This window comes from Streptomyces niveiscabiei (assembly GCF_033794345.1).
Taxonomy (GTDB): Bacteria; Actinomycetota; Actinomycetes; order Streptomycetales; family Streptomycetaceae; genus Streptomyces; species Streptomyces niveiscabiei.
Genome location: NZ_JARAYJ010000007.1, coordinates 111,573 through 169,243, shown reverse-complemented (window position 1 = coordinate 169,243; position 57,671 = coordinate 111,573). Strand labels below are relative to the sequence as shown.

35 protein-coding genes and 1 tRNA gene (2 of these 36 cut by a window edge) are annotated in these 57,671 nt (G+C 74.7%); 21 read left to right on the top strand and 15 right to left on the bottom strand.

Features of this window, described 5'->3' with window-relative positions; genetic code table 11:
* The 5 genes from PV682_RS12290 to PV682_RS12270 all read left to right on the top strand — a co-directional run.
* Nucleotides 1-1,292: the 3' portion of a GMC family oxidoreductase gene (locus tag PV682_RS12290; RefSeq protein WP_319728025.1), read on the top strand. The gene continues 271 nt to the left of window position 1, outside the view; only the last 1,292 of its 1,563 coding nucleotides appear in the window; its start codon lies off the left edge, out of view; the stop codon is at nucleotides 1,290-1,292.
* 81 nt (nucleotides 1,293-1,373) lie between these two features.
* Complete coding sequence (locus PV682_RS12285) at nucleotides 1,374-2,495, top strand: NAD(P)-dependent alcohol dehydrogenase (protein WP_319728023.1); 1,122 nt, start codon at nucleotides 1,374-1,376, stop codon at nucleotides 2,493-2,495.
* A 72-nt stretch (nucleotides 2,496-2,567) separates the two neighbouring features.
* The gene (locus PV682_RS12280) at nucleotides 2,568-3,251 is read left to right on the top strand and encodes a response regulator transcription factor (protein WP_319728019.1); all 684 of its coding nucleotides are present in this window, start codon (nucleotides 2,568-2,570) and stop codon (nucleotides 3,249-3,251) included.
* An 84-nt stretch (nucleotides 3,252-3,335) separates the two neighbouring features.
* Nucleotides 3,336-5,435: a GAF domain-containing sensor histidine kinase gene (locus tag PV682_RS12275; protein ID WP_319728011.1), complete on the top strand. Its 2,100-nt coding sequence runs from the start codon at nucleotides 3,336-3,338 to the stop codon at nucleotides 5,433-5,435.
* A gap of 41 nt (nucleotides 5,436-5,476) precedes the next feature.
* Nucleotides 5,477-5,635 carry a hypothetical protein gene (locus tag PV682_RS12270; RefSeq protein ID WP_319728002.1) on the top strand — a complete coding sequence of 53 codons (159 nt, stop codon included), beginning with the start codon at nucleotides 5,477-5,479 and terminating at the stop codon, nucleotides 5,633-5,635.
* Nucleotides 5,636-5,719: 84 nt separating this feature from the next.
* Here the strand turns inward: PV682_RS12270 and PV682_RS12265 are convergent, their stop codons facing one another.
* Both PV682_RS12265 and PV682_RS12260 read right to left on the bottom strand, forming a co-directional pair.
* Nucleotides 5,720-6,826 carry an NAD(P)/FAD-dependent oxidoreductase gene (locus PV682_RS12265; RefSeq protein ID WP_319727989.1) on the bottom strand — a complete coding sequence of 369 codons (1,107 nt, stop codon included), beginning with the start codon at nucleotides 6,824-6,826 and terminating at the stop codon, nucleotides 5,720-5,722.
* A 195-nt stretch (nucleotides 6,827-7,021) separates the two neighbouring features.
* The gene (locus tag PV682_RS12260; RefSeq protein ID WP_319727977.1) at nucleotides 7,022-7,606 is read right to left on the bottom strand and encodes a MarR family winged helix-turn-helix transcriptional regulator; all 585 of its coding nucleotides are present in this window, start codon (nucleotides 7,604-7,606) and stop codon (nucleotides 7,022-7,024) included.
* A 31-nt stretch (nucleotides 7,607-7,637) separates the two neighbouring features.
* On the opposite strand from PV682_RS12260, the gene PV682_RS12255 reads away from it, so the two are divergent.
* On the top strand, nucleotides 7,638-8,672 hold the full coding sequence (locus PV682_RS12255) for an EamA family transporter (RefSeq protein WP_319727966.1): 1,035 nt from the start codon (nucleotides 7,638-7,640) through the stop codon (nucleotides 8,670-8,672).
* A gap of 23 nt (nucleotides 8,673-8,695) precedes the next feature.
* Here PV682_RS12255 and PV682_RS12250 read toward each other — a convergent pair whose 3' ends face one another.
* The 6 genes from PV682_RS12250 to PV682_RS12225 form a co-directional block, all read right to left on the bottom strand.
* Entirely contained in the window at nucleotides 8,696-9,958 is a 1,263-nt protein-coding gene (locus tag PV682_RS12250; RefSeq protein ID WP_319727960.1) for a cytochrome P450, read from the bottom strand.
* Nucleotides 9,959-10,111: 153 nt separating this feature from the next.
* Complete coding sequence (locus tag PV682_RS12245) at nucleotides 10,112-11,326, bottom strand: DUF418 domain-containing protein (protein ID WP_319727949.1); 1,215 nt, start codon at nucleotides 11,324-11,326, stop codon at nucleotides 10,112-10,114.
* A 126-nt stretch (nucleotides 11,327-11,452) separates the two neighbouring features.
* Nucleotides 11,453-12,571 (bottom strand): sensor histidine kinase, encoded by a 1,119-nt coding sequence (locus PV682_RS12240; protein WP_319727947.1) that lies wholly within the window; start codon nucleotides 12,569-12,571, stop codon nucleotides 11,453-11,455.
* Nucleotides 12,572-12,797: 226 nt separating this feature from the next.
* Nucleotides 12,798-13,847, bottom strand: a complete 1,050-nt coding sequence (locus PV682_RS12235; RefSeq protein ID WP_319727937.1) for an iron-siderophore ABC transporter substrate-binding protein — start codon at nucleotides 13,845-13,847, stop codon at nucleotides 12,798-12,800.
* A gap of 107 nt (nucleotides 13,848-13,954) precedes the next feature.
* Nucleotides 13,955-15,001: a FecCD family ABC transporter permease gene (locus PV682_RS12230; protein WP_319727927.1), complete on the bottom strand. Its 1,047-nt coding sequence runs from the start codon at nucleotides 14,999-15,001 to the stop codon at nucleotides 13,955-13,957.
* Nucleotides 14,998-16,089: an iron chelate uptake ABC transporter family permease subunit gene (locus PV682_RS12225; protein WP_319727918.1), complete on the bottom strand. Its 1,092-nt coding sequence runs from the start codon at nucleotides 16,087-16,089 to the stop codon at nucleotides 14,998-15,000. Before PV682_RS12225 ends, PV682_RS12230 begins: the two co-directional genes overlap by 4 nt.
* 116 nt (nucleotides 16,090-16,205) lie before the next feature.
* On the opposite strand from PV682_RS12225, the gene PV682_RS12220 reads away from it, so the two are divergent.
* Complete coding sequence (locus PV682_RS12220; RefSeq protein ID WP_319727907.1) at nucleotides 16,206-16,895, top strand: hypothetical protein; 690 nt, start codon at nucleotides 16,206-16,208, stop codon at nucleotides 16,893-16,895.
* A gap of 482 nt (nucleotides 16,896-17,377) precedes the next feature.
* On the opposite strand, the gene PV682_RS12215 is transcribed toward PV682_RS12220, so the two are convergent.
* Nucleotides 17,378-18,847, bottom strand: coding sequence for an MFS transporter (locus PV682_RS12215; protein ID WP_319727899.1), 1,470 nt, complete (start codon nucleotides 18,845-18,847; stop codon nucleotides 17,378-17,380).
* A gap of 239 nt (nucleotides 18,848-19,086) precedes the next feature.
* On the opposite strand from PV682_RS12215, the gene PV682_RS12210 reads away from it, so the two are divergent.
* Nucleotides 19,087-20,181: a cobalamin-independent methionine synthase II family protein gene (locus tag PV682_RS12210; protein ID WP_319727889.1), complete on the top strand. Its 1,095-nt coding sequence runs from the start codon at nucleotides 19,087-19,089 to the stop codon at nucleotides 20,179-20,181.
* Between the two features lie 123 nt (nucleotides 20,182-20,304).
* Here PV682_RS12210 and PV682_RS12205 read toward each other — a convergent pair whose 3' ends face one another.
* A complete protein-coding gene (locus tag PV682_RS12205) occupies nucleotides 20,305-21,120 on the bottom strand; it encodes a thioesterase II family protein (protein ID WP_319727881.1) in 816 nt (271 codons plus the stop codon).
* 406 nt (nucleotides 21,121-21,526) lie between these two features.
* Here PV682_RS12205 and PV682_RS12200 point away from each other — a divergent pair, with 406 nt between their 5' ends.
* The 9 genes from PV682_RS12200 to PV682_RS12160 all read left to right on the top strand — a co-directional run bounded on the left by PV682_RS12200 (nucleotide 21,527) and on the right by PV682_RS12160 (nucleotide 39,243).
* On the top strand, nucleotides 21,527-22,252 hold the full coding sequence (locus PV682_RS12200) for a TetR/AcrR family transcriptional regulator (protein ID WP_319727879.1): 726 nt from the start codon (nucleotides 21,527-21,529) through the stop codon (nucleotides 22,250-22,252).
* Nucleotides 22,253-22,662: 410 nt separating this feature from the next.
* Nucleotides 22,663-24,102, top strand: coding sequence for a cupin domain-containing protein (locus PV682_RS12195; RefSeq protein WP_319727877.1), 1,440 nt, complete (start codon nucleotides 22,663-22,665; stop codon nucleotides 24,100-24,102).
* Between the two features lie 64 nt (nucleotides 24,103-24,166).
* Complete coding sequence (locus tag PV682_RS12190; protein WP_319727876.1) at nucleotides 24,167-25,114, top strand: YqcI/YcgG family protein; 948 nt, start codon at nucleotides 24,167-24,169, stop codon at nucleotides 25,112-25,114.
* Nucleotides 25,111-28,398, top strand: coding sequence for a non-ribosomal peptide synthetase (locus PV682_RS12185; protein WP_319727874.1), 3,288 nt, complete (start codon nucleotides 25,111-25,113; stop codon nucleotides 28,396-28,398). Before PV682_RS12190 ends, PV682_RS12185 begins: the two co-directional genes overlap by 4 nt.
* Nucleotides 28,395-31,841, top strand: coding sequence for a non-ribosomal peptide synthetase (locus tag PV682_RS12180; RefSeq protein WP_319727872.1), 3,447 nt, complete (start codon nucleotides 28,395-28,397; stop codon nucleotides 31,839-31,841). The genes PV682_RS12185 and PV682_RS12180 overlap by 4 nt, the downstream gene beginning before the upstream one ends.
* Nucleotides 31,838-34,867 (top strand): type I polyketide synthase, encoded by a 3,030-nt coding sequence (locus PV682_RS12175; RefSeq protein WP_319727869.1) that lies wholly within the window; start codon nucleotides 31,838-31,840, stop codon nucleotides 34,865-34,867. Before PV682_RS12180 ends, PV682_RS12175 begins: the two co-directional genes overlap by 4 nt.
* 38 nt (nucleotides 34,868-34,905) lie before the next feature.
* On the top strand, nucleotides 34,906-35,925 hold the full coding sequence (locus PV682_RS12170) for a methyltransferase (protein ID WP_319727866.1): 1,020 nt from the start codon (nucleotides 34,906-34,908) through the stop codon (nucleotides 35,923-35,925).
* Between the two features lie 53 nt (nucleotides 35,926-35,978).
* The gene (locus tag PV682_RS12165; RefSeq protein WP_319727863.1) at nucleotides 35,979-37,595 is read left to right on the top strand and encodes a (2,3-dihydroxybenzoyl)adenylate synthase; all 1,617 of its coding nucleotides are present in this window, start codon (nucleotides 35,979-35,981) and stop codon (nucleotides 37,593-37,595) included.
* A gap of 37 nt (nucleotides 37,596-37,632) precedes the next feature.
* Nucleotides 37,633-39,243 carry a salicylate synthase gene (locus PV682_RS12160; RefSeq protein WP_319727861.1) on the top strand — a complete coding sequence of 537 codons (1,611 nt, stop codon included), beginning with the start codon at nucleotides 37,633-37,635 and terminating at the stop codon, nucleotides 39,241-39,243.
* A gap of 122 nt (nucleotides 39,244-39,365) precedes the next feature.
* Here PV682_RS12160 and PV682_RS12155 read toward each other — a convergent pair whose 3' ends face one another.
* From PV682_RS12155 to PV682_RS12145, 3 genes are read right to left on the bottom strand one after another with little or no spacing between them, the layout of a single operon-like run.
* A complete protein-coding gene (locus PV682_RS12155) occupies nucleotides 39,366-40,064 on the bottom strand; it encodes a TetR/AcrR family transcriptional regulator (RefSeq protein ID WP_319727854.1) in 699 nt (232 codons plus the stop codon).
* A complete protein-coding gene (locus tag PV682_RS12150) occupies nucleotides 40,061-41,821 on the bottom strand; it encodes an ABC transporter ATP-binding protein (RefSeq protein ID WP_319727844.1) in 1,761 nt (586 codons plus the stop codon). The genes PV682_RS12155 and PV682_RS12150 overlap by 4 nt, the downstream gene beginning before the upstream one ends.
* Complete coding sequence (locus tag PV682_RS12145; protein ID WP_319727835.1) at nucleotides 41,818-43,647, bottom strand: ABC transporter ATP-binding protein; 1,830 nt, start codon at nucleotides 43,645-43,647, stop codon at nucleotides 41,818-41,820. Before PV682_RS12145 ends, PV682_RS12150 begins: the two co-directional genes overlap by 4 nt.
* A gap of 137 nt (nucleotides 43,648-43,784) precedes the next feature.
* On the opposite strand from PV682_RS12145, the gene PV682_RS12140 reads away from it, so the two are divergent.
* Nucleotides 43,785-44,627 carry a siderophore-interacting protein gene (locus PV682_RS12140; RefSeq protein WP_319727821.1) on the top strand — a complete coding sequence of 281 codons (843 nt, stop codon included), beginning with the start codon at nucleotides 43,785-43,787 and terminating at the stop codon, nucleotides 44,625-44,627.
* Nucleotides 44,628-44,717: 90 nt separating this feature from the next.
* Here PV682_RS12140 and PV682_RS12135 read toward each other — a convergent pair.
* Together PV682_RS12135 and PV682_RS12130 are read right to left on the bottom strand one after the other, a co-directional pair.
* A tRNA-Pro gene (locus tag PV682_RS12135) sits at nucleotides 44,718-44,791 on the bottom strand.
* Nucleotides 44,792-44,836: 45 nt separating this feature from the next.
* The gene (locus PV682_RS12130; RefSeq protein WP_319727814.1) at nucleotides 44,837-46,258 is read right to left on the bottom strand and encodes an MFS transporter; all 1,422 of its coding nucleotides are present in this window, start codon (nucleotides 46,256-46,258) and stop codon (nucleotides 44,837-44,839) included.
* Nucleotides 46,259-46,388: 130 nt separating this feature from the next.
* Between PV682_RS12130 and PV682_RS12125 the strand changes: the two genes are divergently transcribed.
* The 3 genes from PV682_RS12125 to PV682_RS12115 all read left to right on the top strand — a co-directional run.
* Complete coding sequence (locus PV682_RS12125) at nucleotides 46,389-46,967, top strand: TetR/AcrR family transcriptional regulator (protein WP_055720004.1); 579 nt, start codon at nucleotides 46,389-46,391, stop codon at nucleotides 46,965-46,967.
* Nucleotides 46,968-47,417: 450 nt separating this feature from the next.
* The gene (locus PV682_RS12120) at nucleotides 47,418-54,017 is read left to right on the top strand and encodes an SDR family oxidoreductase (protein ID WP_319727794.1); all 6,600 of its coding nucleotides are present in this window, start codon (nucleotides 47,418-47,420) and stop codon (nucleotides 54,015-54,017) included.
* Nucleotides 54,018-54,021: 4 nt separating this feature from the next.
* A protein-coding gene (locus tag PV682_RS12115) for a polyketide synthase (RefSeq protein WP_319727787.1) crosses the window boundary here: on the top strand, nucleotides 54,022-57,671 show its 5' portion. It continues 1,081 nt past the right edge of the window; 3,650 of the gene's 4,731 nt are visible here — the first part of the coding sequence; the start codon lies at nucleotides 54,022-54,024; its stop codon lies beyond the right edge, outside the window.

Genomic DNA, 57,671 nt, shown 5'->3' with positions numbered 1-57,671 from the left:
GCGGCTTCTACGGCGTCGGCGGCACCACGAAGGTGTACGGCGCCGCCCTCCCCCGGCTGCGCGCGAGCGACTTCCGGGCGGTCGAGCACCTCCAGGGGACCTCGCCCGCCTGGCCGTTCGCGTACGGCGACCTGGAGCCGTACTACGCGGAGGCCGAGCGCCTCTACCGGGTGCACGGCGCCGACGGCACCGACCCGAGCGGCCCGCCGCGCAGCACCCCCTACCCGTGGCCGCCGGTGCCGCACGAGCCGGTCATCGCCGAACTCGCCGGCCGGCTCGCGGCGCAGGGCCTGCACCCCTACCCCGTCGAACTCGGCGTCGACCTGGCGCCGGGCGGGGCGTGCGAGCGGTGCGCCACCTGCGACGCGTTCCCGTGCCGGGTCGGCGCGAAGAGCGACGCGGAGACCCGCGCGCTGCGCCCCGCGCTGCGCACGCCGACGGTGAGGCTCCTCACCCGTACGCGCGTGGTGCGGCTGCGGACGGGCCCCGGCGGGAAGCGGGTGTCGTCCGTGGACGCGGTCCGCGACGGGCGTACGGTCCAGCTGCGCGCCGGGACCGTGGTGGTGGCGTGCGGCGCCGTCAACTCGGCGGTCCTGCTGCTGCGTTCGGGCGGCGCCGGGCATCCGGACGGGCTCGGGAACGGCAGCGGGCTGGTCGGCCGCAACCTCATGCTGCACAACAACTCCGTGCTGATGGCGGTCGATCCGCGCCGCCGCAACCCGGTGACGTTCCAGAAGACCCTGGCCGTCAACGACTTCTACCTCCCGGACGGCCCGCGTGGCCAGTACCCGCTGGGGAACCTCCAGTTGATGGGCAAGGTGTACGAGGCGACACTCGCCGCCACCCGTCCCCGGCTCCCCCGGCGGCTGCTGTCGGCCCTGGCCGCGCGGAGCGTCGACTGGTGGGTGATGTCGGAGGACCTCCCCGACCCGGACAACCGGGTCCTGCCGGGGCCCGGCGCCGACGGCGTGACCGTGCGCTGGCACCCCACCAACACCCGCACCCACCGCAGGCTGGTCCGCGCCGCCGCCGCGATGATGCGCCGGGCCGGGTATCCCCTGGTGTTCTCCCGGCAGTTGGGCGTGGAGGCGACGGGCCACCAGTGCGGGACGACCGTCGCCGGGACCGATCCCGCGCGGTCGGTCCTCGACCCGTACTGCCGCAGCCACGAGGTGGCGAACCTCTTCGTCGTCGACGGCGGCTTCTTCCCGTCGTCGGCGGCGGTCAATCCGACGCTGACGATCGCCGCGCAGGCGCTGCGGGTGGTGCGTGAGGGCGGGGTGCTGCCGTGAGGAGGGTGCGTGATCCCGCACTTCTCCACCACCTCCCGCCGAAACATGTCATCTTGTGCAGCACCCTCATCGGAGCCCCCCATGCACACCGCCACCGCAGCCGTGGTCCGCGCCCACGGCGCCCCGTTCGCCCTGGAAGAGATCCGTGTCGACGATCCTCGCCCGGACGAGGTCCTCGTCCGGGTCCAGGCCGCCGGCATCTGTCACACCGACCTCAGTGTCCGCGCTGGTCACACCCCGTTTCCCGTCCCGGCGGTGCTGGGTCACGAGGGGATGGGGACCGTGGAGGCGGTCGGTGCCGGGGTCACCTCGGTGGTGCCCGGCGACAGCGTCGTCCTGAGCTTCGCGTCCTGCGGGCGCTGCGCCGCGTGCCTGACCGGCCGCCCGGTGCGGTGCGCGCACTGGCCCGCGCTGAACCTGTTCGGCGGGAGCAGGCTGGACGGCAGCGCGACGGTGTGGGGGGCGGGCCGGCGGGCGAAGGAGCCGTTGCACGGGCACTTCTTCGGGCAGTCCTCGTTCTCGACGCTCGCGCTGACCGGTGAGCGCAACGTCGTCCCCGTGCCCGCCGGGCTGCCGCCCGAGGTGCTGGCGCCGCTGGGGTGCGGGGTGCAGACGGGCGCCGGGTCGGTGCTGAACGTGCTGCGGCCCGAGGCGGGGCACACGCTCGTCGTGTACGGGGCCGGCTCGGTGGGGCTCGCGGCGGTGATGGCGGCGCGGCTGACGGCGGCGACGCGGGTGATCGCCGTCGACCCGGACCCGCGCCGGCTGGCGCTCGCGCGGCGGCTGGGGGCGACCCACGCGGTGAACCCGTGCGAGGACGACGCGCTGTGCGCCGTACTGGACCTGACGTGCGGGCGGGGTGCCGAGCGGGCGCTGGAGACCAGCGGGGTGCCGAAGGTGCTGCGGCAGGCCGTGGACGGGCTCGCGGTGAGCGGGGTGTGCGGGGTGGTGGGGGCGCCGCCGGCCGGGACGGAGGCGGCGTTCGACGTGCCGGGGATGCTGGACCGGGGGCCCCGGGTGGTGGGGGTCAATCAGGGGGAGGCGGTGCCCCGGGTGTTCGTGCCGGCGCTGGTGGAGCTGTATCTGGCGGGGCGGTTGCCGGTGGACGCGATCGTGTCGGTGTTCCCGTTCGAGGCGGTCGAGGAGGCGGGGGCGGCGGCGGTGCGGGGGGAGGCGGTGAAGCCGGTGCTGCTGATGCCGTGAAGTGCCCGATCCAGAAAACACGTACCGGAATAAAATATGACGAACTAGACCCAAAGGGATTACCTTTCGAGAGTGAACGAGGATCCCCCGTCGCCCGCGGACCGGTCCGTGCTGCGGGCGCTGGTCGTCGAGGACCACCCGCTCTTCCGCAGCGGTCTGAAGTCGGCGCTGGAGAGCCTCGGCGAGGTGGTCGTCGTGGCGGAGGCGGAGACGATCGCCGAGATCCCGGCCGCCGTGTCCGCGAGCGGCCCCGACGTGATCATCATGGACCTCGGCCTGCCCGACGGCTCCGGCATCTCCGCGATCCGCGCCCTCGCCGAGGACCACCCCGGACTACCCGTCCTCACCCTCACCATGTCCGACGACGAGGGCGACCTCCTCGCCGCCCTCCAGGCCGGCGCGCGCGGCTACATCGTCAAGGGCGCCGCCGCCGAGGAGGTCCTGCACGCCGTACGGACCGTCGCGGCGGGCGGCGCGGTCTTCGGGGCCGGGGTGGCGGCGCGGCTCAGCACGCTCGTCGCCGGGTCGCGGCGCCGGGACGCCGAGCAGCTCTTCCCGGCGCTCACCGCGCGCGAGTGCGAGGTCCTCGCGCTCATCGCGCGCGGGCTCGACAACCGCCGTATCGCCCGCGAACTCGTCCTCTCCGAGAAGACCGTCCGCAACCACGTCACCCACATCTTCGAGAAGCTCCACGTCGCCACCCGCGCGGAAGCCGTCGCCCGCGCGCGGGACGCCGGGCTCGGCGAGGAGCCGTAGCGGTTCGGGACCGGTGCCTCATGCGTCCGGGACAGCGGGCGGATGAGGCTGGAGGGATCGAGTCGGCGACGGCGAGGAGTGGACATGGGCGCGGAGGTGAACGGCACGAAGGTCCCGGGGACGGGGCGCGAGCTGCTGCCGGCGTATCTGGTGTGCGCGTGCGTGGCGCTCGCGGGGGTCGTGTGGGGGGTGCTGGCGCTCACCCATCTCGACGCCGCCACCCGGTACCAGGAGTTCGACTACGCGGCCCAGTACATGATGCTGGGCCTCGGCTTCGCCCTGTCCGGGATGGTGTTCGTCGCGCGCGGCTCGGGGACCGTGTTCGGCTGGTTCCTGCTGGCCGCGGGCGCGACGGCGGTGCTGTGCTTCACCCTCCAGCTGACGATCTGGCTGGGGCTGATGCCCCGGGCGCTCGCCGGGCTCGCGTTCTTCAGCGGGATGGTCTTCTTCACGCTGTTCCTGACCCTGCTCTACACCCAGCCGCTGTGGCTGCCCGACGGCCGGCTCGGGGGCCGCTGGGCGCGCTGGTACACGGGGGTCATGCTGGCCCTGGCCGTCGTGCAGCAGGCGTACCGCTGGAGCACCGGCGTCACCGTGCGGATGGACATCACCAACCCGATGTCACAGGGCGCCTGGGCCGACTTCTGGGCGTGGACCTCGCCGGTGATGGGCCCCTTCAACGACGACGGCGGCGAGGCGCTGGTGGGCCTCGCGGTGCTGCTGACGGTCGTCCGCGTGCTCAGCTCCTCGGAGTACCGGCGGCTGACGTACTGGGTGAACCTGCCCTACCTGGCCTGGTGCGCGCAGCTCCTGCTGGTCGAGCGCGGTCTCATCTCGGACGGGGTACGGACGCCGCTGGCGTACGCGGCGGCGGCGTCCTGGCCGGTCGCGCTGGCGTTCGTGCACGTGCGGGCGCGCACCTGGGCGCTGGACCGGGGGGCCCGGCGGGTGCTGACGGTCCTGCTGCTGACGCTGCTGATGATGGTGGTGTGCACGGCGGCGGTGGCGCTCGTGCTGAGCTTCGCCCCGCACCACACCAACGCCGCCAAGCTGCTGCCCGCCCTCGCGCTGGGGCTGGTCGTGGGGCTGCTGCTGCGGCCCGTCTCGCGCGGGGCCTCGTATCTGGTGGACCGCTGGTTCTACGGGTCGCGCGCTCAGCCGTACCAGGTGGTGCGCGACCTGTCGAAGGCGCTCAGTCAGGCGGTGGAGCCCGGGGACACCCCGCAGCTGCTGGCCGGGACGGTCGTGCACACGCTGGGGCTGCCGGCCGCTTCGGTCACCGTGGACGGGCAGCACGGGCCGCACGAGCTGGTGCGCGTGGGCGACCCGGGGCCCCGGGCGGAACGCTTCCCGATCCGCTACCGGGGGCAGGAGACGGGCCGGCTGGACGTCGCGCCGAGACCGGGCGAGCTGACGCTCGACCCGCAGGACCGGGAAGCGGTGCAGGTGCTGGCGCAGCAGGCGGGCCCCGCGCTGGCCTCGCTGCGGCTGTACCGGGATCTGCGCAGCAGCCGCGAGCAGATCGTCCACACCCGCGAGGAGGAGCGGCGGCGGCTGCGGCACGAGCTGCACGACGGCCTGGGACCGGCCCTGTCGGGGCTGCGGCTCCAGGTGGACGCCGTCCGGCGGGGCGCCGGACCGCACGTCGCCGAACCGCTGTGCGGGGTGTCGGAGGGGATCGGGTACGCGATCAAGGAGCTGCGGCACATCACCGACGGGCTGGCGCCGGCCGCGCTGGACGGGGCGGATCTGGCGCGGGCGCTGCGCCGGCTCTCCGATCAGCTCAGCAGCCGGAGCCTGCGGATCTCCGTGGCGGTGGAGCCGGACCCGCTGCCGCCGCTGCCCGCGGCGCTCCAGGTGGCGGTGTACCGGATCACGGCGGAGGCGCTCAACAACGTGGTGCGGCATTCGCACGCGGACCGGGCGCGGGCCCTGGTCACGGTGGCGGACGGGAGGGTCGGGCTGCGGATCACGGACAACGGGGACGGTTTCCCCGCCCACGAGCACTGCGCGGGGGTGGGGCTGCGGTCGATGGCCGAGCGCTCGGAGGAGCTGGGCGGCGCGTTCTCGCTGACCAGCGACGGGGCCGGGACGGTCGTGGAGGCCGCGTTCCCGGCGGAGCCCGGGACCACGTCGGGACAGCCGTCCCATGCGGCCGGGACAGCGGGCGGCGAAGACTCGTGAGCGATCACAGGCCGCGGCAGCGGCGCCGAAGGGAGCAACACATGAACAAGAACCCGACCGTTCCCCGGGCCGGTGGTGAGGGCGGAGGCCCGCCCGGTCCGGTGCACGTCTCCTTCCTGCTGCGCATCGCCGCCACCCTCCGGTTCCCGGGGGCGAGGGCCCGGCTGGCCCGCAAGTGCCCGCCTCCCGGCTGCGTGTAGCGGCGATCCCGGTGTCCCGATGCTGACACCGGGCCGTTCCCAGGGCCGTCCCGTGACCTCACGGGGCGGCCCTTCCGCGTGCGCTCAGGCCGCCGTATACCCCAACTGCCGCCGCATGTACGGCGTCATCAGCGTCTTCGCCTTGGCGAGCGTCGACGTCCGGCTCCCGAGCACCGCGCTCTCGCCGCCCGGGACGGGTACGAGGGTGAGACCGTCGGCGCCGCCGAAGGGGACGATGAGGGGGCTGCGGTGGGGAGTTCGGTAGAGACGGGGTTCCTTGCGGTGGCGGCCCTGCGTGGTGAGGTGGACGCGGATGTTGTGGGCGGCGAGGTCGGCCTGGGTGATCGCGGCCAGGGTGATCTTCTGCTCGGCCGCGTCGTTGACGTCGCCGACGGCGAAGACGTCGCGCAGGCCCGCCACGCGCAGGGCCCGGTCGACCTTGACGTGGCCCGCCGGGTTCAGCCAGTCGCCGTGGCCCGCGAGGCGCAGCCACAGCGTGTTGGGGGTGATGCCGGTGGCCCAGAAGGAGACGTCCGCCTCCACCGTGCCGCCCTGCGCGTCCTTGTAGACGCCGAACTCGGTGCCGGGGGCCATGAAGGAGCCGAGGCGGACCTCCACGTCGTGCGCCTCCAGCCAGCCCAGCGCCTTGCGGCCCGCCCAGGCGCTGCCGGTCGAGTCGAGGAGGGCCCCGCCCGCGTGGGCGAGCGTCACGCGCGCGTCCGGGCGCGCCAGGCGGACCTCCGCGGCGAGTTCCACGCCGGAGGGGCCGCCGCCGACGATCAGGACGTGCCCCGCCCCGGCGATCTTCTGCTGGTGCGCCACGAACGCCTTCGACGCCTCCTCGACCGTCGTCCCCGTGAACCTCGCCGGCTCCGGGTAGTCGGCGCCCGTCGCCACGACCAGGACGTCGTAGGGGATCCTCTCGCCCGTCGCCAGGACGACGCTGCGCGCGTCCGTGTCGACGCGCAGTGCCTTGCCGACGACGATCCTTCCGTGGGTCAGCAGCCGGTCGTAGGGGATGAACGGCGTCGACGTCCACTGGGGATCCACACCCGCGCGCAGCGACGCGATCCGGTGGAAGAAGACTTCCTTGCGGTCCACCAGAGTCACCCGCGCGCTCGCGTCCAGCCTCTTGGCCAGCCGGACTCCGGCGTATCCTCCGCCGATCACCACTACGTCGCCGTCGCGCACGGCCTGTCTCCTGTACCTGTGGGGGTGCAACACGCGAGCGCCGCGGCGTGGGGGCCGTTTTCGGCCGCTCGGCTTGACCGTGAGCGTAGCTTTTGAAATCTAAAGAAACGGTGAGGGCGAGTGGGCATCCCGTGAAAGCACGGGGCGGGCGCGGGAGTTGCCGGTCCCGGCGGTGGCCGCTCGCCCGCTGTCCGGTCAGGAGCCGGCCGGCGTACGGCCTCCGTCCAGTCGCGCGAGCCAGGTTCCGAGGAGTTGTTCGAGGATCGCCGCTTCCGCCGGGGTCATCACGTCCAGGAGTCTGCGTTCGTTGCGCATGTGGTCGGTGAAGGCCCGGTCGATCAGGTCCCGGCCGGGTGCGGTGAGGGCGACGATCCGGCCGCGCTGGTCGTCGCTCGCGCGCCGCCGGGTGACGAGGCCGGCGCGTTCCAGGCGGTCGATGCGTTTCGTCATCGCGCCGGTGGTGACCATGGTGTGCGCGGCGAGCTCCCCGGGGGCTCGTTCGTACGGCGCTCCCGCGCGGCGCAGTGCGCACAGGACGTCGAACTCGCCCTCCCCGAGGCCGTACCGCCCGTAGACCAGGCACAGTTCGTCGGTCAGGCGGCCCGCGAGGGAGTGCAGCCGGCCGATCACGCCCTGCGGTGAGACGTCGAGGTCGGGGCGCTCGCGGCGCCAGTCGGCCTGGATGCGGGCGACGCGGTCCTCCGCCGCCCCGCGCTCCCCGGTTCCCAAAACCTCGGTCCGCCACTCTTCCGAGCGAATGTTCTCGTTCACGCCTTCCACAATACCTTCCCGGGAAGCTACCTTTCCTTCCATGGAAGCGAATGTGCGGTGGACCCTCCTCACGGCGCTCGCGCCGGTGGCGTGGGGCGCGAACTACTTCGTGACGCACGAGTACTTGCCGCCCGACAGCCCGCTGTACGGCGCGGCCCTGCGCGCACTGCCCGCGGGGCTGGCGCTGCTCGTCGTGCGCCGGCGGCTGCCGCGCGGGGTGTGGTGGGGGCGTTCCGCCGTGCTGGGGCTGCTGAACGCGAGCGTGTTCTTCGTCCTCGTGTACGTCGCCTCCCAGCTGCTCCCGACGAGCGTCGCGTCGACGGTGATGGCGGTGTCCCCGCTGACGATGATGCTGATCGCGTGGGGCATGGTCGCCGAGCGCCCCCGGGCCGCGCACCTCGCGGGCGCCGCCGTCGGCCTGGCCGGCGTGTGCCTGATGCTGTTCACCGGCGCGGGCGGCACGAGCCTCGCGGGCGTCCTCGCCTCGGCCGCGGCGATGCTGGTCTCCTCGTTCGGACACGTCCTCACGAAGCACTGGGGCTCCGGGGCCGACGTCCTCGCGGCGACGGCGTGGCAGCTCACCGCGGGCGGCCTGTTCCTGCTCCCGGTCGCCGCCGTGGTGGAGGGCGCCCCGCCCGCGCTGTCCGGTCCGGCACTCCTCGCGGCCGGCTACACCTCCCTGATAGCCACGGCCCTGGCGTTCGGCCTGTGGTTCGCGGGGCTGCGACATCTCCCGGCGGGGACGGTGGGGCTGATCGGGCTCCTGAACCCGGCGACGGGCGTCCTGCTCGGTACGGCGGTCGCGGGCGACAGCCTGAGCGGACGCCAACTGGGCGGGCTGGTGCTGGTGTTGGCGGGGGTGGTGCTGGGGAGGCCGGGGCGAGGCGGAAGCGGCGCGAACCGGGCGCCGAGCACGACGGGGACGGCACCGGGCCGGGAAGCGCCGGCCGGGGAGGAGCCGGCACCGGCCGGTCACTCGCACCCCGCGCCGCACGCGGAACGAACCGCCCATCCCGCGCCGTACGCGCGACGAGCCGCACACCCCGCGCCCCGTGGGAAGGAGCCGCCCCCGTGACTCCCTCTCCGCGTCCGCCCGCCTCAGCCCCGCGCGCCCCGCGCCCGCACTGTCGCGGTCATCGGCCCGTCCGGCCGGATCGTGACGTCGAACGCGGGCTCCGGCCGCTCCCCCACGACCGTGTACTCGAAAGCCGGCAACAGAGCCTCCGCGAGCAACGTCATCTCCTGAACCGTGAACTGCGCCCCCAGGCAGGTACGCGGCCCGAGCCCGAGCGGGTAGTAGGTGCCGAGGACCGGCCGGGGAGCCGCCTCCTGGAACCGCTGGGGCAGGAACCGCTCGGGCTCGGGCCAGAGTCCGGGATCGCGGTGCGTGAGGTACGCGCAGAGCGCGAGCGTCGCGTCCGCCTCGATCCGGCATCCGGCGAGGACGTCGTCCTCGGTGGCGTTGCGGAACAACAGCAGTGCGGCCGGATAGAGGCGGAGCGTCTCGCTGATCAACGCCCGGATCGCGGCCGTACGCGCGGGCGACCCGGCGGGCCCCTGGGCGAGCGCCCACTCCCGGTGCTCGGGGTGGTCGTGCAGGAGCAGCAGGAGCCAGCTGAGCGTGGCGGCGGTGGTCTCGTACCCGGCGACGAGGAAGGTGACGAAGTTGTCGCGCACCAACCGCCCGTCGGGGTCGGGGAGTTCGACGGCGTCGAGCAGCGCGTCGAGGATGCCGGGGTCCCCGTTGGCACGTGCGGCGGCGACAGCGCGCCCGGCCGCCGCGTCGACCTCCGCGAGGTCGCTCTCCAGCCGCGTGGTGTCGGCCGCCCCGAGCGCGGAGATCGCGGCGACGATGCGCGCGGCGGCGAGGAGCTGGCGATGGGTGGTGTCGTCGAGGGGCAGCCCGGTGGTGGCCCGCCAGATCACGTCGATGGTGAACCGCCGCATGTCGGCGACGAGATCCCGGGGCCGTCCGCTCCGGGCGGACTCCCCCCACGACCGGGTGACGTCCTCGACGGCGTCCCGCATGGCCCGCTCGTAGCGCCGCACCCCCTGCACCGTGAACGTGGGCTGGAACAGCCGCCGTTGCCCCCGCCACGCCGCCCCGTCCACGGTGAGCACCCCGTCCCCGAGCAGGTGCCGCAGCCGATGCGACCGCTTCACGTACCGCCCCGGATGCCGGGCGAGCACATGCCGCACCTCCTCCGCCCCGGTCACCAGCACGACGGGCCGCTCCCCCAGCCGGATCCCGCTGACCGGCCCCAGCCGCTGGGCCCGCCCCAGCAGCTCCACGACCGATGCGCCCGCATCCCGCCAGGCCACCACCTCGGCCTCGGACAACTCCGGCACTGCACCGGTCAACTCGACCTCCCGCTGGGCGTGTTGCGGACGGCCCACATGATAGCGGCGGGTGACCGGACCGACACGGCAGGAGACCACCCCCGGTCGGGAGGGCGCCTCGGGTACAGCCGCGGCGGCGTTCCCGGGGACGCTCGGGAACGCCGCCGCGGGGTCTCACCGGACGTACTTCGCCGGTTTGGTCGCGATGTTGAGCAGGTACTCCAGGGGGCCGCGCCGGACGAAGCGGGACCACACGCCCGCGAACACGATCGCTGCGAGGACGTACAGGAGCAGCGGTGTCCAGGACTGCTGGGTGGCGTCCCCGCCGGACATGGACAGCGCGGACTGCGCGATGAAGTGGCCGACGTAGGCCGTGAGGGACATGGTGCCCACGGCGATCACCGGCCGGAGCAGGCGGCCCAGTTTCGGGAGGTGTTCGATCAGCGCGGTCGCGCCCACGATCACGAGGATCGCGACGCCCACGCTGCCGACGATGTCGAACGTGGTGCCGCTGTGCGGCCCGGCCGTCAGGAGCGACGAGGCCGACAGCGCCCCGCCGTCCGGGGGCATCGTCCCGGAGCCGCCGGACGACGGGCCGTCCTCGGCCATGCTCCGCAGCGCACCGCTGCCCGCGAGCAGCAGGGACAGGCCGTACGCGACCGCGATCAGGGCGGCGCCGAGCGCGGCCAGGCGCCGCCGGACCGCGGACGCGGACAGGTCGAGGCGGGCCAGCGCCATGCCGGCGACCACGAACGACATCCAGGTGATCGTCGGGTAGAAGCCGGTGAACAGCAGGTCGAGCACGCCGACGCCGCTGAGCCGGTGCAGCGGGTCGTAGGCGTTGACGCTCTGCTGGACCGACTCCGTCAGCACGCCGTTCAGGGCGAACGCCAGCTGCGGGGTGACGACGGCGAGGGTCGCCGCGATGATCGCGAGCGTCCTGGCGCCGAGCCGCACCAAGGGGAGGGCCAGCAGGAAGTAGACGCCGTAGAAGGCGAGGATGATCACTCCGCCGTACTCGATCGCCAGCACGGTGCCGAGGGCGATCAGGACCACGGCGCGGATCGCGATACGGGCCTTGGCCTGCCGGCCCGCGAGCCCGGTCCTGGGCTCCCGGCGGCCGGCGAGCAGCATCAGGGAGAACCCGGCGAGGGTGGCGAACAGGACCGACGAGTGGCCGTCCGCCAGGTAGCGGATCCAGCTCGCCACGCCGTGCGTCGCGGACAGCGGGGGTCCGATGTGCACGATGTACATGCCGAACACGGCCAGCGCGCGGGCCAGATCCACGCCGACGAGACGTGTCGTGGAGGGGCCGGGCGCGCCGGGGGCGGCCGGGGGCGAGTTCTCCTGCGGAGCGGACGGCTTCAGCAGAGGCTGCGAAGAGGACATGGGGAGAATCTCGCGTGGCCGGCCGGGTGCGGACCATCCGACAGTCGTCGGTACCACCCCCGCCGGTCGGCGGGTACCCACCTGCCCACCGACGGGCCGGAGCCCGGCCGCGCGAGGGGGCCCCGGTCAGTCGCCGTCCAGGGGGATGCGCAGGCTCACCCGGTAGCCGCCCTGCGCGGTCGGGCCCGCTTCCAGCGTGCCGTGCAGGATCTCGGCCCGTTCGCGGAGGCCGACCAGGCCCTGGTGGGAGCCGGGCAGGGCCAGGGAGGGGCGTGTGGGCGCGGTGTTGGTGACGGTCACACCGATGTCGTCGCCGTCCTGCCACAGCTCCACGCGGGCCGTCGCACCGGGGGCGTGCTTGCGGACGTTGGTCAGTGCCTCCTGGACCGTGCGGTAGACCGCGCGCTGGGCCGGGCTGCCGACGGCGGGCGGCAGTTCGCCGGTCAGCTGTACGTGGGTGCCGCTCGATTTCACGAGGGTGCGCAGGTCGGCCAGGGTGGGCTGGGGAGTCAGCTCGGTGGTGTGGCCGCCGGAGGCGCGCAGCAGGGTGACCATGGTGCGCAGTTCGTCGAGCGTCGTGACGCTCAGCGAACGGATGGTGCGGGCGGCCTCCTTCGCGTCCGCGTCCTTGCTCGCGACCTGGAGCGCGCCGGCCTGTACGGCGATGAGGCTGACCTGGTGCGAGACCACGTCGTGCATCTCCCGTGCCAGTTGGGCGCGTTCACGGGCGAGGACGGCCTGCGCGTGCAGGGCCCGCTCGTGCTCCCTGGCCTCCTCGATCTCGACCAGCCTGCGCGCCAGGTCCCGGCGAGCCTGGAGGAGCTGGGCGATGAGGACGGGGGCGGCGGCGATCGCCAGGCCGTACACGAAGGTCACCAGCGTCATGGTCCGGCCGACGTCGGTGACGGCCTCCAGGGGCCACGGGGTGCTGTTCGCGACGGCGGTCAGGGCGACGCACACCGCGAGGAGGCGGCGGTTGCGGGACCGCCCGGCCAGCGTGAACAGGGCCACGACCGGGGCGACGGCGACGGGCTGCGTCAACGCGCTGGGCAGGGTGAGCAGGAACACGCCGAGCGGGAACCGGCGCCGGAAGGCCAGCGCGACGCAGCCGAGCGAGGCCAGCCCGATGCCGAGGCGCGTGTCGTCCCACAGGTTCAGCCGCAGGTCCACGGCCGCCGCGGCCACCAGCAGAAGGTCGACGACCGGCGCGGGGACACGCTCCCACAGCGCGCGGGCCCGATTCACCGCGACACCTCCGGCCACGGAGACCCGGCACCGACCCGCCCGCCACCGCCGTACTCCCCGGCGCCGAGCACCACCACCGCCCGCGTCACGCCCGCCCCGCCTCCACCCTGCTCGTCCGGCCCCTGTCGGACCGACCCTAGAGCCCCCGAAACCCCCGGCGACCCGACGCGCGCAAGCTCCCGCCACACGGCGGGGTGGCACCCGCCGGTCGGCGGGCCCCTGCCTGTTACCTGACGGCCTTGAACGACGGCGTCAGTTCCTCCAGCAGCCACGGGATGCCCAGGATCGAGGGGTTGCGCAGTTCGGTGATCGTGGCGGTGTCGACCGGGGTGTAGACGCCGGTCGACTTGACCTTCGTGTACGCCGGGTTCTTCTCGACGGAGCTCCTCACCTGCGGCGAGGTGAAGCCGATCACCGTGAAGTCGGAGGCCAGGCGGCCCGCCTGTTCGGGGCTGAGCAGGCCGGGCTGGGTCTTGGTGGCGGTCCCCTCGGTCCCCTTGAGGGCCGGGGTGACCTGGAGGCCGAGGGATTCGAGGAACTTGACGGCGAAGTCGTCCGGGGAGGCGATCGTGGCGATCTGGGTCGCCGAGTAGGCGAAGGACGCCGAGAACGTCTTGCCCTTGAGCGCGGGATACGTGTCCGCGGTCTTGCGGATCAGCGCCTCGGTGTCGGTGACCGCCTTCGTGGCCGCCGCCTCCTTGCCGAGGGCCTTGCCGATCTGCGTCTGACGGCTCTGCCAGGAGTCGTCGGCGGCCGAGCTGGCCGGGCCGAGGGTGGGCGCTATCTGGTTCAGCCGGGCGTAGTTCTTGCTGATGCCATAGTCGCCGGTGGCGAGGATCAGATCGGGTTTGAGTGCCGCGATCTGCTCGAAGGACACGTCGGGCGACGTGTTGACGAGGGTGGTGTCCGCGCCGAGTTTCCCGGTGAGCCAGGGGCTGATCCCCTTCTCTCCGAAGGGGTCCTTGGCCGCCCCGACCGGGGTGACGCCGACCGCGAGCGCCGCGTCGAGGTCCATCGCGCTGAGGGCGACGACTCTGGTGGGGGCCGCCTTCAGCGACAGGCTGCCCTCGGAGTGCTTGACCTGCACCGGGAACGCCCCGCCGGCCTGGGTGCTCGGGGTGCTCCGGTCACCGTCGCCGTCGCCGTCGTCGGACGAGCCGCAGGCGGCGAGGGTCACGGACAGCGCGGCGACGGCGAGCAGGGCACCGCCCCGGTGCCGTACCGAGCCGGTGCGGGCCGCGCCGGATGCCGGGCGTGTCGTGCGGGCTGTCCCCATGGTTGTTTCCCTCTCCCTGTCCGGTCGTCCGGACGCCGACGCGCGGCTGCCTGTCCCGGACGCGCACCGCACTTTAAGACAGCTCGTCATTAATAGGCAAGGCTTACCTAATATTTCTTCCGCCTCGTCAGCAGCCAGGCCAGGTACGCCCCGCCCGCCAGCCCCGTGGCCAGCCCCGCCGGCACCTCCGCCGACGGCACCGCCCACTGGGCCGCGACGTCCGCGCCCGTCAGCAGCACCGCCCCGGTCAGCGCCGAGGCGCCGAGCCCGGGGCCGGGGGCGCGGGTGAGCAGCCGGGCCACCTGCGGGGCGGCCAGCGCGACGAACGTGATCGGTCCGGCCGCCGCGGTCGCCACACCGATCAGCGCGACGCCGACCACCAGGGCGAGCAGCCGGGTCCGGGCCGGTGAGCCGCCGAGCGCCTGCGCCGTGTCGTCGCCGAGGCCCAGCACCTCCAGCGAGCGGCTCAGGGCCAGCGCGGCGGGCAGCAAGGCCGCGAGGACGGCCGCGACCGGGACGACGTTCTCCCAGCCCCGGCCGTTCAGCGTGCCGGTGAGCCACAGCTGGGCGGTCTCGGCGTCCTGGAGCCTGGCCCGGCTCAGCAGCCAGGCGTTGAAGGAGTACGCCATGGCGGAGACGCCGATGCCGACCACGATCAGGCGGTGTCCGCCGAGGCCGTCGTGCCGGCAGATCAGGTACACGGCGGTCGCGGTGAGCGCGCCGCCCGCGAACGCGGCCAGCGAGGTCTCCAGCGGGCCGCCGCGCCACCACAGCAGGGACAGCAGGGCGCCGGTCGCGGCCCCGTTGCCGAAGCCCACGATGTCGGGGCTGCCGAGCGGATTGCGGGTGACGGTCTGGAAGAGCGCCCCGGAGACCCCGAGGGCGGCGCCGACGAGCAGCCCGGTCACCCCGCGCGGCACCCGCAGTTCGAGGACGATGAAACGGCTGCCGGAGTCACCGCCGCCGGTCAGGACGCGCACCACCTCCGCGAGGGACACCGGATAGTCGCCGGTGGCGCAGCCGGCCGCGAAGGCCAGCGCCGCCAGGAGCAGCAGCCACAGGCACACCGCGAGCCCCCGGGGCCGTACCCGCAGCGAGACCTGTCCGGCGCGCAGGACGCGGACCCCGGGTGCGGACATCCGCGTGCCGCTCATGACCGCCTCCCCCGGCCCCGGCGGGTCAGGGCGACGAGCGCGGGAGCGCCGAGGAACGCGGTGACGATCCCCACCTCCAGTTCGCCGGGGCTCGCGACCACCCGGCCGAGCACGTCCGCCGCGAGCAGGAGCAGCGCGCCGAGCCCGGCGGAGTAGAAGAGGATCCACCGGTGGTCGGGGCCGCTGATCACGCGGGCCAGGTGCGGTACGGCCAGGCCGACGAAGCCGATGGGTCCCACGGCCGCGGTGACCGCGCCGCACAGCAGGGTGACGGCGACGACGCCGAGCGTGCGGGTGAGGCCGACGCGGGCGCCGAGCGCGGTGGCGCCGTCGTCGCCGATGGCCAGAGCGTCCAGGGGCCGGGCCACGGCGGCGGCGATCAGCGCGCCCGCCACGAGGAACGGCGTCACCTGGTACAGGACGGACGCCTCACGGCCGGCGACGGAGCCGATCGTCCAGAACCGGAAGGCGTCGAACACGGCGGGCCTGGCCAGCAGCACCGCGGAGGTCAGCGCGGTGAGCGCGGCGGCGATGGCGGTGCCGGCGAGCACCAGCCGGGTGGGGGTGGCGCCGCCCGGCCCGACGGCGCCGAGCACGTGCACCAGGGCGGCGACCACGGCGGCGCCGGCCAGCGCGAACCACACGTACCCGGTGAAGGTCCGCAGTCCGGCGAAGCCGATGGCCAGCACGACGGCCGCCGAGGCTCCCGCGTTGACGCCGAGGATGCCCGGGTCGGCGAGCGGGTTGCGGGTCAGGGTCTGCATCAGGGCGCCGGCGACGCCCAGGGCGGCTCCAGCGACGAGGCCGAGCCCGGTGCGCGGCAGGCGCAGGGCGCGTACGAGCTGTTCGTCGGTGGTGCCGTGGAAGTCGAAGACCGCGTCGAACACGGTGCCGAGCGGGATCGGCTTGGCGCCGACCGCGACGGATGCCAGCGCCAAAAGCACGATGAGCGCCAGGACGGCCGGTACGCCCAGGACGCGCACCCGGCGGCGGCCTGCCGCCGTGCCGCGCGCGTCCGGTACGGGCGGCGGGGGCGGGTCGTGCGGGTCCGCCGCCCGCTGCCGGGGTCTTGCTCCGACGGTGTCCATACCGCTCCCCTCACCACAGTCCGGCCACCTACTAAGGTATGGCTCACTTGTAAATGACACCATGTCATCAGCCTTGCGGGCCCCGGCGCCGGGGTCCCGGAACGGAGCGCGTCACCGTGTCCCTGCCTCCCCCGTACGACCTGAAGCTCGCCGTCGCGCCCGAGGTCCGTGACGGCCTCGGCCTGCACCACGTACGGGTGTGGAGCGTGCGCTCGGCGAGTCCGCTGCTGGAGCCGGTGCTCGGCGCGGCGCAGGCGGCGGCGCTGCTGGAGAGCCTCCCGCGCGAGGACTCCCTGGCCGGCTACCGGTCGCTGCTCACGGCGCTCGGCCACCCCGGTACGACCCCGGCGGGCGAGCGGCTGCGCGCCTTGGTCGCGGACCGGCCCTGGCAGGGGCACGGCGGTCTCGTCGACGCGGTGACCCTCGCGTCGGTGGCGGCCGGCGGCGGTGTCGGGCTGCACGATCCGGGGGCGCTGCCTGCGGGTTCGGCACTGGTCGTACGGAGGTCACCGGGCGGCGAGCGGATCGTCCCCGCCTTCTCGACACGCTCCCGCCCCGTCCCGGCGGGCGACCTCACCTACGGCGTCGAGGCGAGCGACGGCACGTTCACGCCGATGGCCTGGCTGGGCCGGCGCGACACCGACTCGGCGGCCCACCAGGTCCGCCCCGACAGCCGGGGTGCCCTGGTGGTCGCCCTGGGCCATCCCGGGGACCGGCCAGGGCACACGGAGTCGGTGATCGCCTCGGTGGGACGGGTGCTTGAGGTGCTCGGGCTGCGGGCGGAGATCGGGCCCCTGCCGGGCTGAGCGGGGCACTGGGCGCGTCGCGGGGGTGGGGCGGGCCGAGCGGCGGATTCCGCCCGACGCCGCCCCCGTCACGCAGACCGCGGGGCCCCCGCCCGACGCTCACCGCACCAAAGCGCCCGGGCGCCGACCACTCACCACCGCACGCTCAGCACACCAGGGAGACCGGGCACCGGCCGGCCGCCGCACCGCAAGGACCGCGCCCGGGCCCGCACCCACCCCGCCCTCGCCTCACGCACCGTCCCCGGCCGACCGTCACCGCGCCCCACGCACCATCCCCAGCCAGCCGTCACCGCGCCCCACGCACCATCCCCAGCCAGCCGTCACCGCGCCCCACGCACCATCCCCAGCCAGCCGTCACCGTGCCTCACGGACCGTCCCCGGGCCGGTGCGCGTGTCCGTCGGGGCGGATCCGGACTCGACCGCCGGCGTGCCGGGGATCAGCAGGGCCGCTCACCTCGGCCGGTCCGGGCCCCGCGCCGCGCTCACCCCCTCTCGCGGACAGCCGCCGTGTCGGCGGTCGGGCCGGCTGCCGTGCCGGCCGGGGCGGCGCCGGACACCACTGCCGCCGGGGTCCGGGGGATGAGGAGGGCGGCGCACGCCGTGAGTGCGCCGGCTGTCGCGGAGAGGGCGAAGACCCAGGTGAAGCCGGACTCGGCGGGCAGCCCCGTGGTGCGCCGGGTGGTGGCCACCAGAAGCGCCGCGACCACCGCGCCGGCGGCGGACGCGCCGACGGAGCGTCCGATGGAGTTGATGCTGTTGGCGATGCCGGTCCTGGCCGCCGGCACGGACTGCACGACCAGCGCCGGCATCGCGGCGTAGGCGAGGCTCAGGGAGCCGCCCGCCACCAGCGCGCCGGCGATCACGGCGGCCGTCGAGCCGTGCCACAGCGTGAGCGAGCCGAAGCCGGCGAGTCCCGCGAGGCCCGAGACGGCGAGCACCGCGCGCCCGGAGTACCGCTTGACCAGGATGCCGCCGACGGGAGCCGCGACGAGGCTGACCAGCGCCGCGGGCAGCAGGTACACGGTGGCCGCGGACAGCACGGATGCGGTGAACCCGTACCCCGCCTGGGCGCTGGGCATCTGGACGAAGTCGGAGACGCCGAGGTAGAGGCCGAACATCGCGAAGCCCATGAGGACCGCGGTGACGTTGGTCAGCAGGAAGGTGCGCCGGGTGAGCATCCGGACGTCCACGAGCGGGGCGTCGACCCGGCGCTCCAGCAGGACCCAGCAGGCGAGGGCGACCGGCGCCGCGGCGAAGAGCGTGAGCGTGACCGGGGAGCTCCAGCCCCAGGCCCCGCCCTGGGACAGCGGCAGCAGGACGAGGACGAGGGCGCCGCCGAGCAGCAGCGCGCCGGCCCAGTCGAGGCCGCCGCCGGACCGCCCGGTGTCGGCCGGCACCCAGGCGGCCACGGCGCCGAGCGCGAGGACGCCGACCGCCGAGGCCAGCCAGAACACGTTGCGGTAGTCGGCGCCGTCGGAGGCGAGCAGCCCCGCGGCGACGAGGCCGATGCTGCCGCCTATCGAGAGGGTGGCGCTGATCAGGGCCATCGCCCCGGTGAGCCGCTCCCGGGGCACGGTGTCCCGGGCGACGCTCAGGGCGAGCGGGAAGACGCCGGTGACCGCGCCCTGGAGGACCCGGGCGAGGACGAGCAGCGGCAGGGAGGTCGTGATCGCGGCGAGGACGCTGCCCGCGAGCATCAGCAGCAGGCACAGCAGCATCGCGCCGCGCTTGCCGCGCAGGTCACCGAGGCGGCCGAAGAGCGGGGTGGTCACCGCCGAGGACAGCAGGTTGGCCGTGACGATCCAGCTGAGGGCGCCCGGGCTCGCGCCGGTCTGGTCACCGATGTTCCCGAGGATCGGGACGACGGCGGTCTGCATGGTCGCGGCGAGCATGCCGGCCGCGCACAGCGCGGTCAGCAGCAGGCCGGGGGAACGGGAGGACGTCTCGGGCATGGCAGGCACCTCAAGGCCGTGAACAGGGAAGTGCCGACCCGGATACGGGGGAGGAACCAGGTCGGCACCGCCAGTTTGCAACACCCTGTCATTAATGGGCAAGGGTTACCTTCCCAGCTTTGCCCGATCCTTAATGACAGATTGACACTAATGAGTAAGGTGCGACTTACTTTGACTCGCGCGGCCCCGAGTTCACGCCGCGACGCGTTCGCACCGAGTTCGTTCCAAGGGGGACAGATATGAACGGCACACCCGCAGTCAGAGGCCAGGCGATCGGCTCGCTCCTGCGCCCGGCCTATCTCACCGCCGCCCAGGCCGACTTCCGGGCCGGCCGGTCGACGGCGGCGGACCTCAAGGCCGTCGAGGACCGGGCCGCCCTGGAGGCGCTGCGGCTCCAGGAGGCGGCCGGGCTCGACGTCGTCAACGACGGGGAGATGCGGCGCACCTCGTTCATGGACCACCTGCTGGCCACGGTGCCCGGCGCCCTCGACCACGAGGCCCCGATCGCCGCCGACTCCGAGTCGGGCGGCACCTACGAGGTCGACAACCCGATCGCCGTGGTCGAGCGGATCACCCCGGGACGCAACATCGGGGTCGAGGAGTACGTGTACCTGCGCGGCCGTACCGACCGCCCGGTCAAGATCACCGTACCGAGCCCGCTGATGCTGTACGGCTTCTGGTCGGCCGAGCGCACCGCCGGGGTGTACCCCGACCCGTTCGACCTGTTCGCCGACTGGACCGCGCTGCTGCGCGCCCAGATCGAGGAGCTGGCCGCCCTGGGGTGTACGCGCGTGCAGATCGACGCGCCGGACATGGCGGTCCTCGTGGACGAGGAGCAGCGGCGCGCGCGGGAGGAGCTGGGCATCTCGGTGGAGCGCACGCTGTCGGAAGGGTGCGCGCTGATCGACTCGCTGGCGGCCGTCCCCGGCGTCTCGGTCTCGCTGCACCTGTGCAAGGGCAACTTCCGCGGCATGTGGGCCGCTTCGGGCGGCTACGGGTGGCTCGCCGAGCGGGTCTTCGCCCGGACGCCGCACGTCGACACGTACCTCCTGGAGTACGACGACGAGCGGTCCGGCGACTTCTCGCCGCTGGCCGCGCTCCCCGAGGACAAGCGTGTCGTCCTCGGTCTCGTCTCCACCAAGCGGGACGAGGTGGAGCCGCTGGAGGGCCTGCTGGCCCGGGTCGGCGAGGCGTCCCGGTACGTGGACCGCGAGCGGGTTTCCGTCTCCCCGCAGTGCGGCTTCGCCTCGGTGGCGGCGGGCGCCAACCTCATCAGTGCCGCGACCCAGGCCGCCAAGCTGTACCGGGTGGCGGAGCTGGCGGCGGCCCTGTAGCGGCGGGGCGCGGGGGGCCGGTGCCGGACACCGGCCTCTCGGAGCCGGTGTCACCTTTCCGACCGGGCGCCGACCCCGCAGAGCCCGTGTCACCTTCCCGGCCGGGCGTCCGCCGCCCTGCGCTCACGCCGGGCAGCGCCGCGCGGCGGAGTCCCGCAGCGCGCGGACCACCACCCCGGCGACCTCGGCGAGGCGCGGGACGAGGTAGAAGTGGCCGCCGGGCAGGCGGTGGTGGGTGAAGCGGGCGCGGCTCGCGTCGGACCAGCGGGCCGCCTCGGCGGGGTCGACGGAGGGGTCGTCGTCGCCGGTCAGCGCGGTGATGTCGACGTCGAGCGGGGGCGAGACCGGGGTGGGCCGGTGGGTCTCGGCCATGCGGTAGTCGCCCCGCAGGAGCGGCAGGAACAGCTCGCGCAGCTCCGGGTTGGCGAGCACCTCGTCGTGGGTGCCGCCGTGGCCGCGCACCACGGCGGCGAACTCGTCGTCGGGGAGCCGGTGCACCTGTTCGCGGCGGGGGCGGTGCGGGGCCTGGCGGGCCGACACGAAGAGGTGCGCCACCCGCTCGGACCGGTCCGGGGAGGAGCGCTCCAGCAGGCGGAGCAGTTCGTAGCCGACGGTCGCCCCCATGCTGTGCCCGAAGACCGCGGTGGGCCGGTCCAGGAGCGGGAGGAGTTCCCCGGCGGCGCCTTCGGCCAGGTCGGACAGTGCGGTGGGCGGAGGTTCCGCGGCCCGGCGCTCACGGCCCGGGTACTGCACCACCCACGGTTCGACGTCGGGCGGCAGCGCGGCGGGCCAGTCCCGGAAGAAGCCGGAGGCGCCGCCGGCGTGCGGCAGGAGGATCAGGCGGCTGGCCGCGTCGGCCCGGGCCTGGCGCAGGCAGCGCAGCCAGCGTCCCGGTGCGGCGGGCGGTGCGGGTGGTCCGGTGGAGCTGGCACGTTCCATGAAGTTCCCCCTTGGATGCGGGCCCGCGAGGCCGCCCCGGCCGTACGGACACGCTCGGTTTCCGCTCGCTCAGAACATCCGGATGAACACGGGTCTCGGCAGAACGCGCCGCGGCAGGTGCGGACACGCCTTCGAGTTCGAGCCACCTCGGTGAAAAACTAGCATGGGTACCCTAATTTTTTAATGACCGGCTGTCGCAAACTGGCGCGATCTCGCCGCTCGACCGCCCCTCACCCGCCCCGCCCGAACGCCGGACGCCCCACTGCCACTGCCGTACGGCGCACCTCACCGGCACCTCGGACCCCGTCCGTCGATGGCGTGATTCCGGCGTTGGTTTCCCGCCGCGCGACCGCTTCCGGGCGGCCCCGGTCCACGCGGTGCGGGCGGCCTCGGCGACAATGGCCGTATGCACGAGGCAACTCCCAGCGACCCGAACCGTCCGCACGCGGAACTGAGCGCCCGGCTGCGGGTGCCCAAGATCGGCCGGCCGCCCCAGATCGGGCACGACGCCATCGTCGCGGCGGCGGTCGCCGTGGGGTTCGAGGAGCTCAGCATGAGTGCCGTGGCCCGGCATCTGGGGGTGAAGCACTCCACGCTCTACCGCTACTTCCCGCACAAGGGCGCGCTGCTGGCCGCCGCCGCCGACCACGTGGTGGCCGCCATGGACTGGCCGGCCCCCTGTCCGAGCTGGCGGCCGTACCTGAGGGCGCTGGCCAGGACCACGTTCCGGATGTTCGAGGCCCATCCGGGTCTCGCCCTGCACGTGGCGGCTCTGCGCGGTGGCCTCGTGGAGTACGCCCGCCAGGGCGCCCGGACCGCCGCCGTCCTGGTCGACACCGGTCTCGACCCGGAGTTCGCCGTCCTGGCCCAGGACCTGGTCAACGAGCAGATCCTGCTGTTCTTCCTGGCGGGCCAGCAGGAGGGGCAGCCCGCGACGAACACCGAGGAGACCGCGCAGCTGCGGCGCGTGATGCTGGACGACGTGCGCGACGCGGTGCCAGGACCGGTGGCCGACGCCTTCGAGCGAGTGGTCGGCGGCCGGCCCGAGGACTGGCTGAACCGGAAGATCGAGGTCATTCTCGACGGCATCGCGGCCACGGTCCCGGCGGCCGGGAAAAACCCGCGGGAATAGCGGAATATCCCCTTCCTCTCAGAACCTGGGACATCACCGAGTCCAGGCTTGCGCCGCCGGATTAGGTATGCCTACGCTACCGACGCTCGCCTGTTCGACCGATCAATCACCGCAGGCGTTCTCTTTCCGCCGCTGAGCTTGCGCAATTCACCGGCCCCGCCCCGGCCGACGTATTCAGGCTCCATTTTTCGCTCACCGCCACGGCAGGTGCGGCAGAGCGGCGTCCTGTCCGTCTCGCGGTTCTCCGGCCGTGCCCACGCGGCCGTTCCCCACCCCACCGCCCTCACCGGCGGCACCGCCCGCGCGCCGTCGGCGTGCCGGTCCGTCCGCCTGCCCGAGGACGCCGTCTTCGCACCTGAGTCGCACACGCACGTCCACTCCACACGTACGTCGCGAAAGGTCCAGATCCCGTGTCCACACAGCCCACCCCCCGCACCGTCACGGACCTCGTCGGCGAGCTGACCGCCGACCCCAACGCCCTGCTGAAGGCGTACGCCGCGAACAGCGCCTTCCGCGCGGCCACGGCGGAGGAGCTCACCAACCCGCGCAACCCCTTCCGCCGCCCGGTCCGGCCGGACGACCTGGCCTGGCTGGACTACTCCCCCGTGCTGCCGGACGAGCGCCAGCTCCTGCTCAGCGGCCTCCTCGGCCACCGCATGCTGCGCAACGTCTACGACGCGGAGACGGCCGTCCTGCCGCCGCAGGCCGACCCTGCCGCCGCCGCGGACGGCGCGCACTTCCACTCCGCCGCGAACCGGCTGCTGGGCACCCTGGTGCGGCCGGTCCTGGAGAACCACCTCCTCGGCCATCTCGACGAGGGCCGCGAGGAGTTGCCCGCGCCCACCGCCGACGCGCTGAAGGCCGTGGTCCGGGGATACGCGGAGCGCCGGGCCGCCGAGCCGTACAGCGCGTTCGCGACCGCCGCCGGGCGCAAGGACGCGAACAGCGCGGCCACCTTCCTGCTGATCCAGACCGGCGTGTTCCTGCCCGCCGCGTACACCGCCGTCAGCCGGGGCGCGCTCGCCGAGACCTCGCTCGCGCACCCCGGGCTGCGCGCCGAGCTCCAGGAGATCCGGCGGGGCTGGGTGGAGGCCGCCGAGCTCTACCGCAGCCTGTTCAGCGGCGCCGGGCTGACCTGTTCGCCCGCCGCCTACTGGCAGTTCTCGCTCGGCACCTCGCTGGCGCGCGGCAACCACCTGCTGGGGCTGTCCCTGGCCGGCGACCGGCTGCCCGAACTCCTGGGCGCCATCGCGCACTTCCTGATCGACCAGGCGGCGTGCGCGCCGCACGCGCGCGACACCCTGCGCGGCGCGCTGAACCTGCGCGCCGCCTACTTCGACTCGGTCGCGCCGGTCGGCCCGCAGGACACGGACGCTCTGGTGGACCGGCTCCTGGGGCCGCTGCCCGAGGTGTTCGGCGCGGACCAGGTCACCGCCTTCCACCGGGGGTTCGCCGACGCCGCCCGGTTCGCCGAGCGGTGGAACGCGGACCTCACCGCGCAGTTGGTGTGGGCCGACCGCATCGAGGACTACAAGACCGCCGCCGAGCGCATCCAGCACAAGCTGGTCAGCGAGCGCATCGAGGTCGACCTCGACACGTTCGTGGAGAGCCACGAGGAGACCTCCACCACGCACGTCCACGACGAACACCGCCTGGTCATGATCGAGAGCGGCCAGATGCACTTCTGGAACAACGTGACGCACCGGATCGCGCTCTCCGAGGGCGACAAGCTCCTCATCCCGACCTCCCGGCTGCACGGCTCCGTGGTCCTGTCCGGCACCTGCGTCTACCACCAGCCGATCATCCCCGAGGAAATGTTCCAGGAATTCGTCAGCGCCCCGGCCGACTGACCGGACTCCGACTCAAGGCCCGATTCCCGGAAATTTCTTCACCAGAGCGGAGCCAGGCATCAGCATGCCCGAAAACAGTGGGAAGAAGCGCGAAAAGAATCCGAGAAAAACCTCTCCGGCGGCCGTGACGCTCGGCGAGACCCCCGTATGGGGAGCGGCGAGCGCCGAGCGGTTCTTCGACTCCGTCCTGTCGGGGACCGACCTGTTCCCGTGCACCTTCGCCGTGGCCGCCGCCCGCAAGGGGACGCTGCGCCTCGGCTACGTCGACGGCACGGACCGCCCCGACGACTGGTCGAGCCTGCCGGACCTGCTGCGCCGGTACCTCGACGAGTACCGCTCGCTGGACCGGGAGACCTCCCTCGTCGTGCTCTTCCGGCCCGAGGACGAGCCGGCGTCGATGGACGTCTACCGGGAGCGGTTCTGGTCGGTCCTGCGCTACCTGGTGGCCAAGGACACCCAGCCCTGGCCCGCCGAACTGCCCGCCGACCCCGACGACCTGATGTGGGAGTTCGCCTTCGGCGGCACCCCGATCTTCGTGGTCTGCAACACCCCGGTGCACAGCAGGCGGCGCAGCCGGCACGCGGACCAGTTCATGATCACTTTCCAGCCGCGCTGGGTCTTCGAGGGCCTGGAGGCCGACACCCCGCGCGGCGCCGCCGCCCGCCGCACGATCCGGGCCCGGCTGCGCAAGTACGACGCGGTCGACCCCTCCCCGCACCTCGGCTCCTACGGCGACGAGGACAACCGGGAGTGGCGCCAGTACTTCCTGGACGACGACAACACGCCCTCGGCCCCCGACGAGCGCTGCCCCTTCCACGCGGGCCGCGCCGTCACCCGGGCCGCCCCTGCGCCGGCCCCCGGCTCCTGGAGCGTGGTCGTCAACGAGGCCGGCCGGTACTCGGTGTGGGAGACGGGCCGTGACCTGCCCGCCGGCTGGCGGGCCACCGGCACCACCGGAACCCGGGACGGCTGCCTCGACCACATCGCCGAGGCCGGGCAGGACCCCGCATGACCGCCGCCGACCCCCGCCACGAGCCCTTCCCCCTCACCGACACCCAGCGCGCCTACCTGCTGGGCCGGGGCAACGTCTTCGAACTCGGCAACGTGTCCACGCACGCCTACTTCGAGTTCGAGGGCGACCTCGACACCGACCGGTTCGCGACCGCCTGGCGGCTGCTGGTCGAACGGCACGACATGCTGCGCGCCGTCATCGACCCGCAGACCCTCACCCAGCGGGTGCTGCCGGACCTGCCGCCGTTCGTCCCCGACCTCGTCGACCTGCGCGACGCCGGCCCGGCCGAGCGGGAAGAGGCACTGGCCGGACTGCGCGAGCGGCTCTCCCACGCGGTACGGCCGCCGGACCGCTGGCCGCTGTTCGGGGTGACGGTCGTGCGGCTGCGGCCGGACCTGGTGCGGGTGTTCATCGGCTTCGACGGCCTCGTCTGCGACTTCGCCAGCTGGCACGTGCTGTCCGGCGAGCTGTCGCGGCTCTACGAGGACCCGGATGCGCGGCTGCCCGAACTCACCACCGGTTTCCGGGAGTACGTCCTCGCGGCGGCGGCCGTGGAGGAGGGCGAGGAGTACCGCAAGGCGCAGGCGTACTGGCGGGAGCGGGTCGCCGCGCTGCCGCCCGCGCCGCGCCTGCCGATGGTCGCCGACCTCGCCTCCGTCGCCGTACCCCGGTTCACGCGCCACGAGGCGGTGCTGCCGGCCGACGACTGGGCGGCGCTCAAGGAGCGGGCGGCGCACGCCGGGCTGACCCCGTCCGCGCTGCTGCTCGCCGTGTTCGCGGAGATCCTCGCCGCGTGGAGCGAGCAGGCCCGCTTCACGGTGAACGTGCCCCGGATGAACCGGCTGCCGCTGCACCATCAAGTGGACCGGCTGGTGGGCGAGTTCGCCTCGTTCAGCCTGGTCGAGGTCGACCAGCGGGAAGCGGGCACGACCTTCACCGAGCGGGCCGCGCGCATCCAGCACCGGCTGTGGGAGGACCTCAGCCACCCCGAGGTGAGCGGCGCGTGGATGCTGCGCGAACTCGCCCGGGTGCGCGGCGGGATGGAGCACGCCCGGATGCCGGTGGTGCTCACCTCCACCCTCGCCTGGGCCGACCCCGAGGGCACCGCCCTGGACCGCACGTGGCGTCAGGTGTACGGCGTCTCGCAGACCCCGCAGGTCTGTCTCGACGTCCAGCTCGACGAACGGCAGGGGCGGCTCGTCCACAACTGGGACGTCGTCGACGAGCTGTTCCCGCCGGGCATGCCGGCCGCCATGTACGAGGCGTTCGGCGGGCTGCTGGAGCGGCTGCGGCACGACGAGGCGGCCTGGACGGCCGTCGACCTGGACGTGCTGCCGCCCGCGCAGCGCGCCCGGCGGCGGGCCGTGCGCGGGCGGACCCGCCCGCTGCCCGAGGTCCCGGCGCACGCCGCGTTCGTCGAGCGGGCCCGCCGCGAGCCCGGCGCTCCGGCCGTCGTCACCTCCGGCCGCACGCTGTCGTACGGCGAGCTGCTCGACGCGTCGGCCGGGCTGGGTGCCGCGCTCACCGCGCGCGGCACGGGGCGCGGCGATGTCGTCGCCGTCCTGGTCGACAAGGGGTGGCAACAGGCGGTCGCCGTGTACGGGACGCTGCTGAGCGGCGCCGCGTACCTGCCGCTCGACCCGGCCCAACCACCTTCGCGGATCAGGGAGTTGCTGGCGCGCGCCGGGGTCGGCACGGTCCTGGTCCGGGCCGGCGGCGAGGTGCCGGAGCTGCCGGACGGGGTGACGGCTCTCACCGTCGACGAGGAGCGGCCCACTGCCCCCTGCGAGCTGCTCCAGACGCCGGACGACCTGCTGTACGTCCTGTTCACGTCGGGGTCGACCGGGGTGCCCAAGGGGGTGATGACCGAGCACCGCGGCATGGTCAACGCGCTGCGCGAGACCGTGGAGACGTTCGGCGTCGGCGAGCGGGACGTGGTCCTCGGGCTGACCGCGCTCCACCACGACATGGCCGCCTTCGACCTGCTCGGGGTGCTCGGCGCGGGCGGCACGCTCGTCCTGCCGGACGCGGACGCGGTGCGCGACCCGGACCACTGGACGCGGCTGATGCGCGAGCACGGGGTCACCCTGTGGAACTCGGTGCCCGCGATGCTGGAGATGCTCCTCGACCACCCGGCGGCGCGGGAGGCGCTGGCCGGGCTGCGGCTCGCCTTCAGCGGCGGGGACTGGATACCGCCGGAGACGGCCCGCGCGCTGGCCGAACTCGCCCCGCACACCCGGCTGGTGAGCGTCGGCGGCCCCACCGAGACCACGCTGTGGAACATCTGGCACCCGGTGACCGGAGCCGACCTCGACCGGACGAGCATCCCGTACGGCAGGCCGATCGCGAACACCGTCTACCACCTGCTCGACGAGCGGCTGCGGGAGCGGCCGGACGGGGTGACCGGCGAGATGTACTGCTCGGGGCCCGGTCTCGCGCGCGGCTACTGGCAGGACCCCGAGCGCACGGCGTCCGTGTTCGTCCGCCACCCGGTGACCGGGGAGCGCCTGTACCGCACCGGCGACCTGGGCCGCTATCTGCCCGACGGCACCCTGGAGTTCGCGGGCCGCGCCGACCTCCAGGTGAAGGTGCGCGGGCAGCGCGTCGAGCCGGGTGAGACGGAGGCGGCGCTCGCCGCGCACCCGGACGTGGACCGGGCGGTCGTGACCGGGGTCGCGGTGCCCGGCCGCAAGGGGGTGCGGGCGCTCGCCGCGCACGTACGGCTCAGGGCCGGTGCCGTGGCGGACGCCGAGGGCCTGCGGGGCTTCCTGGCCGCGCGGCTGCCCGGGCACCTGGTCCCGGCGGCGGTCGTCTTCGTGGACGACTTCCCGCTCACCGCGAACGGCAAGGTCGACCGGCCGCTGCTCGCGGCGTCCGTCCCCGAGCCGGGCGGCGCTCCCGTACCGGCGGAGCGCGACGCGGCGGACTCGCCGCTGGAGCGGCTGCTGGCCGAGGAGTGGTCCCGGGTCCTCGGGGTCGACCACGTCGGTCCCGACGAGGACTTCTTCGCCCTCGGCGGCGACTCGCTGCTGGGCGCCCGGCTGCTGACCCGGCTGCGCGGCGTCTTCGAGGGCGAACGCCTCACCGCCCGCGCCCTGTTCGGCACGCTCACCGTCACCGGCATGGCCGCCGCCCTGCGCGCGGAGGAGAGCGCGCCGGGCCGGCTCGACCTGGTGGCACGGCTGTTCACGGACGTGGCGGCCCTGACCGACGACCAGGTGAACGCGGCCCTGGCCGACGGCCGGGACACCACCGTCCCCGTACCTCCGAAGGACAGGTCATGACCCCCGACCCGTACCACGACACCGCCCCGGCGGACCCCGACGAGGCCCGCCGGCGGCTGCTGCGGGCGCTGCTCGCGCAGGAGAGCGCGGCCCCCGCCGAGAGCGCCGAGAGTGCGGCGGAGCGGACCGGCGTGCTGTCGGCCGCGCAGTACCGCATGTGGTTCCACCAGCACGCGCGCCCGGACAGCGCCGCCTACAACCTGGCGGTCGCCGCGCGCCTCGACGGCCCGCTGTCCGCCGAGGCGCTGCGGACGGCGTTCGCCGGGGTCGTCGAGCGGCACGAGATCCTGCGCACGGTCTACCGGACGGGCCCCGACGGCCTGCCGTCCCAGCACGTGCTCCCGGCCGCCGAACCGGTCATCGGCATCGAGGACGTCGAGCACGTCGAGGACGCCGGGAGCGCCGGGGCCGCCGCAGACGCTCACGACGCTGCGGACGCCGAAGGCACCAGGGACGCCACGGGCCTCGGTGACGCGGTGCGCCGGGCCGCCGAGGCCGCTGCCCTTCCCTTCGACCTCGCGGTGGAAACCCCCCTGCGGCTGCGCCTGTACCGTGCGGGGCCCAACCGCCACCTCCTGCTCGTCGTCCTGCACCACATCGCCTGCGACGACCTCAGCTGGGACCCCCTGTTCGGTGACGTGAGCGCCGGGTACCGGAACGCGACCTGTGCCCCGGCGATCCCGCCCGCGCCGCTGCCGCTCCAGTACGGCGAGCACGCGGCGCGGGAGCGTCCCGCGCCGGAGGCCGACCTCGCCTACTGGCGGGAGCGCCTGACCCCGGCCCCGCCGCCGGCCGCGCCGCTGCCGGACCTGCCCCGGCCCGCGACGGCGGGCGAGGCCGGCGCCCGGGTGGCGCACCCGCTCGCGCCGGGTGTCCACGAGCGGCTCACGGCGCTCGCCCGCACCGCCTCGGTGACCCCCTTCATGGCGCTGCTGGCCGGGTATCTGACGCTGCTGCACCGGTACACGGGACAGAGCGACCTCTGTGTCGCCACCCCGGTCGTCCACCGGGAGGCACCCGGCGTACGCGACCTGGTCGGGAACTTCGGCAACAGCGTGGTGCTGCGCGTCGACCTGTCGGGGAACCCGAGCTTCCGGGACCTGCTGGGCCGGGTACGCGCCGAGTGCCTGGCCGCCTACGCGCACCAGGGCGTGCCGTTCGACCGGGTCGTGGAGGCCGTGCGGCCGTACCGGGGGGCCGGGCGCAGTCCGCTGGCCGACACCATGTTCTCCGCGCGCACCGGCCCCCTCGACGGCCTCGACCTGCCCGGTGTCTCGGTCACGGAGGTCGCGGTGCCGGGCGGCACGGCGCGCTTCGACCTCGCCGTCGAGGCCGTCGCGACCGGCGCGGGGACCGAACTGGGCGCCACGTACCGCACCGAGCTGTACACCGAGGCCACGGTGGCCCGGCTCCTGGAGCACCTCGGGCGGCTGCTGGGCGGCGCCGTGGACGCGCCCGACACCCCGGTGGCCGACCTGCCGATGCTCTCCGAGGCGCAGTGGGAGCAGATCGTGCGGGACTGGAACGCCACCGACCGGCCCGACCTGCTGACCCCGGACACCCTGCACGGCCTGTTCGAGGCGCGGGTGCGCAGCGCGCCGGACGACGAGGCCCTCGTCGACGGGGACGACCGGTGGACGTACCGGCGGCTGGACGCGGCGGCCGGCCGGCTGGCCCGGCGGCTGGCGGGCGCCGGCGCGGGTCCCGGCCGGCTCGTCGGGGTGCATCTGGAGCGTTCGGCGGGGCTGGTGGTGGGGATGCTGGCGGCCCTGAAGACGGGTGCGGCGTTCGTCCCGCTGGAGCCGGCCTGGCCGACGCGCCGGATCGAGGAGGTCGTCGCGGACGCGTCCCCGGCCGCCGTGCTGTCCCGGGACGCGGACCGCTGGGGCGACGTCCCGGTGTTCGACCCGGACGAGCCGGAGGGGGGAGCCGGGCCGGAGGAGGACGCGTTCACGTCCGTGCACCGGCCCGGCGGCCTCGCGTACGTCATCTACACCTCGGGGTCCACGGGCCGCCCCAAGGGCGCCATGATCACCCACGCGGGCATCCGCAACCGGCTGCCCTGGCAGTCGGAGCTGCTCGGCCTCGCGCCCGGCGACGGCGTGCTGCACAAGGCGCCGCTCGGCTTCGACATCTCCGTCAACGAGATCTTCCTGCCGCTGAGCTGCGGGGCCCGTCTGGTGCTCGCGCCGCCCGGCGCCGACAAGGACCCGGACGCCCTGATCGCGGTGACGGCGAAGGAGCGGGTGGCCTTCGTGTACGTCACCTCCACCATGCTGGACGCGATGCTGGAGCGCCCCGGCATCGCGGCCGTCGCGCCGGGCCTGCGCCATGTGTGGTGCGGCGGGGAGGTCCTCACCCCGGAGCTGTTCGCCCGGTTCCGTGAGCGGCTGCCGCACAGCACGATGTACCACGGCTACGGGCCGGCCGAGGCGACCATCGGCGTCAGCTGCGAGGTCTACCGGGGGGAGAGCCGGCGCACCGGGGTCACGATCGGCCGCCCGAACCCCAACACCCGGCTGTACGTGCTCGGTCCGGGCCTGCGTCCGGTGCCGCCCGGGGTGCCCGGGGAGATCCACGTCGGCGGCGTCCAGGTGGCCGACGGCTACCTCGGCGACCTGCGGCGCACCGCTGACCGGTTCGTGCCGGACCCGTTCGGTGACGTGCCCGGTGCCCGGCTGTACGCCACCGGGGACCTGGGGCGGCTGCGGCCCGACGGCGTGATCGAGTTCCTGGGGCGCGCCGACCGGCAGATCAAGATCCGGGGCCACCGGGTCGAGCTGGAGGAGGTCGAGTCGGTGCTCGCCCGCCATCCCGAGGTGCGCCAGGCGGTGGTGCTGCTGCGGGAGGACACGCCGGGCACGGGGCATCTGGCCGCGTACTGCCTGGCCCGCTCGGACGCGGCTGCGCCCGCCGAGGACGCGGTGCGCGGCTTCGCCGCCGAGCGGCTGCCCGAGTACGCGGTGCCGCAGTCCGTGCAGGTGCTGCCGGAGCTGCCGCTGATGCCGTCGGGCAAGGTGGACCGGGCGGCGCTGGCCGCGCTGCCGGCCCGGGTCCCGGTCAGCGCGCCCTACCTCGACCCCCGGGACGGCCTGGAGCGTGCCGTGGCCCGGGTGTGGGCCGAGGTGCTGGGCGTGCCGCAGGTCGGCGCCCGCGACAACTTCTTCGACCTGGGCGGCCATTCGCTGCTCACCCTGCGCGTGCAGGCCGCCCTGGAGCGCGAGCTGGGCCGCCGGGTCAGCGTCGTCGACCTGTTCGCCCATCCGACCGTGGCGGACCTGGCCCGGCTCCTCGACGACCGGGAGCGGGCCGCCTCGGCACACGCCCCGGCCGTGGACGAGGCCGCCGCGCGCGTCGAGCGGCGGCGGGCCGTACGCGACCGGGCCGCCGCCCGCAGGACCACGACCGCCACCGGCCCGCAGCAAGGAGCGCCGCGCACATGAGTGATTCCCTCGATCCCGAGTTCAGTGTCGCGGTCGTCGGCCTCGCCGCCCGTTTCCCGGGGGCCGCGACGGCGGAGGCGTTCTGGGCGAACCTGGTGGCCGGCCGGGACAGTCTGACCGTCCTCGACGACGCGGACTACCTCGCCGCCGGCGGGGATCCCGCGCTGCTCGACGATCCGTACCACGTCCGGGTGGTGCGCGAGATCGACGGCGCCGACCGGTTCGACGCCGCGTACTTCGGCTACCGGCCGACCGAGGCCGCGCTCCTGGACCCGCAGCAGCGGGTGTTCCTGGAGGTCGCCCACCACGCCTTCGAGGACAGCGGGTACGTGCCCGCGCGGTGCCCGGGCCCGGTCGGGGTGTACGCGGGGGCGGGGGTGAGCCGCTACTACGCGCAGAACCTGGCGCCCTGGTACGCGGGCGTGCCGGGCTCCCTGGACCAGATGGCGGCGCTGTCCGGGAACTCGCCGGGCACCCTGCCCACCCGCGTCTCCTACCTGCTGGGGCTGACCGGGCCCAGCGTCAGCGTGCAGACGGCCTGCTCGACCTCGCTCGTCGCGGTCCACCTGGCCTGCCAGGACCTGCTGGCCCACCGCTGCGACCTGGCGCTGGCCGGGGGCGTGGCGCTCAACCCGCAGGCGCGTCTTGGCTACCGGTACGTGCAGGACGGGCCGTACTCGCCCGACGGCCGGGTGCGGGCGTTCGACGCGGGCGCCGCCGGGATGAGCGCGGGGGACGGTGCCGGGGCCGTCGTCCTCAAGCGCCTCCCGGACGCGCTGGCCGACGGCGACACGATCCGGGCGGTGATCCGGGGCACCGCCGTCAACAACGACGGCGACCGCAAGGTCGGCTTCAGCGCGCCCAGCGCGGCGGGCCAGACCGAGGTGATCGTGGCCGCGCTGGCGGAGGCCGGCCTGGACGCCCGGAGCATCGGGTACGTCGAGGCGCACGGCACCGGCACCCCGGTCGGCGACCCCGTCGAACTGACGGCGCTGCGCGACGCGTTCGAGCGGGCCGGCGGGCATCCCGGCGGGTGCCTCGTCGGCTCGGTGAAGACCAACGTCGGCCATCTGGACGCCGCCGCCGGGATCGCGGGCCTGATCAAGGCCGTCCTCGCGCTGGAGCACGGGCTGGTCCCGGCGAGCCTGCACCACGACACGCCGAGCCCGCTCTTCGACTGGTCCGGCGCGCCCTTCGTGCCGGCCGCCGAGGCGGGGCCCTGGCGGGTGCCGGGCATCCGGCGGGCCGCCGTCAGCTCCTTCGGCATCGGCGGCACGAACGCGCACGCCGTCCTCGAACAGGCCCCGGCACCCCAGGCGCGGCCAGCCGACGCCGAGCCCGACGCGGCGACCCTGTGGGTGCTGTCCGCGCGCACCCCGGCCGCCCTCGACGCGGTGGCCCACCGCCTCGCCGGCCACCTCGACGCGCACCCGGACCTCGACCCGCAGGACGTCGCCCACACCCTCGCCGCCGGGCGCGCGGCGCACCCGCTGCGCCGGGCCGTCGTCGTACGGGAGCCGGGGCGGGCCGCCGAGGAGCTGCGCACCCCGCCGCGTACCGCGCCGCGTCCGGCGCAGGAGCGGCCGGTGGCGCTGCTGCTGCCGGGCGGGGGTGTCCACTACGACGGCATGGGCGCCGGCCTGTACGCGCGGGAGCCGGTCTTCCGGAACGTCGTCGACGAGTGCGCCCGCATCCTGCGGCCCGTGCTCGGCCACGACCTGCGGACCGCGCTGTACGGCACGGGCGAGCGGCGGGCCGCCGCCGCGCCCGGGGAGCACACCGCCCGTCTCGACGGGGTCTCCACGGGCCTCAGGCCTGCCGCGTTCCCGGCTCTGGTGGCCACCGAGTACGCGCTGGCGCGGCTGCTGGAGAGCCACGGGCTGTCGGCGGTGGCGCTGCTCGGGCACAGCCTCGGCGAGTACACGGCGGCCTGTCTCGCCGGGGTCCTCGACCTGGCGGACGTCCTGCCGCTGGTCGCGGAGCGGGAGCGGCTGTTCGGTGCCGTCGGCGGTGTCGCGCTCAGCGTCCGGCTGTCGCGGGACGCCCTCGCCCCGCTGCTCGGCCCGGACACGGCGATCGCGGCGGTCAACTCGGGCGAGGCGTGCACGGTGTCCGGCACCACGGAGGCGATCGTCGCGCTGGAGAGCCGGCTCGCCGGGGCGGGCGCCGACCACCACCGGCTGCGCGTCCCGTCGGCGGTGCACACCCCGCTGCTGGACCCGGTGCTCGACGAGTACCGGGCGCTGGTCGCCGGGCTGTCGCTGAAGCCGCCGTCCGTGCCGTACGTCTCCAACGTGACCGGCACCTGGATCACCGCCGAGCAGGCCACCGATCCCGGCTACTGGGTCCGGCACAGCCGCGAGACCGTGCGTTTCGCCGACGCGCTGGAGACCCTCGGCGCGGCCGATCCGGCCCCCTTGCTGGTGGAGGCGGGTCCGGGCGGCGGCCTCGGCAAGCTGGCCCGGCAGGTGCTCGGCCCGGACGCGCCCGTGGTGCCGGCGCTGCGGCACGCGTACGCGGAGCAGAGCGACGAGGTGTTCCTGCTGGAGGCGCTCGGCGCGCTGTGGTGCCACGGCGCCGACGCCGCCGCCGGGGCCTGGCGGCTCACCGGGAGCCGTACCCGCCGTCCCCGGCCGGTGCCGCTGCCCGGGTACCCCTTCGAGCGGGCCCGGCACTGGATCGACCCGCCGCCGCGCGGCGAGGCCCCGGCGGGCGGGCCGGTGCCGGCCGCCGACCCGGACCGGGCCGCGCCCGCCGAAGGGACCTCGGCCGGTCGCGTCCCGCGCAGTGACGGGCCGCTCGGGGAGGTCGTCGCGCTGTGGGAACGGGCCCTCGGCGTCCAGGGCATCGCCCCCGACGACAACTTCTTCGACCTGGGCGGCGACTCGCTGCTCCTGATGCGCCTCACCGCCCAGGTCCGGGACCTGCTGGGGGCCGAGCTGTCGGTGCGGCAGCTGTATCTCGCCCAGCGGCTGACCCCGGCCGGTTTCCTCGCCCAGGCCGCCTCGGCGGACTCCCCCTCCTGACACACCGCGCGGTGTGTCCCGAACGAACAGGAACCACGATGTCCGACTCCCGTTCCGCTCTCCCGCCCCGGCTGCGCCTCATCGAGGTCGTCTCGGCCGGCTGGATCTCCGCCGCCGTCTCGGCGCTCGCCGAGCTCGGCATCGCCGACCATCTCGACACCCCGCGCACCGCCGCCGACCTGGCCGCCCGGGCCGGCGCCGACGCGGACGGCCTCAGCCGCTTCCTGTACGCGGCGGCGGCGGCCGGTGTCCTCGACGCGCACCCGGACGGCACCTTCTCGCTGACCGAGGTGGGCGAGGTGCTGCGCACCGGCCACCCGGAGGGGATGCGGGAGATGTGCCGGCTGACCGGCATGGAGGAGTTCGCGCGGGCCTGGGCGAAGGCCGCGCACACCGCGCGCACCGGGGAGCCCGCCTTCGACGCCGCGTACGGCAGGCCGCTGTTCGCGCACATGTCGGACCCCGACCACGCCGACTTCTCCGGGGTGTTCCACCGCGCGATGGCCGAGTCCGCCGCCGGGCGCTCGGTCGGGTCGCGCTACGCGTTCCCCGAGGGCGCGCGGGTCGTCGACATCGGCGGCGGCCGGGGCGCCATGATCGCGGGCCTGCTGACCGCGCACCCGCATCTGACGGGGACGGTGTTCGACCTGCCCAACGCGGTGCGGGGCGCGGACAAGCTGCTCGCGGACGCCGGGGTCGCGGGCCGGGCCACGGTGGTGGCGGGCAGCTTCTTCGACGAGGTCCCGGCCGGCGGCGACGTGTACCTGCTGTCGCGGGTCATCGGGAACTGGAACGACGAGGACTCCGTGCGCATCCTGCGGCGGGTGCGGGCGGCCATGCACCCCGGGTCCCGGCTCGTCGTCGTCGGCCACATGCCGACCGACGAGGACCGCACCCACTACGTGCGCGCCCTGGACCTGTACATGTTCGTGCTGCTCCAGGCGCGGCTGCGGACCCCCGAGCAGTACCGGGAGCTGTTCGCGCGGGCGGACCTCGAACTGTCCTACAGCGATCTGCGGCCCGACGAGGAGTGCCTGATCGAGGCCCGCCCCGTCTGATCCGCCCCCTCGCCCCTCCCCGCCCCTCCCCCGGCACCCCGGAAAGGACTCCCATGCAGGACGGCTTCGTTCCCTGGCCCGGCCCGTCGGCCGAGCGGTACCGGAAGGAGGGTTACTGGCGGGGCGAGCCCCTGGGACGGCTGCTGCGGGTGGCGGCCGGGCGGTACGGGCCGCGCACCGCGCTGGCCGACTCCCGTACCCGGCTCACCTTCGCCGGTCTCGACACGGGCGCCGACCGGATCGCGTCCGGCCTGGCCCTGGCGGGTGTGCGGCCCGGTGACCGGGTGCTCGTGCAACTGCCCAACCGGACCGAGTTCGGGGTGCTGCTGTTCGCGCTGCTGCGGCTCGGCGCGCTGCCGGTGCTCGCGCTGCCCGGGCACCGGATCAGCGAGCTGCGGCACCTGTGCGACCTGGCGGAGGCGGTCGCGTACGTCACCGCCGCCGAACTGGAGGGCGAGGACCACCGGCCCACCGCGCGCGCCCTCCTGGAGCAGTGCCGGTCGCTGCGGCACGCGGTGATCGTCGGTGAGGCCGACGACAGCGGGCTGACCACGCCGTACGCGGCCCTGGACCGGGAGCCGGTGGAGCTGGCCGAGCCCGATCCGGCGGGGCCCGCGCTGCTGCTGCTGTCCGGGGGCTCCACCGGGCTGCCCAAGCTGATCCCGCGCACGCACGACGACTACGCCTACAACGCGCGCACCATGGCCGCCGTCTGCGAACTCACCGCCGACGACGTCCACTTGGTGGTCCTGCCCATCGGGCACAACTTCCCGCTGGCGTGTCCGGGGCTGCTGGGCGCGCTCGGGGCGGGCGCCGCGACGGTGCTCGCCGAGAACGCCAGTCCGCCCGAGGTGTTCCCGCTGATCGAACGGGAGCGGGTGACGGTCACCGCGCTGGTGCCGCCGCTGGCCGCGCTGTGGTCGCGGGCCGTGGAGTGGGACGGCTCCGACCTCTCCAGCCTGCGGCTCGTGCAGGTGGGCGGCGCCCGGCTCCCGGAGGAGACCGCGCGGCTGCTGCCCAAGGCGCTGGACTGCCGGCTCCAGCAGGTGTTCGGCATGGCGGAGGGGCTGCTGTGCGCGACCCGCCTCGACGACCCCGAGGAGGTCGTGGCGACCACCCAGGGCCGTCCCGTCTCCCCCGCCGACGAGGTCCGGGTCCTCGCCGACGACGGCACCGACGCCGGGGACGCGCCGGGCGAACTCCTCACCCGCGGCCCCTACACGCTGCGCGGCTACTACCGGGCCCCGGAGCACAACGCCCGCGCTTTCACCCCCGACGGCTTCTACCGCTCCGGTGACCTGGTCCGGCGCACCCCGGACGGCGGCCTCACCGTCGTGGGCCGGGTGAAGGAGCAGATCAACCGGGCCGGCGAGAAGGTCTCCCCCGAGGAGGTGGAGCAGCATCTGCTGGCCCATCCGACGATCGCCCAGGCGGTGGTCGTCGGCGTGCCCGACGCCGTGCTCGGCGAGCGTGTCTGCGCCTGTCTGCTGCTCGCCCCGGACGCCGCCGCGCCCGGCCCGGACGTCGCGTCGCTCGGCGCGTTCCTGCGGGAGCGCGGGCTGGCCGCCTTCAAGTGGCCGCAGCAGGTGGAGACGGTCGCGTCGTGGCCGCTCACCGGCGTCGGGAAGATCGACCGCCGGGCGCTGACCGCGCTCGCGGCGGACCGCTGACCCGTTCCAACACCCCCCACCGGCAAGGGAGTTCCCGTTGTCCTCCGTCACCTCTCCGCTCCGCTACGACCTGTTGTCCCGCCCCCTGTCGGGCGAGCCGATGGCCGCCGCCGTCCGCGTGGCCCGCCGGGCCCACGACGAGCCCTACGTCCTGTACGAACGCCGGGGTGTGTGGTCCCTCGGCCTGGGGTCGGTCGCGGAGCTGACCGTCACCCCGTCGCTGGTCCGGCTCTCGGGCGCCGGCGGCGAGCGCACCGCCCCCTGGCGGGGCCACCCCGGCGACACCGTGCGGGACCTGCTGGCCGACCTGCCCGTCGAGGACTGGCGCGCGTACGGCACGGCGGCCTTCGAACTGTCCTACTGCGGCACCCCCGCCCTGGCCGACCTCGCCCCGGACACCGTCCTGCTGCGCCTGGTGGTGCCGCACACCGAGATCCGGATCGAGGCGGGCGCGGCGACGGTGCGCGCCCTGGACCTCGCGGACCCGCTGACCCGGGCCGCCGTGGCCGCGCTGGACGCGGCGGACCCGGCGGCTCCGGCAGCCGGGCCGGCGCTGGTCGGGGTCGACGTGGAACGCGACGAGAGCGACCTCTACCGCAAGGCGGTCGCGGGTGCCGTGCGGGAGATCCAGGACAGCGCGCTGCGCAAGGTGATCCTCTCCCGGGTGGTGCGGGTGCCGGAGCCGGTCGACCTGGTCGCGACCTACACGCACGGCCGGGCGCGCAACACCCCGGCGCGCTCCTTCCTGCTGCACCTCGGCGGGGAGCGCGCGGCCGGGTTCAGCCCGGAGATCGTGCTGTCCGTCGAGGCGGACGGCCGGGTGCGGACCCAGCCGCTGGCCGGCACCCGCGCCCTGACCGGCTCCCCGGGCGAGGACCGCAGACTGCGCGAGGAACTGCTCCAGGACCCGAAGGAGGTGTACGAGCACGCCGTGAGCGTCCGTACGTCCTTCGACGAACTGGAGGAGATCTGCGTGCCCGGCTCGATCCGGGTCTCGGAGTACCTGACCGTCAAGGAGCGCGGCACCGCCCAGCACCTGGCCTCCGACCTGTACGGGCAGCTCGCCCCGGGCCGCGACCGCTGGGCGGCGCTGGCCGCGCTGTTCCCGGCGGTGACGGCCTCCGGCATCCCCAAGCCCGAGGCGTACGACGCGATCCGCCGCCTGGAGTCGGAGCCGCGCGGCCTGTACGGGGGCGCGGTCCTCACGGTCGGGCAGGACGGCACGCTGGACGCGGCGCTGGTGCTGCGGTCGGTGTACCAGCGCGAGGACCGGACCTGGCTGCGGGCCGGTGCGGGGATCGTCGGGCAGTCGACGCCGGAGCGGGAGTTCACCGAGACGTGCGAGAAGCTGCGCAGCGTCTCCCTCAGCGTGGTGTCGGCCGCTGCGGTGCCGGCCGGTGCGGTTCCGGGCGGGTCCCGGCTCACCGTCGAGGTCATGCGCCGGGACATCGCCGAGACCCTGCGCCGCCCGGGCACCGAGATCGATCCCGAAGAGAGTCTGCTGGTCCAGGGCCTGGACTCGGTGGGGATGATGACGCTGGTGAGCAAGTGGAGCGCGTACGGCGTACGGCTGCGGCTCGCCGATCTCGCGCGGGCGCCCCGGCTCGGCGCGTGGGCGGAGCTGGTGCGGGACGCCTCGGCGGACTGAGCGCCGCCCTCACGCGGGGTGGTGGCGCCGGGGCCGCCCACGGCTCCGGTGCCACCACCCCTGGCCGGGCCGGGAGCGGGGCGGGCGAGGCCCAGGCGCCCGCCCCGCTCCCGGCCCTTCCCTCACACGGTGGTCGTGGAGTCTGCGGGCCCGGCCGGCGCCCGGGCCCGCAGACCGTCGAGGACCAGGGCGAGCTTGCGGCCGAACCAGGCGCGCGGCGCCGCCGTCACGACCTCCTCGATCAGCCCGCGCAGCCGCGGGTCGAGGAGCGGAGCGGCGGCGGCGACCCGGGTGCGCCGGTCCGGCGCGGGGGTGGCGGACCGGTCGGGCCGCGTCTGCGCGATGCGCCCCAGCAGGAAGGTGTCCAGGGTGAGTTCCCCGATCACGTCGACGGCGAGGACCGCGTCCTCGGGGGCGAACCCCAGGTCGAGCAGGTGCACCGCCGCGGCGTCGATCCGCCGGGTCAGCGCGGGCGGGGTCACGGGGAGCGCGGTGACCGCCTGGGCGAGTCCGGGGTTGCGGGCGTACACCTCCCACAGGGCCCAGGCGTGCGCCTCCAGGCAGCCGCGCCACTCGGCGGCCCCGGCGGGCTGCTCGGCGCACGCGAACTGGGCGTCCACGGCGTGGGCGAGCAGGTCGTCGCGGGTGGCGAAGTAGCGGTACAGGGTGGAGGAGCGCACCCCGAGGCGTTCGGCGACCGAGGAGACGGTGATGCCCTGGAACCCCTCCTCGGCGACCGCGTCCACGACGCGGCCGAGGTCCACCCGGGGGCGGCGCCCGGGACGTTTGCCCAGGCGCCCCCCGGTGTCCGGTGCGCTCACCGGGCGCCTTCCGTGAGCCGCCAGCCGTGGGTGCGGTCGCGGTCGTGCCAGAAGTCGGCGTACCGGCCGCCGCGGGCGAGGAGTTCGGCGTGCGTGCCGCTCTCCACGATCCGCCCGGCGTCCAGGACGACGATCAGGTCGGCGCGTACGACGGTCTGGAGCCGGTGCGCGACGACGACCAGGGTGCGCCGCCCGGCGAGGGACTCCAGGGTCTGCTGCACGGCCGCCTCGTTGGCCGGGTCGAGGGAGGAGGTGGCCTCGTCGAGCAGCATCACGGGCGCGTCCTTGAGCAGGGCGCGGGCCAGCGAGACCCGCTGGCGCTCGCCGCCGGACAGGGCGGTGCCGCCCTCGCCGACCCGGGTGTCCCAGCCCTGCGGAAGGCGGTCGACGATCTCGTCGACCCGGGCGAGCCGGGCGGCCTCCTCTACCTCCTCGTCGCTCGCGTCGGGGCGGCCGAGGCGGATGTTGTCGCGGATGCTCTCGTCGAACAGGTACACGTCCTGGAAGACCAGCGAGAAGTGGTCCATGAGGGCGTCGGTGCCCAGGGCGCGGACGTCGGTGCCGCCGAGCAGGACGGCGCCGTCGTCGACGTCCCAGAAGCGGGCCAGCAGCCGGATCAGGGTGGTCTTGCCGGAGCCGGAGGAACCGACGACGGCGGTCGTGGTGCGCGCGGGCAGCCGCAGGGAGACGCCGTCCAGGACGGTCTTCGCGTCGGCCTTCGCGCCGGGGGCGCCCTCGTAGGAGAAGCGCACGTCGCGCAGTTCCAGGGAGGAGTCGGCCGGCGGCGGGCCGGGCCGTTCGGGTTCGGGCAGCGGGCGGGCGGCCAGCAGCGTGTCGATCCGGGCCAGGGCGCCGCGCGCGCCGCGCAGGCTGCCGCCGAGTTCGGCCATGCCGGAGACGGGTTCGGCGAAGCGGACCACCAGCACCAGCAGGGCCACCAGTTCGGCGACGTCCACCGAGCCGTCGAGGCCGAGGACCGCGCCGACGACCACGAGGGCGGCGACCGCGAGGTGCACGACCGCGAGGAAGGAGGTGCGGCCCGGCGCCATGGCGGCGGACTGGCGGCGGGCGGCGGCGTCCTGTTCGGCGAGCGCCGACTCCAGCAGGTCCCGGCCGCGCTCGGTGCTGCCGGTGCTGCGCAGCACCGGCTGGGCGCGGACGTACTCCACGACCCGCTCGTTGGCCTCGGAGGCGGCCTGGTCGGCGGCTTCGTCGGCGCGCGCGACCGTGCTCATGGCCCAGCGGAAGGTGACGTACATGAAGGGTGCGCACAGCGCGGTGGCCAGGGCGAGGCGCCAGTCGAAGAAGGCCATGGCGGCCACCACGGTCAGCGGGGTCACCACCGCCGTGCACAGCGGCTGGAGCAGGTGGGCCACCATGCCCCTGACCTGGGGCACGCCCCGGGAGGCGAGCTGGCCGAGCCCGCCGACCTGTTCGCCGGAGAACCAGCCCAGCGGCAGGGCGGAGACGTGGTCGCCGAGCCGGTGGTAGAGGCGGTGGGAGGCGGCGAGGGCCACCTGGAAGCTGAGCATCTGCTGGACGTAGTAGGTGACCGCGGTCGCGAGGGCGACGCCGGTCAGGGCCCAGGCCCACGGCCAGGCCGCGTCCGTGTCCCCGGCGAGGAGCCGGCGCAGCACCGGGACGATCAGGACGAAGGCCACGCCCTGGAGGACGCTGTAGGCGAGGAGCACGGCCAGCTGGAGGGCGAGGCGGCGGCGCAGGGCGGGGCCGACCACCTGGAAGAGCTGTCTGATCACGGCCTCGCTCCGATCTGCTCCGCGCCGCGGACGTCGTCGTGGTCCGCGGCGGTGTGCCGGCGGTAGGTGGCCCACATCGAGGCGTACAGGCCGCCGGCGGTGCGGAGTTGTTCGTGGCGGCCCTGTTCGACGACGCGGCCCTCGTCGAGGACGATGATGCGGTCGGCGTCGACAACGCTGCCCAGCCGGTGGGCGATCACCAGCACGGTCCGGCCGACGACCAGGCGGGACAGGGCGCGCTGGACGGCCGCCTCCGACTCCGGGTCGGCGTAGGCGGTGGCCTCGTCCAGGACGAGGACGGGGGTGTCGGCGAGCAGGGCGCGGGCGATGGACAGGCGCTGGGCCTCGCCGCCGGAGAACAGGGCGTCCTCGCCGATGACGGAGTCGGTGCCGCGCGGCAGCCGGGCGATGCGTTCGTCGAGGGCGACCGCGGCGAGCACGTCGGCGAGTTCGGCGTCGGTGGCGTCGGGGCGGGCCAGGCGCAGGTTCTCGGCGACGGAGGCGCGCAGGAACCGGGCGTCCTGGAGGACGAATCCGACGTGCCGGTAGAGCTCGTCGGCGGCGATGTCGCGGACGTCGACGCCGCCGAGGAGGATCTGTCCGCTGTCCGGGTCGGCGAACCTCGGGAGCAGGCCGGCCAGGGTGGACTTGCCGGAGCCGGAGGGGCCGACCAGCGCGGTGACCGTGCCCTCGGCGAGGGTGGCGCTCACGTCGTGCAGGACGGGGGTGCCGGGTTCGTACCCGAAGGTCACGCCGCGCAGTTCCACCCGGTTCCCGGCGGGGGTCAGGGGGTGCTCGGGTTCGGGCAGGGGGGCCACGGAGAGGAGTTCGCCGACGCGGTCGGCGGCCTGGCGGGCGGAGCGCAGCGAGTTGGCGGCGAGGCCCACGACGAGGACGGGGGCGGCGAGGCCGAGGCCGAGGGTGAGGAAGGGGACGACGTCGAGCGGCTCGGCCCAGCCCTGGCCGACGAAGAGGGTGCCGGCGAGGGCGACGATCAGCAGGGTGGAGGCGGGTGACAGGAGGCCCGTGGAGATCGACTGGATGCGCATGATGGGGCCGTTGGCGGCGCTGAACGACTCCAGGTAGTCGTCGGCGGCTGCGGCGAAGCGGCTGTGGGCGCGGCGGGTCTGGCCGAACGCCTTCACCACGGAGATGCCCTGCACGAACTCCACGACGGCGCTGTTGAGCCGGCCCATCGCGGCGCCGATCGCGGGCATGCGGCTGCCGGCGACCTTCATCATCAGCCGGTGTCCGAGCAGGTAGCAGGGGATGCCGACGAGGCAGACGAGCATCAGCCGCCAGTCCACGAAGGAGAGGTAGACGATGGCGGCGAGCGGGGTGGAGACGGCGACCACGAAGTCGGGCAGCGCGTGGGCGACGAGGTAGTGCATGTCCTCGACGTCGTCCTGGAGGGTGCTCTTGAGGCGGCCGGCGCCGCGCTCGGAGATCCAGCCGAGGGGGGCGCGGGAGAGCCGTTCGGCCATGGACCGGCGCAGCCGCAGCTGCATGTCCATGTCGGCCCGGTGGGACAGGGACACGGCGATGCCGTGGCTGACGAACTGGACGACGACGGCGGCGACCGTCACCGCGACGATCGTCCACACCTCGCGCCGGTCCGGGTCGTTCCCGGAGAGCGCGACGGCGAGCCGGTGGACGGCGGCGAAGGGGACGAGGGAGGCGATACCGGAGACGGCCGCGAGGACGGCGGCGGTGACGACCCGGGGTCTGACCTCGGCGGTGAGCTCGGCGAGGGCCGGGGCCCGGCCGGCCGTGCCGGTGCCCGCCGGGGGGGATGCGCCGGGAGCGGCGGTGGACTCGTCGGGCATGCGGAAACTCCTTGGGAGGAACGGGGGTTCAGCGGGCGGCTATAGTTTGCAACAGGTCGTCATTAATAAGCAAGGCTACCCTTTCTCCAGGGGCTCCCATCGGCCCTCTCCATCGGTTTCTCCGGGAGGAACTCCGCATGACCCGACCGCTCGCGCTGCTCTCCACGACGCTGCACGTCGTCTCGGTACAGGACCTGACCCCGGGCATGCGGCGGGTCACGTTCGGCGGCGACGGCCTCGCCGGCTTCGTCCCGATAGCCCCCGACCAGCAGCTCAAGCTGTTCTTCGCCCGCGACGGCGGCCCCGTGGAACTGCCCGAGCCGCCCCGGGACGGCGCCGACGTGACCCGCTGGTACCAGGGCTATCTGGCCATCCCGGAGCACCGGCGGCCGTGGATGCGGACGTACACGGTCCGCCGCCACCTGCCCGGACAGCGCCGGATCGAGGTCGACTTCGTCCTGCACGGCGCGGAGCGCGACCGCGGCCCCGCCTCCCGCTGGGCGACGGTCGCGGCGCCCGTCGACACCGTCGGCATGTACGGTCCGGCCGCCACGCACCACCGCACGCCCGCCCCGGGCGCCGTACGGCTCCTCGTCGGGGACGAGACGGCGCTGCCGGCCATCGGGGCGCTGGTCGAGGATCTCGCGCCGGGCGAGCGCGCGCTGGTGTACGCGCAGGTCGCGGGGTCGGCGGAGGAGCAGCGCTGGGAGAGTCCGGGCGAGGTGGAGATCCACTGGCTGCACCGCGACCGGGCCCCGCTCCTGCCGGACGCGATACGCGCCGCCCGCCTCCCCGCGGACCCGCTCTTCGCCTGGATCGCGGGCGAGGCGTCGGCGGTCCGCGCGATCCGCCGCCACCTGGTGGACGAACGCGGCCTGGACCGGGCGGCGGTGGCGTTCGCGGGCTACTGGCGGCGGAACCTGACACAGGACGACGCCTTGACGCAGGACGACCTGACGGACCGGGCCGACGCCATGTGAGGGCTCCCGGTGCCCTGGGCCCCCCGGGGTCCCCGGAAACGCGTCGGAGGCCGTGTCAGATCTCTCTGACACGGCCTCCGGACTTCACCGTCGGGACGACAGGATTTGAACCTGCGACCCCTTGACCCCCAGTCAAGTGCGCTACCAAGCTGCGCCACGTCCCGGTGCCGTTCGCGCGGCCGGTGACCGCGTGAACACGCAGGTAAACCTTACCGCACGGGAGCGGGTGCCTGTGCCGGAGCGGGGCGCGGTGCGGGGCGGCCGGAGCGGGTGGCCGGGACGAGGAGCGCCGCGAGGGCCGCGGCGAGGCAGAGCAGCGCGAGCAGGGTGAAGCCGTGGGTGTAGCCGCTGCCGTAGGGAAGGCCGGACGGCTGGAGGTGCCCGGTGACCAGGACGCTCGTGACGGCCGCGCCGATCGAGCCGCCGATCGTGCGGATGTTGGCGTTCATCCCGGTGGCCGCGCCGGTCTGGGCCGGCGGCACGCTGGCCACGACGATGGTCGCCATGGAGGCGAACGCGAGCCCGATGCCGAGGCCGAACACGCCCGCGACGAGGGCGATCTGCCACTGCGCGTCGTGCCACAGCGTCAGGAAGCCGAGGGCGAGGGCGCCGAGCCCGGAGCCGGTGACGAGGAGGGCCTTGGAGCCGAAGCGCGGGGTGAGGCGGGCGCTGAGCATGCCGGAGACGAACATCGCGAGGAGCATCGGCAGCATCAGGAGCCCGGACGCGGTGACGCTGGCGCCGAAGCCGTACCCGGCGCTGGCGGGCGTCTGGACGAAGCCGGGCAGGAAGGACCAGATCGCGTACATGCCCGCGCCGAACAGGAGGGCGGCGAGGTTGGTCGTCCACACGGCGGGCAGCCGCATGATCCTCAGGTCGATGAGGGGGCTCGCGGCGCGGGACTCGGCGTACAGCCAGGCGGCGGCGAGGACGGCGGCGAGGCCGAGGAGCCCGAGGACGCGGGCCGAGCCCCAGCCCCAGGTGCCGGCCTGGCTGAGCGGCAGCAGGAGCGCGACGAGCCACCCGGACAGGAGCACGGCGCCGAGCCAACTGACCTTGCCGGACGCCCTGTTGGGCGACTCGGGTACGTACCGCACGGCGATGGCCGCGGCCCCCGCGACGATCGCGACCGGTATCCAGAACAGCCAGCGGTAGTCGAGCGCGGAGACGATCGGCCCGGCGGCGACCATGCCGACGCCGCCGCCCGCGGCGATGACGGCGGACAGGGCGCTGATGCGGCCGGGTACGGCGTCGGCGGCGAACTCGTCGCGGATGATGCCGAAGGAGAGCGGGAAGAGCGCGCCGCCGACGCCCTGGACGACGCGGGCGACGATGAGGACGCCGATGGTGGGGGCGAGCGCGGCGAGCAGACAGCCCACGAGGACGGCGGCCAGGACGGCGACGAGCGTGCGCTTGCGGCCGATCAGGTCGCCGACGCGGCCGAGGATCGGCGTGAAGACGGACGCGGACAGCAGGTACGCGGTCATCACCCACGTCGCCGTGGACTGCGAGGTGTGCAGGGCGTGCTGCACGGTCGGCAGGGCGGGCGCGATGAGCGACTGGAGCATGGCGAACACACCCGCGCCTGTCGCGAGGACCGCGAAGGTGAGGCGGGAGGACGTGCGAGGCATGGAGGACCTCTCGGGCGAGAAGCACTGATAAAGTGGAGGAACGCCTCCACTCTACTGGAGGGAACCCTCCGCTTCAAGGCGTACCGGAGATGAACCTCCGCTTTCGTCGAACCGGCCCAGGGAGGCCACCGTGACCGCCCACTCGTACCCCATCGCCGCGATCGTCGCCGCCCAGCGCCCGCACCGGAAGGACGCGGCCCGCAACTACGACGCCCTGCTCGCCGCCGCGCGCGAGGCGTTCGCGGAGAACGGCGCCGAGGCGTCCCTGGAGGACATCGCACGCCGCGCGGGCGTCGGCATCGGCACGCTGTACCGCAACTTCCCCACCCGCCGCGCCCTGTTCGAGAGCGTGTACGCGGACGAGGTCAACGCCCTGTGCGAGCGGGCCGACGAGGTCGCCGACCTCCCGCCCTGGCCCGCGGTGGTCACCTGGCTGGAGGCGTTCACCGCGTACATGGTCACCAAGCGCGCGGTGCGCGAGGCGCTGGAGGACGAGTCGGAGATCTTCGACGCCTGCCGCGAGTCGCTGTACGCGTCGGGCGGCCCGCTGTTCGTCCGCGCCCAGGAGGCCGGCGAGGCGCGCGGCGACATGGAGTTCTCGGACCTGCTGCGGCTGGTCGCGGGCGTCACCGCCACCTACTTCCCGAGCGACGCGCAGCGCGAGCGCGTCCTGTCGATCGCTCTGGACGGAGTCCGCAAGACCGCCTGACCCTTTCCTGGTCACACCGGGACCGCCACGCGGAATTTCCGCTGCGGTCATCAACGGCCCCGATTCCAGGGGCCGTTTCGGACATGCGCGGCCATCCGAGCGCATTTCCCGCCACCGTCCGTGTTTCGGCGGCGTGAGCCCGGCGTGAACGGCGTCCGCCCGCACCACGATTGGCCCGTTTTCCGCCCTGCTGCCCCCTGACCTGCGTCTGACCGAATCGGTTCGACGGCCGATCAGGGGGCCGCGCGCTTATTGACCCGCGAGTAATAACCGCACTACCTTTCCAGCGATTCACGCACGCGCGTCGAAAGACAGACCGGTGTTTCCCCGGTGAGCCCTGCCCGAATGGCGTGGCCTGGGAAGCCGTTGTCCGGCCCTGCCGTTTTTCCCCGCTGTTCCCCGCACCCCCACCGTGCGGTTTCCTCCTCGAAGCGTTGATTCTGGAGAGACATGACGCCCGCTGTGCGCCCCGAGGACCTGATCATCGGCATCACTCCCTTCGGCCGGCCCGACGCCTTACTCGCTCTCGCCCTCGCCCGGTCCGGCGCCCTCGGCATCCTGGACCTCGGCGACGGCGACCGCACGGCGCGCGAGGCCCTGGAGCGGGTGCGGCGGGCGCCGGTCGGGTTACGGATCGGGCCGCACTGCCGCCTCGCCGCGGCGGACCTCCCGGACCGCGACGTGACGATCGTCCTCGCCCCGGGCCGCAGGTGGGAGGCGTCGCCTCGCCACCGGGTGCTCGCGGAGGTCACCGACCTCGCGCAGGCGCGAGCGGCTGTCGCGCGCGGCGCCCACGGCCTGATCGCGCGCGGCTGCGAATCCGGCGGCCAGGTGGGCGAGTTGAGCACGTTCGTGCTCCTCCAGCAGCTCCTGTCCGAGGTCGGCGTACCGGTGTGGGCCTGCGGCGGAATCGGACCGCGTACGGCCGCAGCGGCGGTCGCCGGCGGCGCCGCCGGAGTCGTCCTCGACTCCCAACTGGCCCTGCTGGCCGAATCGTCGCTACCCGACCGGCTCGCTTCTCTGGTCCGCACCCTGGACGGCTCCGAGTCGGCCGTCACGGACGGCGTCCGCGCCGTGGAACGCCGGGGCGTACGGCTCCCGGTGGGCCAGGACGGCTTCCTCGCCGCCCGGTTCGCCGACCGCTGGGGCGATGTGCGGGGCACGGTAAGGGAGTTGAGGGGTGCGGTGCGCTCGGCCCTGCGCGACGGCGGGCTCGTGCGGACGCTGGGCCCGGACTCGGCGATGAGCCGGGCGCTCGGGACGCGCCTGCCCGTCGCCCAGGGGCCGATGACGCGGGTGAGCGACCGGGCGGCGTTCGCGGCGGCCGTGGCCGAGGGCGGGGCGCTGCCGTTCCTCGCGCTGGCCCTGGCGAACGGCGAGCGCTCACGGGCGATGCTCGCGCAGGCCCGCGAGGCGGTGGGCGAACACCCTTGGGGCGTCGGCGTGCTGGGCTTCGCGCCGGAGGAGTTGCGCGCCGCCCAGCTGGAGGCGGTACGGCTGTCCCGGCCGACCCACGCGATCATCGCGGGCGGACGTCCGTCCCAGGCACGGGCGTTGGAGGAGGCGGGCATCCGGACGTTCCTGCACGTGCCGTCGCCGGAGCTGCTGCGGCAGTTCCTCGACGCGGGTGCCCGGCGGTTCGTGTTCGAGGGCGCGGAGTGCGGCGGCCACGTCGGTCCGCGCGCCGCATTCCCGCTGTGGGAAGCCCAGTCGGCGGTTCTGGAGGACTTCGGGGACGTCTCCGACGTGGAGGTGTTCTTCGCGGGCGGGGTGCACGACGAGCGGTCGGCGGCGATGGTCGCGGCCCTCGCGGGCCCGTTGACCGCGCGGGGCGCGGCGGTCGGCGTCCTCATGGGGACGGCGTACCTCTTCACTGAGGAGGCCATCAGCGAGGGGGCCATCCAACCCCTGTTCCAGGAGCGGGTGTTGGCCGCCGATTCGACGACGCTGCTGGAGTCGGCGCCGGGTCACGCCACCCGGTGCGTGCCGAGCCCGTTCGCGGACGGCTACCGCGAGGAGGCGGCCCGGCTGCGTGCGCGGGGGCTGCCCGAGCGGGAGGTGTGGGAGCGGCTGGAGCGGCTCAACGTGGGCCGGCTGCGCATCGCCAGCAAGGGCGTCGAGCGCGACGAGGACGGGGCGCTGGCGTCCGTGGACGAGCGACGGCAGCTCGCCGAGGGGATGTTCATGGCCGGCGAGGTGGCCGTGCTGCGCTCCCGGACGACGACGATCGCCGCGCTGCACGCCTCGGTGACGACCGGCGCGGCGGCCTTCCTCGCCGAACGGGTCAGTCCGCCCACGGCAGTCGAGCCTCCGGCACCGGCGCCGCTGGACGTCGCGATCGTCGGCATGGCCTGCATGTTCGCCGGCTCGCCTGACCTGCCCTCCTTCTGGGCGAACGTCGTCGCGGGCGTCGACGCGGTCACCGAAGTCTCCCCGGAGCGCTGGGATCCCGCCGTCCACCACGGCACGTCCACCGACTCCAAGTGGGGCGGCTTCCTGCCGCGCATCCCCTTCGACCCGCTGCGCTACGGCATCCCGCCGGCTTCCCTCGGCAGCGTCGAGCCGGTCCAGCTGCTGTCCCTTGAGGCCGCCCGGCGCGCGCTCGACGACGCCGGATACGGCGACGGGGGGCGGGAGTTCGACCGCTCGCGCACCTCGGTGGTGTTCGGCGCGGAGGCGGGCAGCGACCTGTCGAACGCGGCGACCGTGCGCTCCGTCCTGCCCTCGTACTACGGCGAGGTCCCCCAAGCCCTGGACGGCCAGCTCCCGCGCCTCACCGAGGACTCGTTCCCCGGCATGCTCGCCAACGTCATCTCGGGCCGCATCGCCAACCGCCTCGACCTCGGCGGTGCCAACTACACGGTGGACGCGGCCTGCGCGTCCTCGCTCGCTGCGGTGGACGTCGCCTGCAAGGAACTGCTGTCCGGGACGAGCGACGTCGTGCTGTGCGGCGGCGCCGACCTGCACAACGGCATCAACGACTACGCCCTGTTCTCCTCCGTCCACGCCCTCTCCCCCACCGGCCGCTCCCGCGCCTTCGACTCCAGCGCCGACGGCATCGCGCTCGGCGAGGGCGTCGCCTGCGTCGTCCTCAAGCGGCTGGCCGACGCCGAACGCGACGGCGACCGGATCTACGGCGTCGTCAAGGGACTCGGCTCCTCCAGCGACGGCCGCTCCCTGGGCCTGACCGCACCCCGCCCCGAGGGGCAGCGGGCCGCGCTGGAGCGGGCGTACCGGGGCGCCGGGGTGTCACCGGCCGACGTCGGGATCGTGGAGGCGCACGGCACCGGGACGGTCGTCGGGGACCGGACCGAACTGTCCATCCTCACCGAGGTGTTCGCCGACGCGGGTGCCGCGCCGGGGAGTTGTGTGCTCGGGTCGGTCAAGTCGCAGATCGGGCACACGAAGTGCGCGGCCGGTCTTGCGGGGCTGATCAAGACGACGCTCGCCCTGTACACGGGGGTCCGGCCGCCGACCCTGCATGTGAAGGCCCCCAACTCGGCCTGGAAGGAAGGGGAGAGCCCCTTCGCGCTGTCGACCGGGGCCCGGCCCTGGGACGGTCCCGCGGGCCGGCGGATCGGCGGGGTCAGCGCGTTCGGGTTCGGCGGGACCAACTTCCATGTGGTGCTCGCCGCTCATGACGAGGGGGTGCGGGGGGCCGAGGAGTGGCCCGCCGAGCTGTTCCTGTTCCGGGGGCGCGATGTGGCGTCCGCCCGGCGGGGCGTGGAGGAGCTGCTGAAGGCCGCCGAGGGGCCGTGGCGGCTCCGGGACCTGGCGCTGAGTGCGGCGCGGCGGGCGGACGCGGGCGAGGAGCCGGTGCGGTTCGCGGTGGTGGCGTCCGATACCGGGGAGTTGGTGCGGGGGTTGCGGGAGGCGCTGGAGGAGGCGCGCGCGGCGGAGGCGGCCGGCGTGTCCCCGGTGGGCGGCAAGGTCGCCTTCCTCTTCCCCGGTCAGGGCAGCCAGCGCCCCGGCATGCTCGCCGACCTCTTCATCGCCTTCCCCGAACTCCGCCACTATCTGGACCTGGGCCGGGCCCACGCCCCGACGATGTACCCGCCCACGGCCTTCGACGACACCACCCGCGACCGCCAGAATGCCGCCCTCACCGACACCCGCGTCGCCCAACCCGCCCTGGGTGTGGCGGGGTTGGCGGCGCACGCGTTCCTCACGGCCGCCGGGGTCCACCCCGACATGGCGGCCGGACACAGCTACGGCGAGCTGGTCGCCCTCTCGGCCGCCGGGGTCATCTCCCCGGAAACGCTGCTGGAGTTGAGCGGCGAGCGGGCGTCGGCGATCCTGGCCGCCGCCGGGGACGACCCGGGCACGATGGCCGCGGTGTCGTCCGACGCGGCGACGGTCGCCCAGGTCCTCGGCGAGGCGGGCGAGGTGGTGCTCGCCAACCTCAACGCGCCGGACCAGACGGTGATCTCGGGCCCCACCGAGGCTGTCGCCGAAGCCTCGCGGCTGCTGCGTGAGGCCGGGCTCACCGCCCGGCGCATCCCGGTGGCCTGTGCCTTCCACAGCCCCCTCGTCGCCGACGCGGGCCCGCGTTTCGCCGCGGTCCTGGCCCGACACGCCTTCCACGACCCGGAGTTCCCCGTCTGGGCCAACCGCACGGCGGCCCCCTACGGCTCCGCCGACACGGTCCCCGCCGAACTCGCCGCCCAGATCGGCTCCCCCGTCCGTTTCGCCGACCAGATCGAGGCCATGTACGAGGCCGGTGCGCGCGTCTTCGTCGAGGCCGGGCCGGGGTCGGTGCTGACGCGGCTGGCCGGGAAGGTGCTCGGGGACCGCCCGCACCGGACGGTCGCCTGCGAGCCGCGCCCCGGCGGCGGGCTGCGGGGCTGGCTCGACGCGCTCGCCCAACTCGCCCTCGCCGGGGTGCCGGTGCGGGCCGGGTGGCTGCTGCGCGGGCGCGGCGCGGTGGACGCGGTACGCACCCCGGCGCCGAAGCGGCCCGGCTGGACGGTCGACGGACAGCTCGTGCGGACCGCCGACGGCGAGCCGGTGTCCGGCGGGCTGACACCGGCCCGGCGTGTGGCACAGCTGCCGGGCTCCCCGGCTTCCCCCCTGTCCCTGGATTCCTCGGAGGCGAACGTGACGACCACTCCCCATCAGGGTCAGGACGCCCTCATCGCGGAGTTCCTGCGCACCAGCCGGGAGATGATCGCGGCCCAACGGGACGTGCTGCTCACGTACTTCGGGTCCGGCGCGGGGCCGGTGGAGAGACCGGCGGCGCCGCCCCTGCCGGTCCTCGAAGCAACTCCCGTACCGCAGACGCCCGTCGAGACGGCGCCCGTCGACGCGCCGGCCCCGGAGGCCGTGGACGTCGGCCGAGTGGTCCTCGACATCATCAGCGAACGCACCGGCTACCCCGTCGACATGATCGAGCCCGACCTCGACCTGGAGGCCGACCTCAGCATCGACTCCATCAAACGGGCCGAGATCGCGGGCGAGTTGGCCCGCCGCCTCGGCGGCTCGACCGACCTCGCGGGCCTGGCGGACGACGAGCTGGAGGAGCTGACGAAGGCGCGTACGGCCGCCGCCGTGACCGACTGGCTCACCTCGCGCCTGTCGGGACCGGTAGCCGCCGAGGAACCCGCCCAGGAGCGGGAACCGGTGACCGGTCAGGCACCCAGGCGGCTCGTCCTGCGCCCCGTCCTGCTCGACACCGGCAACCATCCGCCGTCCCATCTCGCGGGCACGCGCTGGGTGTTGCTCGGCGAGGAGGGCTCCGGCATCGCCGACCGGCTCGCGGCGCACGGCGCCGAGGTGACCGTACGGGACATGGAACACCTGCTGACCGAGGCCGACGGCCCGGTGGACGGGGTGGTCTATCTGGGGGCGGCCGACGGGGTGCCGGTGCTGCCGGACGCCTTCGCGGTGCTCAAGGCGGCGCTGGCGCGGGAGCCCCGGTGGCTGGTGGCGGTGCGGCCGGTGGACGGGGACGCGGTGGGGCTGCGCGGGCTGTTCCGCAGCGTGGCGCGGGAGTACCCGGGGACGGTCGCGCGGGTGGTGGACGTCGACGAGGACGTGGCCGACACGGTGATCGGCGAGATCCTGGCCGACGACACGTCACCCGCCGTGGTGTGCGGGGCAGTCGGGCGGCACGGGTTCGAGCTGGCCGAGGCGCCGCTCGGGGCGCTCGGGAGCACCGGGGCCGGTCCCGCCGGGGACGGCGCCGCGGAGGCCGCCGCGCTGGGGCTCGACCGGGACGCCGTCGTCCTGCTGGCGGGCGGGGCCCGGGGGATCGCCGCGCAGTGCGCCCTCGCGTTGGCGCGGGCCTCGCGGTGCCGGCTCGAACTGCTGGGCCGTACGCCCGTGCCGGACGGTCCCGAGGACGAGGCGACGGCCGCCGCGCGGACCCCGGCCGAGCTGCGGGCCGTCCTGGCCGCGCGGGGCGGGAGCCTCACGGAGGTCAACCGGGAGGCGGAACTCCTGCTCGCCCAGCGGGAGATCAGGGCGACGCTGGCCGAACTGACCGCATTGGGCAGTGCCGTTCGGTACCGGAGCGTCGATTTCCGGGAGTCCGAAGCCGTGTTGCAGGCGGTGAAGGAGATCCACGCCGAGCACGGGCGGCTGGACGGGGTGGTGTACGCCGCCGGGGTGATCGAGGACCGGCTGATCGCGGAGAAGAGCCCCGAGTCGTTCCGCCGGGTGTACGCGACGAAGGCGCTCGGCGCGCACGCCCTGCTGACCGCGCTGGAGGAGCTGCCCGGCGGGCCGTCGTTCACCGTGCTGTTCGGGAGCATCTCGGCGGTGCTGGGCAACCGGGGGCAGGTCGACTACGCGGCGGCCAACGACGCGCTGGAGGCGCTGGGTTCGGCGTGGGCGGCGCGTACGGGGTCGCGGGCGCTGACCGTGCACTGGGGGCCGTGGGCGCCCGACGCCTCCCATGGGGGCATGGTGGGGCCGGAGTTGGCGCGGGAGTACGCGCGGCGCGGGGTCGCGCTGATCGACCCGGAAGAGGGAACGGCCGCGCTGCTGCGGGAGTTGGCGTGGGGCGACCCGTCGCTGACGGCGGTCGTGCACACGGCGTCGGGCTGGTGACGGGGTGGATCTCAGAGGCCCCGAGGACGCCGCCGATCCGACCGGTCGTCAGGTCCCGGTCGCCATCGTGGGCATGTCCGTCCTGTTCCCCGGCGCTCCCGACCTCGACACCTACTGGCGGAACCTGCGCGACGGCGTCGACGCGATCGGCGAGGTGCCCGCCGGGCGCTGGGACGCCGACTACTACCGCCCCGGCACCGCCGCCGAACCGGCCGTAGCGGACCGGGTGTACTGCCGGCGCGGCGGGTTCGTGGACGGGCTCGCCGAGGTGGAGGTGACCCGGTTCGGGATCATGCCGGCGTCGGTCGGCGGCACCGAACCGGACCAGCTGATCGCGCTGCACGTGGCCGCCGCCGCGCTGGACGACGCGGGCGGGGCCGCACGGCTGCCCGACCGGCAGCGGGTCGGCGTCGTCCTGGGCCGGGGCGGCTACCTCACTCCCGGGCTGGTCCGGCTCGATCAGCGGGTCCGGACGGCGGGCCAACTCGTGCGCACGCTCGGCGAGTTGCTGCCCGACCTGTCCGCCGGCCAACTCGACCGCGTACGTGCGGCGTTCACCGAGCGGCTCGGGCCCGACAGTCCGGAGGCGGCGATCGGGCTGGTGCCCAACCTCGCCGCGTCGCGGGTCGCGAGCCGGCTCGACCTGCGCGGGCCTGCGTACACGGTGGACGCGGCGTGCGCGTCCTCGCTGGTCGCCGTCGACCAGGCGGTGGGCGAACTGGCGTCCGGGCGCTGCGACATGATGCTCGCCGGGGGTGTCCACCACTGCCACGACATCACGTTGTGGAGCGTCTTCTCCCAACTCCGCGCCCTCTCCCCCACCGAGCGCATCCGCCCCTTCCACCGCGACGCCGACGGCATCCTCATCGGCGAGGGCACCGGCGTCGTCGTCCTCAAGCGGCTGACCGACGCCGAACGCGACGGCGACCGGGTCTACGCCGTGATCCGGGGCACCGGCATCTCCAGCGACGGGCGCGCGTCGGGCCTCGTCAACCCCGACCCCGGCGGCCAGGCACGCGCCGTACGCCAGGCCTGGCGGGCCGCCGGCCTCGACCCGTCGGCGCCCGGTTCCCTGGGCCTCCTCGAAGCGCACGGCACGGCGACCCCCGCCGGCGACGGGGCCGAACTCGCCACGCTGGCCGAGGTGTTCGGCGGCCCCTCGGACGGCTCGGACGACTCGGGTGCCGTCATCGGGTCGGTCAAGTCGATGATCGGGCACGCGATGCCGGCCGCCGGGGTCGCCGGGCTGGTGAAGGCCGCGCTGGCCGTCCATCACGGCGTGCTGCTGCCGACCCTGCACTGCGACGACCCGCATCCCGCGCTGGCACGGACCCGGTTCAGGCCGCTGGAGAAGGCGGAGCCGTGGGAGGGCGAGGTACGACGGGCGGCGGTGAACGCGTTCGGGTTCGGGGGGATCAACGGGCATGTGGTGCTGGAGCAGGCGCCGCTGGGCTCGCCGACAACTCCGCGGTGTGGGCACGGAGTTGCCGACACAGAGGTGAACAGGCGCGGGGGTGAACGCGCCGGGGCGAACGGGCACGGAGTCGCAGGCACCGGGGCGAACGGGCACAGCGAGGCTCTCCGCACCCCGACCGCCCCGACCGCCCCGACCGCCCCGACCGCCCCGACCGCCCCGACCGCCCCGACCGCCCCGACCGCCCCGACCGCCCCGACGAGCATCCCCTCCCCGGCGCGTCCAACCGACCGCGCCCGACCCGCCCAAGTGGTCGAGCCCGAGCGCATCCTCCTCCTCGCGGCCCCAACCCCCGTCGCCCTAGCAGCACTTCTGGACGCCGACGACGCCACGCTCCTGGCGACCGGCCTCGACCCCGCCCGCCCGCACCCCACCGCGGGCCCCGCCCGCCTGGCCGTCGTCGATCCCACCGCCAAACGTCTGGCCCTGGCCCGCCGCGCCGCCGCCAAGTCCCGCCCCTGGAACGGCCGCAACGACGTCTGGCTCCGCCCGACTCCCCTGCTCGGCAGAGACGGAGACGCAGCCGGAGGCAAGCTGGCCTTCCTCTTCCCCGGCCTCGAAGTCGACTTCACCCCGCACGTCGACGACGTAGCCGCCCACTTCGGCCTCCCCGCGCTCCCCGCCCCCGGCGACCAGGTCGACGACGTCGGCCGGCACGGCTTGGACGTGGTGGCCGTCAGCCGCCTCCTGGACTCGGCCCTGCGCCGCACCGGCATCGTCCCCGACGCGGTCGCCGGGCACAGCGTCGGCGAGTGGACGGCGATGGTCGCGTCGGGCCTGTACGACGGGGCCGAAGCAGACGCGTTCATGGCCGAGTTCGACCCCGCCTCGCTGACCGTGCCGGGCCTGGCGTTCGGCGCGATCGGCGCGCCGGCCGGACAAGTCCTGGACGCCATCGCCGAGTCGGGGCACAAGGACGTCGTCCTCTCGCACGACAACGCGCCCGGCCAGTCGATGGTGTGCGGTCCGGACGCGGCGGTCGAGGAGTTCGTCCGCGCCTTCCGGGCCCGTGGTGTCATCAGCCAGGTCCTGCCGTTCCGTTCGGGTTTCCACACCCCGATGCTGCGCCCCCACCTCGCCCCCATCGAACAGGCCGCGAACCGCTTCCGCCTGCGCCGCCCGACGGTCCCCCTCTGGTCCGGCACGACAGCGTCGCCCTTCCCCGACGACCCGGCCGCGGTACGGGCGTTGTTCGTCCGCCACCTCCTGGAGCCCGTCCGCTTCCGCCAGTTGACCGAGGCCCTGTACGAGGCCGGTCACCACGTCTTCGTCCAGGTCGGCCCCGGCCGCCTCGGCTCCCTCGTGGACGACACCCTCGGCGCCAAGGACCATCTCACGGTCGCGGCCAACTCCCCGCACCGCGACGGACTTCCCCAACTCCGGCGCGTGGCGGCGGCGTTGTGGGCGGCCGGGGCGCAGGTGATCCCGGCGCTCCCGCCCCGACGACACTCGCCCGACCGAACCACGACAGAGCCCGACCGAATCACGACAGAGCCCGCGCGCCCCCGACCAGCCCCCGTACGCCTGGACTTGAGCGGCGCCCTCGTCTCCCTCCCCCCTGAGGCCCGCCCCGTCCTGCGCCCGACCGCCTCCGACCCGCTGTCCGCGCTCGCCCCCGACCTGCCGATCGCCGCCGAACTCGGCGCGCTCCTGCGGGAGACGGCCGATACGGCGAGCGCCCTGATGAGGGCCGTCTCCGCCCCGGCGCGGAACACCACGGTCCGCGTCTCCCCCGACGCCATGCCCTACCTCCTGGACCACTGCTTCTTCCCCCAGCGCCCCGACTGGCCCGACATCTCCGACCGTTGGCCGGTCGTCCCCGCCACCACGATCGTCCACCACATGCTGGACGCGGCCGTCCGAGCCCGCCCCGGCCTCCTGCCCGTGGCCGTCCACGACGCCCGTTTCGAGGAATGGCTCACCGCCACCCCCGCCGTCGACGTCCCGGTGACCGTCGCCCCCCGGGCCACGAACCGCCTGGCGGTCTCCTTCGGCCCCCGCGCCCGCGCCACCGTGGAAGTGGCCCCCGCCTACCCGCCCCCCGCCCCTCGCGGCACGCCGCCCGTCCCGGAACGCGTCCCGGACCACACGGCGGCCCAACTCTACGAAGAGCGCTGGATGTTCCACGGCCCGGCGTTCCAGGGCGTCACCGAGCTGACCGCGATCGGTGACCGCCATGT

Excerpts from the sequence above, each read along its gene's own strand:
- PV682_RS12285 (WP_319728023.1), top strand. The coding sequence starts at position 1,374 with ATGCACACCGCCACCGCAGCCGTGGTCCGCGCCCACGGCGCCCCGTTC.
- PV682_RS12275 (WP_319728011.1), top strand. The coding sequence starts at position 3,336 with ATGGGCGCGGAGGTGAACGGCACGAAGGTCCCGGGGACGGGGCGCGAG.
- PV682_RS12270 (WP_319728002.1), top strand. The coding sequence starts at position 5,477 with ATGAACAAGAACCCGACCGTTCCCCGGGCCGGTGGTGAGGGCGGAGGC.
- PV682_RS12255 (WP_319727966.1), top strand. The coding sequence starts at position 7,638 with ATGGAAGCGAATGTGCGGTGGACCCTCCTCACGGCGCTCGCGCCGGTG.
- PV682_RS12245 (WP_319727949.1), bottom strand. The coding sequence starts at position 11,326 with ATGTCCTCTTCGCAGCCTCTGCTGAAGCCGTCCGCTCCGCAGGAGAAC.
- PV682_RS12235 (WP_319727937.1), bottom strand. The coding sequence starts at position 13,847 with ATGGGGACAGCCCGCACGACACGCCCGGCATCCGGCGCGGCCCGCACC.
- PV682_RS12230 (WP_319727927.1), bottom strand. The coding sequence starts at position 15,001 with ATGAGCGGCACGCGGATGTCCGCACCCGGGGTCCGCGTCCTGCGCGCC.
- PV682_RS12225 (WP_319727918.1), bottom strand. The coding sequence starts at position 16,089 with ATGGACACCGTCGGAGCAAGACCCCGGCAGCGGGCGGCGGACCCGCAC.
- PV682_RS12215 (WP_319727899.1), bottom strand. The coding sequence starts at position 18,847 with ATGCCCGAGACGTCCTCCCGTTCCCCCGGCCTGCTGCTGACCGCGCTG.
- PV682_RS12210 (WP_319727889.1), top strand. The coding sequence starts at position 19,087 with ATGAACGGCACACCCGCAGTCAGAGGCCAGGCGATCGGCTCGCTCCTG.
- PV682_RS12205 (WP_319727881.1), bottom strand. The coding sequence starts at position 21,120 with ATGGAACGTGCCAGCTCCACCGGACCACCCGCACCGCCCGCCGCACCG.
- PV682_RS12200 (WP_319727879.1), top strand. The coding sequence starts at position 21,527 with ATGCACGAGGCAACTCCCAGCGACCCGAACCGTCCGCACGCGGAACTG.
- PV682_RS12190 (WP_319727876.1), top strand. The coding sequence starts at position 24,167 with ATGCCCGAAAACAGTGGGAAGAAGCGCGAAAAGAATCCGAGAAAAACC.
- PV682_RS12185 (WP_319727874.1), top strand. The coding sequence starts at position 25,111 with ATGACCGCCGCCGACCCCCGCCACGAGCCCTTCCCCCTCACCGACACC.
- PV682_RS12180 (WP_319727872.1), top strand. The coding sequence starts at position 28,395 with ATGACCCCCGACCCGTACCACGACACCGCCCCGGCGGACCCCGACGAG.
- PV682_RS12175 (WP_319727869.1), top strand. The coding sequence starts at position 31,838 with ATGAGTGATTCCCTCGATCCCGAGTTCAGTGTCGCGGTCGTCGGCCTC.
- PV682_RS12170 (WP_319727866.1), top strand. The coding sequence starts at position 34,906 with ATGTCCGACTCCCGTTCCGCTCTCCCGCCCCGGCTGCGCCTCATCGAG.
- PV682_RS12165 (WP_319727863.1), top strand. The coding sequence starts at position 35,979 with ATGCAGGACGGCTTCGTTCCCTGGCCCGGCCCGTCGGCCGAGCGGTAC.
- PV682_RS12145 (WP_319727835.1), bottom strand. The coding sequence starts at position 43,647 with ATGCCCGACGAGTCCACCGCCGCTCCCGGCGCATCCCCCCCGGCGGGC.
- PV682_RS12140 (WP_319727821.1), top strand. The coding sequence starts at position 43,785 with ATGACCCGACCGCTCGCGCTGCTCTCCACGACGCTGCACGTCGTCTCG.
- PV682_RS12130 (WP_319727814.1), bottom strand. The coding sequence starts at position 46,258 with ATGCCTCGCACGTCCTCCCGCCTCACCTTCGCGGTCCTCGCGACAGGC.
- PV682_RS12120 (WP_319727794.1), top strand. The coding sequence starts at position 47,418 with ATGACGCCCGCTGTGCGCCCCGAGGACCTGATCATCGGCATCACTCCC.